52 protein-coding genes and 1 pseudogene (2 of these 53 only partly in view) are annotated in these 56276 nt (G+C 64.8%); 26 read left to right on the forward strand and 27 right to left on the reverse strand.

The window, feature by feature from the left end:
• Positions 1-368, forward strand: the 3' portion of a protein-coding gene (locus ACVWY5_RS40075; protein ID WP_028336292.1) for a septation protein A. 235 nt of this gene lie to the left of the window's left edge; 368 of the gene's 603 nt are visible here — the last part of the coding sequence; its start codon lies off the left edge, out of view; its stop codon occupies positions 366-368.
• A 184-nt stretch (positions 369-552) separates the two neighbouring features.
• On the opposite strand, the gene ACVWY5_RS40080 is transcribed toward ACVWY5_RS40075, so the two are convergent.
• The 5 genes from ACVWY5_RS40080 to ccmA all read right to left on the reverse strand — a co-directional run bounded on the left by ACVWY5_RS40080 (position 553) and on the right by ccmA (position 3458).
• Positions 553-1146 (reverse strand): DsbE family thiol:disulfide interchange protein, encoded by a 594-nt coding sequence (locus ACVWY5_RS40080; protein WP_028336293.1) that lies wholly within the window; start codon positions 1144-1146, stop codon positions 553-555.
• Positions 1143-1322: a heme exporter protein CcmD gene (ccmD, locus tag ACVWY5_RS40085; protein WP_028336294.1), complete on the reverse strand. Its 180-nt coding sequence runs from the start codon at positions 1320-1322 to the stop codon at positions 1143-1145. The genes ACVWY5_RS40080 and ccmD overlap by 4 nt, the downstream gene beginning before the upstream one ends.
• 4 nt (positions 1323-1326) lie before the next feature.
• The gene (locus ACVWY5_RS40090) at positions 1327-2115 is read right to left on the reverse strand and encodes a heme ABC transporter permease (RefSeq protein WP_028336295.1); all 789 of its coding nucleotides are present in this window, start codon (positions 2113-2115) and stop codon (positions 1327-1329) included.
• A gap of 75 nt (positions 2116-2190) precedes the next feature.
• Positions 2191-2859, reverse strand: coding sequence for a heme exporter protein CcmB (gene ccmB, locus ACVWY5_RS40095; RefSeq protein ID WP_028336296.1), 669 nt, complete (start codon positions 2857-2859; stop codon positions 2191-2193).
• On the reverse strand, positions 2856-3458 hold the full coding sequence (ccmA, locus tag ACVWY5_RS40100) for a heme ABC exporter ATP-binding protein CcmA (protein ID WP_028336297.1): 603 nt from the start codon (positions 3456-3458) through the stop codon (positions 2856-2858). Before ccmA ends, ccmB begins: the two co-directional genes overlap by 4 nt.
• 240 nt (positions 3459-3698) lie before the next feature.
• On the opposite strand from ccmA, the gene acnA reads away from it, so the two are divergent.
• From acnA to ACVWY5_RS40115, 3 genes are all read left to right on the forward strand, one after another.
• Positions 3699-6419 carry an aconitate hydratase AcnA gene (acnA, locus tag ACVWY5_RS40105; protein WP_028336298.1) on the forward strand — a complete coding sequence of 907 codons (2721 nt, stop codon included), beginning with the start codon at positions 3699-3701 and terminating at the stop codon, positions 6417-6419.
• 226 nt (positions 6420-6645) lie between these two features.
• Positions 6646-7407 (forward strand): DUF1223 domain-containing protein, encoded by a 762-nt coding sequence (locus ACVWY5_RS40110; RefSeq protein ID WP_028336299.1) that lies wholly within the window; start codon positions 6646-6648, stop codon positions 7405-7407.
• A 537-nt stretch (positions 7408-7944) separates the two neighbouring features.
• A complete protein-coding gene (locus tag ACVWY5_RS40115; RefSeq protein ID WP_028336300.1) occupies positions 7945-8316 on the forward strand; it encodes a DUF2794 domain-containing protein in 372 nt (123 codons plus the stop codon).
• Positions 8317-8659: 343 nt separating this feature from the next.
• Here ACVWY5_RS40115 and ACVWY5_RS40120 read toward each other — a convergent pair whose 3' ends face one another.
• The 3 genes from ACVWY5_RS40120 to ACVWY5_RS40130 form a co-directional block, all read right to left on the reverse strand.
• Positions 8660-9451 carry a Bax inhibitor-1/YccA family protein gene (locus tag ACVWY5_RS40120; RefSeq protein ID WP_021078796.1) on the reverse strand — a complete coding sequence of 264 codons (792 nt, stop codon included), beginning with the start codon at positions 9449-9451 and terminating at the stop codon, positions 8660-8662.
• Between the two features lie 236 nt (positions 9452-9687).
• Entirely contained in the window at positions 9688-12258 is a 2571-nt protein-coding gene (locus ACVWY5_RS40125; RefSeq protein ID WP_028336301.1) for an ABC transporter permease, read from the reverse strand.
• Positions 12255-12974, reverse strand: a complete 720-nt coding sequence (locus ACVWY5_RS40130; protein WP_028336302.1) for an ABC transporter ATP-binding protein — start codon at positions 12972-12974, stop codon at positions 12255-12257. The genes ACVWY5_RS40125 and ACVWY5_RS40130 overlap by 4 nt, the downstream gene beginning before the upstream one ends.
• A gap of 55 nt (positions 12975-13029) precedes the next feature.
• Here ACVWY5_RS40130 and ACVWY5_RS40135 point away from each other — a divergent pair, with 55 nt between their 5' ends.
• The 12 genes and pseudogenes from ACVWY5_RS40135 to ACVWY5_RS40190 all read left to right on the forward strand — a co-directional run bounded on the left by ACVWY5_RS40135 (position 13030) and on the right by ACVWY5_RS40190 (position 27240).
• Positions 13030-13677: a GDSL-type esterase/lipase family protein gene (locus ACVWY5_RS40135; protein WP_028336303.1), complete on the forward strand. Its 648-nt coding sequence runs from the start codon at positions 13030-13032 to the stop codon at positions 13675-13677.
• 166 nt (positions 13678-13843) lie between these two features.
• Positions 13844-14380 carry an RNA 2',3'-cyclic phosphodiesterase gene (thpR, locus tag ACVWY5_RS40140; RefSeq protein WP_028336304.1) on the forward strand — a complete coding sequence of 179 codons (537 nt, stop codon included), beginning with the start codon at positions 13844-13846 and terminating at the stop codon, positions 14378-14380.
• A 151-nt stretch (positions 14381-14531) separates the two neighbouring features.
• Positions 14532-15719 carry a cell division protein ZapE gene (gene zapE / locus ACVWY5_RS40145; RefSeq protein WP_028336305.1) on the forward strand — a complete coding sequence of 396 codons (1188 nt, stop codon included), beginning with the start codon at positions 14532-14534 and terminating at the stop codon, positions 15717-15719.
• Between the two features lie 223 nt (positions 15720-15942).
• On the forward strand, positions 15943-16911 hold the full coding sequence (gene mdh / locus ACVWY5_RS40150; protein WP_028336306.1) for a malate dehydrogenase: 969 nt from the start codon (positions 15943-15945) through the stop codon (positions 16909-16911).
• 161 nt (positions 16912-17072) lie between these two features.
• Positions 17073-18269: an ADP-forming succinate--CoA ligase subunit beta gene (gene sucC, locus ACVWY5_RS40155; RefSeq protein WP_028336307.1), complete on the forward strand. Its 1197-nt coding sequence runs from the start codon at positions 17073-17075 to the stop codon at positions 18267-18269.
• A gap of 2 nt (positions 18270-18271) precedes the next feature.
• Positions 18272-18748, forward strand: coding sequence for a DUF1579 family protein (locus ACVWY5_RS40160; protein ID WP_016845086.1), 477 nt, complete (start codon positions 18272-18274; stop codon positions 18746-18748).
• 95 nt (positions 18749-18843) lie between these two features.
• On the forward strand, positions 18844-19725 hold the full coding sequence (gene sucD / locus ACVWY5_RS40165) for a succinate--CoA ligase subunit alpha (protein WP_028336308.1): 882 nt from the start codon (positions 18844-18846) through the stop codon (positions 19723-19725).
• Positions 19726-19979: 254 nt separating this feature from the next.
• The gene (locus ACVWY5_RS40170; protein WP_028336309.1) at positions 19980-22940 is read left to right on the forward strand and encodes a 2-oxoglutarate dehydrogenase E1 component; all 2961 of its coding nucleotides are present in this window, start codon (positions 19980-19982) and stop codon (positions 22938-22940) included.
• A gap of 167 nt (positions 22941-23107) precedes the next feature.
• Positions 23108-24353, forward strand: a pseudogene (gene odhB / locus ACVWY5_RS40175) (2-oxoglutarate dehydrogenase complex dihydrolipoyllysine-residue succinyltransferase).
• Positions 24354-24425: 72 nt separating this feature from the next.
• Entirely contained in the window at positions 24426-25175 is a 750-nt protein-coding gene (locus ACVWY5_RS40180; RefSeq protein WP_028336311.1) for an SDR family oxidoreductase, read from the forward strand.
• Between the two features lie 84 nt (positions 25176-25259).
• Positions 25260-26660, forward strand: a complete 1401-nt coding sequence (lpdA, locus tag ACVWY5_RS40185; protein WP_028336312.1) for a dihydrolipoyl dehydrogenase — start codon at positions 25260-25262, stop codon at positions 26658-26660.
• A 40-nt stretch (positions 26661-26700) separates the two neighbouring features.
• A complete protein-coding gene (locus tag ACVWY5_RS40190) occupies positions 26701-27240 on the forward strand; it encodes a hypothetical protein (protein ID WP_028336313.1) in 540 nt (179 codons plus the stop codon).
• 63 nt (positions 27241-27303) lie between these two features.
• Here ACVWY5_RS40190 and ACVWY5_RS40195 read toward each other — a convergent pair whose 3' ends face one another.
• Together ACVWY5_RS40195 and ACVWY5_RS40200 are read right to left on the reverse strand one after the other, a co-directional pair.
• The gene (locus ACVWY5_RS40195; protein WP_028336314.1) at positions 27304-27894 is read right to left on the reverse strand and encodes a DUF4337 domain-containing protein; all 591 of its coding nucleotides are present in this window, start codon (positions 27892-27894) and stop codon (positions 27304-27306) included.
• Between the two features lie 144 nt (positions 27895-28038).
• Entirely contained in the window at positions 28039-29010 is a 972-nt protein-coding gene (locus tag ACVWY5_RS40200) for a tyrosine recombinase XerC (protein WP_028336315.1), read from the reverse strand.
• Between the two features lie 235 nt (positions 29011-29245).
• Here ACVWY5_RS40200 and ACVWY5_RS40205 point away from each other — a divergent pair, with 235 nt between their 5' ends.
• Positions 29246-31456 (forward strand): primosomal protein N', encoded by a 2211-nt coding sequence (locus tag ACVWY5_RS40205; protein ID WP_028336316.1) that lies wholly within the window; start codon positions 29246-29248, stop codon positions 31454-31456.
• 208 nt (positions 31457-31664) lie between these two features.
• On the opposite strand, the gene ACVWY5_RS40210 is transcribed toward ACVWY5_RS40205, so the two are convergent.
• Positions 31665-32156 carry a septal ring lytic transglycosylase RlpA family protein gene (locus ACVWY5_RS40210; RefSeq protein WP_016843825.1) on the reverse strand — a complete coding sequence of 164 codons (492 nt, stop codon included), beginning with the start codon at positions 32154-32156 and terminating at the stop codon, positions 31665-31667.
• Positions 32157-32785: 629 nt separating this feature from the next.
• On the opposite strand from ACVWY5_RS40210, the gene ACVWY5_RS40215 reads away from it, so the two are divergent.
• From ACVWY5_RS40215 to ACVWY5_RS40245, 7 genes are all read left to right on the forward strand, one after another.
• Entirely contained in the window at positions 32786-33346 is a 561-nt protein-coding gene (locus ACVWY5_RS40215) for a F0F1 ATP synthase subunit delta (protein WP_028336317.1), read from the forward strand.
• A complete protein-coding gene (gene atpA, locus ACVWY5_RS40220; RefSeq protein WP_028336318.1) occupies positions 33346-34875 on the forward strand; it encodes a F0F1 ATP synthase subunit alpha in 1530 nt (509 codons plus the stop codon). The genes ACVWY5_RS40215 and atpA overlap by 1 nt, the downstream gene beginning before the upstream one ends.
• Before the next feature lie 91 nt (positions 34876-34966).
• Positions 34967-35845: a F0F1 ATP synthase subunit gamma gene (locus ACVWY5_RS40225; RefSeq protein WP_028336319.1), complete on the forward strand. Its 879-nt coding sequence runs from the start codon at positions 34967-34969 to the stop codon at positions 35843-35845.
• A 25-nt stretch (positions 35846-35870) separates the two neighbouring features.
• Positions 35871-37313, forward strand: a complete 1443-nt coding sequence (gene atpD, locus ACVWY5_RS40230) for a F0F1 ATP synthase subunit beta (RefSeq protein ID WP_028336320.1) — start codon at positions 35871-35873, stop codon at positions 37311-37313.
• A 116-nt stretch (positions 37314-37429) separates the two neighbouring features.
• Entirely contained in the window at positions 37430-37837 is a 408-nt protein-coding gene (locus tag ACVWY5_RS40235) for a F0F1 ATP synthase subunit epsilon (protein WP_028336321.1), read from the forward strand.
• Positions 37838-38042: 205 nt separating this feature from the next.
• Positions 38043-38198, forward strand: a complete 156-nt coding sequence (locus ACVWY5_RS40240; RefSeq protein ID WP_283090722.1) for a hypothetical protein — start codon at positions 38043-38045, stop codon at positions 38196-38198.
• Between the two features lie 104 nt (positions 38199-38302).
• Positions 38303-39298, forward strand: coding sequence for an AraC family transcriptional regulator (locus ACVWY5_RS40245; RefSeq protein ID WP_028336323.1), 996 nt, complete (start codon positions 38303-38305; stop codon positions 39296-39298).
• Here ACVWY5_RS40245 and ACVWY5_RS40250 read toward each other — a convergent pair.
• From ACVWY5_RS40250 to ACVWY5_RS40305, 12 genes are all read right to left on the reverse strand, one after another.
• Entirely contained in the window at positions 39256-39756 is a 501-nt protein-coding gene (locus tag ACVWY5_RS40250; RefSeq protein ID WP_028336324.1) for an RNA pyrophosphohydrolase, read from the reverse strand. The genes ACVWY5_RS40245 and ACVWY5_RS40250 overlap by 43 nt on opposite strands.
• 33 nt (positions 39757-39789) lie before the next feature.
• A complete protein-coding gene (locus ACVWY5_RS40255) occupies positions 39790-40293 on the reverse strand; it encodes an RNA pyrophosphohydrolase (RefSeq protein ID WP_028336325.1) in 504 nt (167 codons plus the stop codon).
• Between the two features lie 82 nt (positions 40294-40375).
• A complete protein-coding gene (locus ACVWY5_RS40260) occupies positions 40376-41590 on the reverse strand; it encodes a divergent polysaccharide deacetylase family protein (RefSeq protein ID WP_028336326.1) in 1215 nt (404 codons plus the stop codon).
• 150 nt (positions 41591-41740) lie between these two features.
• A complete protein-coding gene (locus ACVWY5_RS40265) occupies positions 41741-43108 on the reverse strand; it encodes a S41 family peptidase (protein ID WP_028336327.1) in 1368 nt (455 codons plus the stop codon).
• A complete protein-coding gene (locus ACVWY5_RS40270) occupies positions 43105-44511 on the reverse strand; it encodes a murein hydrolase activator EnvC family protein (protein ID WP_028336328.1) in 1407 nt (468 codons plus the stop codon). The genes ACVWY5_RS40265 and ACVWY5_RS40270 overlap by 4 nt, the downstream gene beginning before the upstream one ends.
• A gap of 40 nt (positions 44512-44551) precedes the next feature.
• Complete coding sequence (rlmH, locus tag ACVWY5_RS40275) at positions 44552-45034, reverse strand: 23S rRNA (pseudouridine(1915)-N(3))-methyltransferase RlmH (RefSeq protein ID WP_028336329.1); 483 nt, start codon at positions 45032-45034, stop codon at positions 44552-44554.
• Between the two features lie 50 nt (positions 45035-45084).
• Entirely contained in the window at positions 45085-45453 is a 369-nt protein-coding gene (rsfS, locus tag ACVWY5_RS40280; protein WP_016847840.1) for a ribosome silencing factor, read from the reverse strand.
• A gap of 186 nt (positions 45454-45639) precedes the next feature.
• The gene (locus tag ACVWY5_RS40285; protein WP_028336330.1) at positions 45640-46263 is read right to left on the reverse strand and encodes a nicotinate-nucleotide adenylyltransferase; all 624 of its coding nucleotides are present in this window, start codon (positions 46261-46263) and stop codon (positions 45640-45642) included.
• A 45-nt stretch (positions 46264-46308) separates the two neighbouring features.
• Positions 46309-47601, reverse strand: a complete 1293-nt coding sequence (locus ACVWY5_RS40290; RefSeq protein ID WP_028336331.1) for a glutamate-5-semialdehyde dehydrogenase — start codon at positions 47599-47601, stop codon at positions 46309-46311.
• Between the two features lie 121 nt (positions 47602-47722).
• Entirely contained in the window at positions 47723-48865 is a 1143-nt protein-coding gene (proB, locus tag ACVWY5_RS40295) for a glutamate 5-kinase (RefSeq protein ID WP_028336332.1), read from the reverse strand.
• A gap of 70 nt (positions 48866-48935) precedes the next feature.
• On the reverse strand, positions 48936-49985 hold the full coding sequence (gene obgE, locus ACVWY5_RS40300; protein ID WP_028336333.1) for a GTPase ObgE: 1050 nt from the start codon (positions 49983-49985) through the stop codon (positions 48936-48938).
• Positions 49986-50167: 182 nt separating this feature from the next.
• A complete protein-coding gene (locus tag ACVWY5_RS40305) occupies positions 50168-50647 on the reverse strand; it encodes a MaoC family dehydratase (protein ID WP_028336334.1) in 480 nt (159 codons plus the stop codon).
• 196 nt (positions 50648-50843) lie between these two features.
• Here ACVWY5_RS40305 and ACVWY5_RS40310 point away from each other — a divergent pair, with 196 nt between their 5' ends.
• Positions 50844-51758: a DMT family transporter gene (locus tag ACVWY5_RS40310; protein WP_028336335.1), complete on the forward strand. Its 915-nt coding sequence runs from the start codon at positions 50844-50846 to the stop codon at positions 51756-51758.
• Between the two features lie 178 nt (positions 51759-51936).
• Here the strand turns inward: ACVWY5_RS40310 and ACVWY5_RS40315 are convergent, their stop codons facing one another.
• From ACVWY5_RS40315 to rplU, 3 genes are all read right to left on the reverse strand, one after another.
• Entirely contained in the window at positions 51937-52533 is a 597-nt protein-coding gene (locus ACVWY5_RS40315) for a GNAT family N-acetyltransferase (protein WP_028336336.1), read from the reverse strand.
• A 171-nt stretch (positions 52534-52704) separates the two neighbouring features.
• Entirely contained in the window at positions 52705-52974 is a 270-nt protein-coding gene (gene rpmA / locus ACVWY5_RS40320; protein ID WP_028336337.1) for a 50S ribosomal protein L27, read from the reverse strand.
• 102 nt (positions 52975-53076) lie between these two features.
• On the reverse strand, positions 53077-53544 hold the full coding sequence (gene rplU, locus ACVWY5_RS40325) for a 50S ribosomal protein L21 (RefSeq protein WP_028336338.1): 468 nt from the start codon (positions 53542-53544) through the stop codon (positions 53077-53079).
• Between the two features lie 444 nt (positions 53545-53988).
• Between rplU and ACVWY5_RS40330 the strand changes: the two genes are divergently transcribed.
• Positions 53989-55146: an ROK family protein gene (locus ACVWY5_RS40330; protein ID WP_028336339.1), complete on the forward strand. Its 1158-nt coding sequence runs from the start codon at positions 53989-53991 to the stop codon at positions 55144-55146.
• Positions 55147-55617: 471 nt separating this feature from the next.
• Here the strand turns inward: ACVWY5_RS40330 and ACVWY5_RS40335 are convergent, their stop codons facing one another.
• Positions 55618-56276, reverse strand: the 3' portion of a protein-coding gene (locus ACVWY5_RS40335; protein WP_028336340.1) for an alpha/beta fold hydrolase. It continues 205 nt past the right edge of the window; 659 of the gene's 864 nt are visible here — the last part of the coding sequence; its start codon lies off the right edge, out of view; it ends in the stop codon at positions 55618-55620.

Consider the following 56276-nt stretch of genomic DNA (forward strand, 5'->3'; position numbering starts at 1 on the left):
ACGAGACCTTCATCAAGGTCAAGCCGACTATCATCTACGGGCTGTTCGCGGCCGTGCTCGGCGGCGGGCTCCTGTTCGGCCGGTCCTTCATTGCCATCATGTTCGATCAGGTGTTCAACCTGACGCCGCAGGGCTGGCGCATCCTCACCATGCGCTGGGCGCTGTTCTTCGCCGGCATGGCGGTGCTCAACGAGCTCGTCTGGCGCACGCAGACCACGGATTTCTGGGTGAACTTCAAGGTGTTCGGCGTGACGCCGCTGACCATGATCTTCGCCATCGCCCAGATGCCGCTGACCAAGCGCTATCACCTCGAGCCGGTCTCGCTGGAGGCGAGCGAGGCCGACGCGGGCGACGTGCGGAAGGGGTGATCACCGCTCTGCTCCTCGCCCCGCTCTTGCGGGGAGAGGGTTGGGGTGAGGGGTCTCTCCACGGACAGGCTCGGAGCCTATTACAAACACCGTCCAGAGCCCCTCACCCGAAATTCCCGCTTTGCGCGAATTTCGACCTCTCCCCGTAAAGGACGGGGAGAGGGAGGCCAGTAAGCCGCTGTCACTAGCTGCCCGCCGCGAGCGCCTTCTCGATCTCGGCCTTGAGCACGCGGTTGACGTTGTCCGGGGTCACCGGGCCGACCAGCTTGTAGACGATGGTGCCCTCGCGCCCGACCAGGAAGGTCTCGGGCACGCCATAAACGCCCCATTCGATCGAGGCGCGACCGTTGCCGTCGACGCCGACGATGCCGAACGGATTACCGTAGCGGCCGAGGAAGCGCCGCGCGTTCTCGGGCGAGTCCTTGTAGTTGATGCCGATGATCTGGAAGCGCTTGTCCTTGCCGAGCTCGGTCAGCAGCGGCGCCTCGTCGTGGCAGGGGACGCACCACGACGCCCAGACATTGACGACCGAGACCTTGCCCTTGAAGGCGGCGGGATCGAGACCGGGGACCGGCGCGCCGTCCCGCACCAGGCCGTCGAGCGCGGGCAGCGCGGTCTGCGGCGCCGGCCGGCCGATCAGCGCCGACGGGATTTTCGAGGGATCGCCGCCATAGAGCCGCAGCAGGAACAGCCCGGCGAGGCCGAGAAAGATCAGCAGGGGCAGCACCACCAGCAGGCGGCGGGCTTGCGGCGGGCGGTTGGTCGCCTGATCGCTCATCTTGTATCTGCCGCACTGCGGCCGGAGCGGCGCGTCACGCCGCTGGCCTCGATCTCCCTGAGACGCGCCTGTTGCCGGCGATAGTCGGCGATGATCCAGACGATCAGCAGCAGCACGACCGCCGCGACCAGCGCGTAGGACGTCACGATGAAGGAGGCGTAGGGACCAAGCGCCATCGTGTCACGCCGCTCCGATTTCGTTTGACGCGGTTGCCTGCGAACCGCCGCCCGTCTCGCTCGTGAACGAGACGCGGCTCGCCTGCATCATCTGCAGGCTGCGCACGCGCCGGCGCAGGATCTCGTTGCGCATCGCCGCCAGGTGCAAGGTGATGAACAGCAGCGAGAACGCGATCGCCATCACCAGCAGCGGCCACAGGAACGCCTTGTCGAGCGTCGGCCCGCCGGCGCGAAACACCGAGGCCGGCTGATGCAGCGTGTTCCACCAGTCGACCGAGAACTTGATGATCGGGATGTTGATCGCGCCCACCAGCGTGAGCACCGCCGCCGCCCGCGCCGCGCGCGACGGGTCCTCCACCGCGCGCCACAGCGCCATCAGGCCGAGATACATCAGGAACAGGATCAAGACCGAGGTCAGGCGCGCATCCCACTCCCAATAGGTGCCCCACATCGGCCGGCCCCACAGCGAGCCGGTGACCAGCGCAAGGAAGGTGAAGGCGGCGCCGATCGGAGCTGCGGCTTTCGCGGCGACGTCGGCGAGCGGATGCCGCCACACCAGGGTGCCGAGCGCGGCCACGCTCATGACGCCCCAGACGAACATCGACAGCCACGCGTTCGGAACGTGGATGAACATGATCTTCACCGTGGCGCCCTGCTGGTAGTCGTCGGGCGCCATCGCCGATTGGTAGAGCCCGATCGCGAGCAGGATCGCGGTCACGCCGGCGAGCCACGGCAGGATGCGCGCGGTCAGCGCCAGAAACTTGGTCGGGTTGGCGAGGTCGGTCAGCGTCATGGCACCCTGATAATCGTCCGGTGTGTCGCAGGCAATTGGCCGATTTCCTCCCGGCGAGATTTGATCGGGCTCATTTCAGTCCAGCCCGTGCCGCAGGCTCGCGGCGGCGGCAAAGGGGCCGATCACGAGGCTGGCAAGCGACAGCGCGCAGAGGATCGAGAACGGTGTTCCAAACGGCAAAGGCCCCGATATTGCCGCCTGCGAGGCCGCGACACCGAAGATCAGCACCGGGATCGACAGCGGCAGCACCAGCACCGCCAGCAATAGCCCGCCGCGATGCAGCGTCACGGCCAATGCCGCGCCGATCATGCCGGTGAAAGTCAGCGCCGGTGTTCCCGCCAGCAGCGTCGCCGCAACGGCGAGCGTCGCGGTGCCGTCGAGATTGAGCAGCAGGCCGAGCACCGGGGTTGCGATGATCAGCGGCAGCCCGGCGGCGATCCAGTGTGCCAGTGCCTTGGCGGCGCAGGCGAGTTCCAGCGGCGTCCGGGCCATCACGATGAGGTCGAGCGAGCCGTCCTCGTGGTCGGCCGTGAACAGGCGGTCGAGGGTGAGCAGGCTCGCCAGCAACGCGCCGAGCCAGAGGATGGCGGGGCCGAGCCGCGACAGCAGCGCGAGATCCGGTCCGACCGCGAACGGCATCAGCACGGTGACGGTGAGGAAGAACAGCACGCCGATCAGCGCGCCGCCGCCGACACGCAGCGCGATGCGGATGTCGCGCCGGATCAAGGCGCCAAGCGCGCTCATGCCGCGCCTCCCATCCGCAGATTACGCGCATCGATGCCGAGCGGCAGATGCGTCGCCGCGACGATCAGGCCGCCTTGTGCGAGATGGTCGCGCATCAGGTCGACGAACAGCGCCTGTCCGGCCGCATCGAGCGCCGATGTCGGCTCGTCCAGCAGCCACACCGGCCGCCGCACCGAGAGCAGGCGCGCGATCGACAGGCGGCGGCGCTGGCCGGCTGAAAGGTAGGCCGCCGGCAGATGCGCGGCGTGGTCGAGCGCCACCGCGGCAAGGCAGCGGCCGGCGTCCTTGGTCTCGCCGCCGAGGAATTCCCGCCAGAAGGACAGATTTTCCGCAACGCTCAGCGCCGGCTTCAGGGCGTCGCGGTGGCCGAGATAGTGGGCCTGCTCCGGCAGGCTGAGCTCGGCGTCGCCGCCTTCGAGCGCGACCACACCCTCGGTGGGAACCAATAGCCCCGCCAGGACCCGCAGCAGCGAGGTCTTGCCCGCGCCGTTGGGGCCCGTGATGGCGAGCGCCTCGCTTGACGTGGCCGACAGATCGAGGCCGGAAAACACCTCGCGCCCGCCGCGCACGCATTTCAGATTTCGTCCCGAGAGCCGCATGGTTCGTCTTGTCACAGCCCTCTGAAATCTTTCGCTACCGCGTGAGAATTTTTGGGTCGCGCAACGCTGTCGCACGCTTGTCGGTGTGGCGGCGCTTCTAGAAAGGTTCTATAAGCCCGGAACTTGATGCAGCACACACAATCGGCGGCCGCAACCCACCCCAGGCCATCCCTTGGCCAGTGTCGATCGCCGGTGTTTAGTTACCCTTGCCGGGTATAACTGAGAATTGGGATTCCTCGCATGACCTCGCTCGACAGCTTCAAATGCCGCAAGACCCTGAAGGTCGGCGGCAAGTCCTACGTCTATTACAGCCTGCCCCAGGCAGAGAAGAACGGACTGAAGGGGATTTCGAAGCTGCCGTATTCGATGAAGGTTCTGCTGGAGAACCTGCTGCGCAACGAGGACGGCCGCACCGTCAAGAAGGAAGACATCGTTGCGGTGTCGAAGTGGCTGAAGAAGCGCCAGCTCGAACACGAGATCGCGTTCCGCCCGGCGCGCGTCCTGATGCAGGATTTCACCGGCGTCCCGGCCGTGGTCGACCTCGCGGCGATGCGCAACGCGATGCAGAACCTCGGCGGCGATGCCGAGAAGATCAACCCGCTGGTGCCGGTCGATCTCGTCATCGACCACTCGGTGATCGTCAACTTCTTCGGTGACAACAAGGCGTTCGCGAAGAACGTCACCGAGGAATACAAGCAGAACCAGGAGCGCTACGAGTTCCTGAAGTGGGGCCAGAAGGCGTTCTCGAACTTCTCGGTGGTGCCGCCCGGCACCGGCATCTGCCACCAGGTCAATCTCGAATATCTGGCGCAGACGGTGTGGACCAAGAAGGAGAAGATGACGGTCGGCCGGAAGACCGGCACCTTCGAGGTCGCCTATCCCGACTCGCTGGTCGGCACCGACTCGCACACCACGATGGTCAACGGCCTCGCCGTGCTCGGCTGGGGCGTCGGCGGCATCGAGGCGGAGGCCTGCATGCTCGGCCAGCCGCTGTCGATGCTGCTGCCTGAGGTGGTCGGCTTCAAGCTCAAGGGCCAGCTCAAGGAAGGCGTCACCGCGACCGACCTCGTGCTGACCGTCACCCAGATGCTGCGCAAGCTCGGCGTGGTCGGCAAGTTCGTCGAGTTCTTCGGCCCGGGCCTCGACTATCTCTCGGTCGCGGACAAGGCGACCATCGGCAACATGGCGCCCGAATATGGCGCGACCTGCGGCTTCTTCCCGGTCGACGCCGCGACCATCGATTACCTGAAGACCTCGGGCCGCAAGGCCGATCGCGTCAAGCTGGTGCAGTCCTATGCCAAGGCGCAGGGCCTGTTCCGTACCGCCAAGTCGACCGACCCGGTGTTCACCACCACGCTGACGCTCGACCTCGGCGACGTCGTGCCGTCGATGGCCGGGCCGAAGCGCCCCGAAGGCCGCATCGCGCTGCCGGCGGTGTCGACCGGTTTCGCGACCGCGCTGGTCGGCGAATACAAGAAGCCCGAGGGCGAGCAGAAGCGTTATGCCGTCGAGGGCCGTGACTTCGATCTCGGCCATGGCGACGTCGTGATCGCGGCGATCACCTCCTGCACCAACACCTCGAATCCGAGCGTGCTGATCGGCGCCGGCCTGCTGGCGCGCAAGGCGGCCGCCAAGGGCCTCAAGGCCAAGCCGTGGGTGAAGACCTCGCTCGCGCCGGGCAGCCAGGTGGTGGCGGAATATCTCGCCAATTCCGGCCTGCAGGCCGATCTCGACAAGGTCGGCTTCAACCTGGTCGGCTTCGGCTGCACGACCTGCATCGGCAACTCCGGCCCGCTGCCGGAAGACATCTCGAAGTCGATCAACGAAAACGGCATCGTTGCCGCCGCCGTGCTGTCGGGCAACCGCAACTTTGAAGGCCGCGTCTCGCCCGACGTGCAGGCCAACTACCTCGCCTCGCCGCCGCTCGTCGTCGCGCACGCGCTCGCCGGCACCGTGACCAAGGATCTCGCGGTCGAGCCGCTCGGCATCGGCAAGGACGGCAAGCCGGTGTTCCTCAAGGACATCTGGCCGACCGCCAAGGAGATCAACGCCTTCATGAAGAAGTACGTCACCGCGACGATCTTCAAGAGGAAGTATGCCGACGTGTTCAAGGGCGATACCAACTGGCGCAAGATCAAGACCACGGAAAGCGAGACCTATCGCTGGAACATGAGCTCGACCTATGTGCAGAACCCGCCCTATTTCGAAGGCATGAAGAAGCAGCCCGACCCGGTCACCGACGTGGTCGATGCGCGGATTCTCGCGATGTTCGGCGACAAGATCACCACCGACCACATCTCGCCGGCCGGTTCGATCAAGCTGACCTCGCCCGCCGGCAAGTTCCTCAGCGAGCACCAGGTGCGCCCCGCCGACTTCAACCAGTACGGCACGCGGCGCGGCAACCATGAAGTGATGATGCGCGGCACCTTCGCCAACATCCGCATCAAGAACTTCATGCTGAAGGGCGCCGACGGCAACATTCCGGAAGGCGGTTTGACCAGGCACTGGCCCGACGGCGAGCAGATGTCGATCTACGACGCCGCGATGAAGTATCAGCAGGAGAGCGTGCCGCTGGTGGTGTTCGCCGGCGCCGAATACGGCAACGGCTCGTCGCGCGACTGGGCCGCGAAGGGCACCCGCCTGCTCGGCGTGCGCGCGGTGATCTGCCAGAGCTTCGAGCGCATCCATCGGTCCAACCTGGTCGGCATGGGCGTGCTTCCGCTCACCTTCCAGGACGGCACGTCGTGGTCCTCGCTCGGCCTCAAGGGCGACGAGAAGGTCACGATCCGCGGGCTGCAGGGCGATCTGAAGCCGCGCCAGACATTGACGGCCGAGATCGTCTCCGCTGACGGCGGCAAAAAGGATGTCCCGCTGCTCTGCCGCATCGATACGCTGGACGAGCTCGATTACTATCGCAACGGCGGCATCCTGCATTATGTGCTGCGCAAACTCGCGGCCTAAGGGCCCCTTGTTTGAGCATGGTCTATCCGGAAAACCGCTTCACACTTTTCCGGACCATGCTCCAACGCGGATTTGTGATCGGTGCCTCACTGCTTAGTGAGTAGCGGCTAAAAAGAAGGCGGCCTATGAAAAGGCCGCTTTCTCGCGTTTTGGGGCACGCAAGTTCAGGGACAGACTTCATGCTCCGTACAATTACGGATGGAAATCATCACGACTGGTTCGCAGTATGACAGCGATGATGGCCTATAACTGTATCTCGCGATGGTCGAGCGCCCTTGGCATCTGCGCAATCGTCGCGATCATCCGCCCCGCCCACGCTGATCCGCGTGCTGTCGTCGAACTCTTCACCTCGCAGGGATGCTCGTCCTGTCCGCCCGCGGACAAGATCATCGGTGACCTCGCGAAGGACCCCAACGTCATCGCGCTGAGCATGCCGATCGACTATTGGGACTATCTCGGCTGGAAGGACACGCTGGCCGATTCCCGTTTCAGCGCGCGCCAGAAGGCCTATTCGCATGTGCGCGGCGACCGCGACGTCTACACGCCGCAGGCTGTGATCAACGGCTCCGCGCATGTGATCGGCAGCGACCGCGCCAGCATCGAGAGCGCGATCAAGGACACCGAGAAGGGCGGCAGCGTGATGTCGGTGCCGGTGACGATGACGCTGACCGGCAAGCAGATCAATGTGTCGGTCGCCGCATCGAAGTCGCCCGCAGTGTCGCGCGGCGAGGTCTGGATCTGCTCGATCTCCAAGTCGGTGCCGATCTCGATCGCGCGCGGCGAGAACCGCGGCCGCGAGATCACCTACCACAACGTGGTGCGCAATCTCCTCAAGGTCGGCGACTGGAACGGTTCGTCCGGGAGCTGGACCGTGCCGCTGGAGAACATCACGCGTGACGGTGTCGATGCTGCTGCGGTGTACGTCCAGGACGGCAACCGCGACAAGCCGGGCCCGATGCTCGGCGCTGCCTTCACCTCGCTTCACTAGCGCCTCGCCACAGTAAGGCGCGATAAGCTGGCTTCGGCCAGTCGCGTCGCTGGCCGCACGCATGTTGTCGTCAGCTGCGCATGGCGACAAACCTGCATTCAGTGATTTGCCGAAAGGAAGGGCGGGGGCTTTGCGCGCGTCTCGCTTGCGCAGGCCCCAAAACAAAAAGGACCAACTTTCGTTGGCCCAGTGTTGGGATTTGACTCCCCTGCGAACAGGCCCGATCCCGACGGCCCCGGGGGGCTGGGGGCTGAGGAATCCGGAACCGAAAGGACCGGGCCAACGCAGGATTTCCTTTTCGCAGGGCAGCGGGGCGGGCGATGGGCGGAAGTGGGGCAGCAATATGATTCCGCTAACGTTCCCGTGACTCTGCGGTTTTCCGGACAATCCGCCGCGCGCGGCGGTGGTTAAGGCCCGGTTGCATTGCGATTGGCCCCTTGCGGGCCCCCTCGCTTAGCGCGATCATGTCACTCTCGTGACGATCCCGAACAGGGGCCTTCGGAACCCGATCGTCACCGAGGTGACAGGAGGCGCTCGATGAGTTTGATCTCGGAGGACACTGATCCGAGCGGGAGTCGTGCCGCGGCGCGCACCGCCGCCGCGACCCCTCAGCCCAACCGCGTGACATTCAATAGACTTGAGCTCAACCGCATTCTCAATCTCTACGGCCGCATGGTCGCCGACGGCGAGTGGCGCGATTATGCGATCGACTTCCTGAAGGACCGTGCCGTGTTCTCGGTGTTCCGGCGCGCATCCGAAATGCCGATCTACCGGATCGAGAAGGATCCCCGGCTTGCGCGCAAGCAGGGCATGTACAGCGTGATTTCAGCGACCGGCCTGATCCTCCGCCGCGGCCATGAACTGGAACGCGTGCTGTTCGTGATCGATCGCAAGCTGTCGCTGGTCTAAGCGCGTTCGCGCGACCCGTTGGGTCCATCCGGGCTACTCTCGTTCCGACCCTCCCCTTGAAAAGGGGAGGTCGCTTTGCTCACGAGAGCAAAGCGGGTGGGGATATTCTCCCTCCACATACGCCGTCGTCTGCGGCTGACCCCCATCCCGACCTTCCCCCTTTCGGGGGGAGGAGAAGAAACCGTAGCGCGGATGAAGCGTACGCAATCCTGGGCCGGTCTCTCCAAAGACTTACCCGGATTACGCTGCGCTCCATCCGGGCTATGCCGCATTTTGCCTCGCGCAAAAGAAAAGCCCCGGCCGTGTGGCCGGGGCTCGGATCGATCGGCTCCGCTCGATGCGCTTAGTCGCGCTGGCCGAGCAGCTGCAGGAGCAGCGTGAACAGGTTGATGAAGTTCAGGTAGAGCGACAGCGCACCAGTGATTGCCGCACGCTCTGCCATCACGCCACCCTGCGAGGCGTAGCCGTAGATGTAGTCGTTCTTCAGCCGCTGGGTGTCCCAGGCGGTGAGGCCCGCGAACACCAGCACGCCGACCACCGACACGATGAACTGCAGCGCCGAGCTCGCCAGGAACAGATTGACCAGGCTCGCGATGATGATGCCGATCAGACCCATGAACAGGAACGAGCCCATGCCGCTCATGTCACGCTTGGTGGTGTAGCCGTAGAGGCTCAGCGCACCGAACGTCGCCGCGGTGATGAAGAACACGCGCACGATCGAGGTGTGCGTGTACACCAGGAAGATCGACGACAGCGACAGGCCCATCAGCGCCGAGAACACCCAGAACAGGAGTTGGGCGGTCGCGGGCTGCAGGCGGTTGATGCCGGCCGAGATGACGAACACCATCGCCAGAGGGGCGAGGATGAACAGCCACTTCAGCGGGCTCACGAACATCGCGTAGCCGAACTGCGTCAGATAGGCGTTGCCGAACTTGGCGACGGCGGCCGACTGGTCGGTCGTCACCGCACCCATGTAGACGCCGAGCGCGGCGAGGCCGGTGATGGCCAGGCCGATGCTCATGTAGTTGTAGATGCGCAGCATGTAGGCGCGCAGACCGGCGTCGACGGCCGCAGCGTCAATGCGCCCGGCGGCCCGGCCGAAAGGAGAAGCGTAGTTGCGGTCTAGGTCCGACATGGTCGAATTCCCGTGGTTGGTCCCGGTGGAGCGCAAGGGATTTGCGGCGCCGGTCGTAAATCTATCTCAGATGGCTCGGTTTGCGGAACATTAATTTCCGTGTCATTCAAACCGACTATCCGACCCGATTGGTATGTGGGAAATTAACACATCCGACGCAAGCTTCCACGCGCGGCCGAATGTCGCTCTACCCTAGCATTATAGGCAAAAACGGGCGCTCGCGCCGCTACATTTTGTCACAAATTCCGCAACACTGAGGCCGGCTTCTGGTTTAGCGCGAGCAGCGTCCCGGCGAGCCCCAGTCCGACCGTGACGACCAGCGCGGCGACCACGACCAGCGCGGCGCTGCCGGCCTGCCAGATAAAACTCAGCGTCATCAGCCGCGTCACGATCAGCCAGGCCGCGATCGAGCCGGCGATCACCCCGAACACGGCGGTTGCAAAACCGATCATCAGATACTCTAGCGCGTAAGCGCCGAGCAATCGCACCCGCGTGGCGCCGAGCGTCTTGAGAATCACGGCGTCATAGACGCGGTGACGGTGTCCGGCGGCCAGTGCGCCGCCGAGCACCAGGATTGCGGATATCAGCGTCACGGCGCTGGCGCCGCGGATCGCCAGCACCAGATTGCTGACCACGCTGCCGACCGTCTCCAGCGCTTCGCGGACCCGCACGCTGGTCACCATCGGGAACGCGTCGGCGACCTGCTTGATGATGCGCGCGTCGTCGGCGGAATCGGCATGTGGTTCCGTCAGGGTCGCGACATGGCTGTGCGGCGCGCCCTTGAAGGCATTCGGCGAGAACACCAGCACGAAATTGATGCCGAGGCCCTGCCAGTCGATGTTGCGCAGGTTGGCGATCTTCGCCGGCACGTCGCGTCCGAGCACGTTGACGACGATCTCGTCGCCGATCTTCAACGACAGGCCGTCGGCGATCTTCTTCTCCATCGAGACCAGCGGGGGTCCGCTGTAGTCCGGTCCCCACCATTCGCCCTCGACGATCTTCGAGCCCTTGGGGATTTCGCCGGTATAGGTCAGGCCGCGGTCGCTCTGCAGCACCCATTCCGAATCGACCGACGGCTTGAGCTGGTCGGCCTTGACGCCGCGCGCGGCGACGATGCGTCCGCGCAGCATCGGCACGTCCTCGACGGTCGAGCCGGCGGCGACCTTGGCCAGGAAGGCATTGAAGCGGTCGGCCTCGGTGGAGGGGATGTCGATGAAGAAGAACGACGGTGCCCGCTCCGGCAGGGCGGCCAGGAATTGCCGACGCAGATTGCCGTCGATCTGGGTAATGGTGACGAGCACAGCGAGCCCCAGCCCCAGCGACAGCACCACCGACGGTGTCAGCGCGCCCGGCCGGTGGATGTTGGCGATCGCGAGCCGCAGCATGGTCATGCGGCTGCGCGGCAACCGCCGCGCCACCGCCATCAGGAGCTCGGCAATTCCGCGCAGCAGCAGGAACACCGCGATCGACGAGGCGACGAACACGGCGGCGACCCGCTTGTCATAGGCAAGCCCGATCGCGACGCCGATCAGGAGCGCGATCACCACGGCCATCAGCGCCAGATAGCTCCAGCGCGGGCGATGCCACTCGCTGGTGACGGTCTCGCGGAACAGCGCCGCGACCGGCACGTCATGGACGCGGCCGAGTGGCCACAGCCCGAACGCCAGCGCGGTGAGCTGGCCATAGATGAAGGACAGCGCGAGCTCGTCGGGGTGCAGCGCGGGCACCACCGGCAGCGGCAGCAGCCTACCGAACAGGCCGACGATGACGAAGGGCAGCGCCGCGCCGAGCACGAGCCCGATCACCGAGCCGATCCCGGCCAGCACCACCACCTGCGTGCAGTAGATCGTGAAGACGTCGCGGCCGGTGGCGCCGAGCGCCTTGAACGAGGCGATGACGTCGCGACGCCGGTCGATATGGCTCTTCACCGCGTTGGCGACGCCGACACCGCCGACCAGCAGCGCCGCGAGGCCGACCAGGGTCAGGAACTGGGTGAAGCGGTTGATGGTGCGCTCGAGCTGCGGCGAGGCATTGCTGCGGCTGCGGACCTCCCAGCCGGCCTCCGGCGCTGCGCTGCGTGCACCGTCGATCAGCGCGGTGGTGGCGCGATCGTCGTTGGCGCCGTCAGGCAGTTTCACGCGGTAGATCCAGCGCACCAGGCTGCCCGGTTGCAGCAGGTCGGTGGCGTGCAGGCTGGTTTCGCTGACCAGGAAGCGTGGCCCGAGGCCGACGCCGCCGGCGAGCTTGTCGGGCTCGGCCACCACCACGCTGCGGATCTGATAGGTCGCGCTGCCGATGGTGACGCGGTCACCGAGCTTCAGGTCGAGCCGCGCCAGCAACGTCGAATCGGCGGCCGCGCCGTAGACGCCGTCGCGTTCGGCGAGCAGATCGGCGACCGACATGTTCGGCTCGAGCGTCAGCTCGCCGAGCATCGGATATTTGCCGTCGACGGCCTTGAGCTCGACCAGCGCCAGCTTGCCGTCATTGCTGCGGGCCATCGCGCGCAGCGTGGCCGCGATCGAAACCTCGCCGCGCGTGCGCAGATAGGTGACCTCGTCGGGCTTGGCCTCGCGCGAGATCAGCGAGAATGCGACGTCGCCGCCGAGCAGCGTGCGTCCCTCGCGGGACAGGCCGTCGCCAAGGCTCGCGGCGACCGAGCCGACGCCGGCAATCGCCATCACGCCGAGCGCGATGCAGGCGATGAACACGTAGAAGCCGCGCAGGCCGCCGCGCAATTCGCGCAGCGCATAACGGAAGGCAAGCGACGACGCGCGGCCCTGCACCGCGACTTCGGACGCGATGCTCATGTCGTGGATTGTCCGTCGATGCGGCCGGAGCGCAGCCGCACGACGCGGTCGCAGCGCTGCGCGAGCGCGAGATCGTGCGTCACCAGCACCAGGGTCATGCCGCGCTCGGCGTGCTTGGTGAACAACAGGTCGACGATCTGCTTGCCCGTCGTCTCGTCGAGATTCCCGGTCGGCTCGTCGGCAACGAGGATCGCGGGATCGGGTGCGAGCGCGCGCGCGATCGCGACGCGCTGCTGCTCGCCACCGGAGAGCTGCGTCGGATAGTGATGCAGGCGCTCGCCGAGCCCGACCGATTGCAGCTCCTGCGCGGCGCGCGCAGCGGCATCGGGATTGCCGGCGAGCTCGAGCGGCACCGCGACATTCTCCAGCGCCGTCATGGTCGGGATCAGATGGAACGACTGGAAGACGATGCCGACCTGGCGGCCGCGGAAGCGCGCCAGCGCGTCTTCATCGAGGGCATTGAACGAGGTGCCGTTGACGACCACTTCTCCACTGTCAGGACGTTCGAGCCCCGCCATCACCATCAGCAAGGTCGACTTGCCCGAGCCCGACGGGCCGATCAGGCCGATGGCCTCACCCGCCGCCACACGAAGGCTGATATCTTTGAGGATATGGACCCGTGCCGCGCCGGTGCCGAGCGAGAGATTGACGTTCCTGACGGCAATGGTGTCCGGCTCGACGTCGGTCAGTGAAGAGGATTCGATGAGACTGTCCATGGTTCGGTCATATGGCACTTCCGCAGCTGCGGTCGAGGGCCGGTTGAGAATCTTCGTGCACATACTCGTGTTGCTTATGGGCTTGATGACGGCGGCCAGCGCGCAGACGCCAAGGCTGGAGAAAGGCCCGGCGAAGCCGATCAAGATGGTGGTCCTGGGCGATTCCCTGAGCGCCGGGTACGGCCTCCCGGGTCCGGCGGCGTTCCCGATCCGGCTGCAAAAGGCGTTGGAAGCCAAGGGGATAAAGGTCGAGATGAGCAATGCCGGGGTGTCCGGCGACACCGCCTCAGGCGGCCGCGAGCGGCTCGACTGGTCGGTGCCTGATGGAACCGATGCCGTGATTGTCGAGCTCGGCGCCAACGATGCCTTGCGCGGCATTGATCCCGCGGTTACGCGCGCCGCGCTCTCCGACATCATCACAAAGTTGCAGGCGCGCAAGATCGCCGTGCTCTTGTGCGGCATGCTCGCGCCACCGAACTATGGCAGTGAGTATGCAGCGAAGTTCAACGCGATCTATCCGGATCTCTCGAAGACACTTGGCGTGCCGCTTTATCCGTTCTTCCTCGATGGCGTTGCCGCCGACGCCAAGCTCAACCAGGCCGACGGCATGCATCCGACGGCAGCAGGTGTGGACATCGTTGTGAAAAATATCCTGCCCACAGTGGAGGCATTTCTCGGCGCAATATCAGGACAACGCAGTTGAAACGCAGGCAGTGAGCCGTGCCGTGTCCGTAGGTTTACGAGCTGTTAACGGGTCATGCTTCGCAGAGTCACATATCTCGGGTACAAATAGGCATCGGTGATTCGTCGCCGGGCCGTTACAGGGTGCGGGCTCCCAAAACCCGCGCCAAGCATCGAGGATTATTGCGATGCCGCGTCTGTTCACTGGACTGGAAATTCCGGCCGATATCGGCCAAACCCTCTCCAGCTTGCGTGGCGGCCTTCCCGGCGCACGCTGGATCGATCCCGAAAATTATCACGTCACTCTGCGCTTCATCGGCGATATCGATGGCATGTGGGCCAACGAGATTGCGACGATGCTGTTTCGGGTAAACCGCAAGCCGTTCGAGGTCAAACTGCAGGGCCTGTCGAGCTTCGGCGGACGCAAGCCGCGCGCGGTGGTTGCCGCCGTCGAGCCGAGTCGGCCGTTGATCGAACTGCAGGCCGAGCTCGAGCGGATGATGCAGCGGATGGGGCTCAATCCCGAGGGCAGAAAATTCACGCCACATGTCACGCTCGCGCGTTTGCATGACGCTTCGAGCCAGGACGTCGCGGATTATCTGTCCGTGCGCGGCTACTTCCCGAGCCGCAGCTTCATGGCGGACCGCTTCGTGCTGTTCTCGTCGCGCGCGTCGACCGGTGGCGGTCCTTACGTGGTCGAAGATTCCTATGACCTCTGCGCGTAAGGTGTTGCAGATCGCGTTTTAAGGCGCCCCGGCAAAGCTCGTGCGGTCGGCCGTGGTATGCAAGGGTTCGCGCTTGCATACCTGCCTGCATACCCACTGGCACAATTCACGGCTTGCAATTTGCCGCGCACTAGGGCCGTAAGGTGGGCTCATGCTGTCCACCTCGCCCAGTTCCTTTCTCGAGCACTACAAGTCCCTGGTCGCCTCCGGCGCGATCGAGGCGGATCCCGCGCAGGCCCGCGCCGCCGAGGCGTTCGGCGCGCTGGATGAGCGGCTCGCGAGCTACAAGCCGCAGCGCAAGCCAGGCCTGTTCGGGCGGCTGTTCGGCGGCGACAAGGACGACAAGCCGCCGCGCGGGCTCTACGTCCACGGCGAGGTCGGCCGCGGCAAGACCATGCTGATGGATCTGTTCTTCCAGCAGAGCCCGGTCGAGCACAAGCGCCGCGCGCATTTCCATGAATTTATGGCCGAGGCGCATGAGCGCATCTACGGCTATCGTCAGCAGATCGCGCGCGGCGAGATCGCGGATGGCGACGTGATCGCGCTCACCGCGCAGGCGATCTTCGACGAAGCCTGGCTGCTCTGCTTCGACGAATTTCACGTCACCGATATCGCGGATGCGATGATCCTCGGCCGGCTGTTCGCAAAGCTGTTCGAGCTCGGCACCGTCGTGGTCGCGACGTCGAACGTTGCGCCGGATGATCTCTACAAGGGCGGGCTCAATCGCGCGCTGTTCCTGCCGTTCATTGCGCAGATCTCCGACCACATGGACGTGTTGCGGCTCGATGCGCGCACCGACTTCCGGCTGGAGAAACTCGTCGGCGTCAAGATGTGGCTGGTGCCCGCGGATGACGCGGCCGATGCCGCGCTCAATGCGGCGTGGCGCAAGATGACCGGCAATGCGCCGTGCAAGGCGCGCCTCATTCCGATCAAGGGACGGATCCTGAACGTGCCCTGCTCGGCGCACGGCGTCGCGCGCTTCAGCTTCATGGACATCTGCGAGAAGCCGCTGGCCGCGTCCGACTACCTCAGGCTTGCGCACGACTACCATACGATCCTGATCGACCACATTCCGGTGATGGACTACGCTGAGCGCAATGCCGCCAAGCGCTTCATCTCGCTGATCGACACGCTCTATGACAATGCCGTGAAGCTGATGGCCTCGGCCGAGGCCGATCCGGTGTCGCTGTACCTTGCGACCGAAGGCGTCGAGGCGATGGAGTTCAAGCGCACATCCTCGCGCCTGATCGAAATGAGCTCGGAATCCTACCTGGCGCTGCCGCACGGCCGGAAGGACTCCTCCGCGAGCGGCGCGTCGACCGGCTTGGTCGAGACCTGAAATTCAGCCTCGAAATTCCGTCTCGAAATATCGTCTTGCGCGCGGTCTGGTTCGGAGCAACTTTTCGTGTCTCCGGGGCGGATGTTGCTGGCATGCCTGATCGAATTCCAGGCAGGGCCCGCAATCGGGCAGGCCGCGACTTGAATGGATCATTCGAAAGGGATAACCACCCTTGCAACCGACTTCCCTCCCTCCCGTACACAGTTCAAAGGACTGATTTCCCATGGCACGCGACAAGATTGCTCTGATTGGCTCCGGACAGATCGGCGGAACGCTGGCGCACCTCGTCGGCCTCAAGGAACTCGGAGACGTCGTGCTGTTCGACATTGCCGAGGGCGTGCCGCAGGGCAAGGCGCTCGACATCGCGCAGTCGTCGCCGGTCGACGGTTTCGATTCCAATCTGGTCGGCGCCAATTCCTATGAAGCGCTCGACGGCGCCAAGGTCTGCATCGTCACCGCCGGCGTGCCGCGCAAGCCCGGCATGAGCCGCGACGATCTCCTCTCGATCAACCTCAAGGTCATGGAGCAGGTCGGCGCCGGCATCAAGAAGTACGCGCCCGACGCTTTCGTCATCTGCATCACCAACCCGCTCGACGCCATGGTGTGGGCGCTGCAGAAGGCCTCGGGCCTGCCGCACAAGAAGGTGGTCGGCATGGCCGGCGTGCTCGACTCCGCGCGTTTCCGCTATTTCCTGGCCGACGAATTCCACGTCTCGGTCGAGGACGTCACCGCCTTCGTGCTCGGCGGCCACGGCGACACCATGGTGCCGCTGACCCGCTACTCGACCGTCGCCGGCATTCCGCTGCCCGACCTCGTCAAGATGGGCTGGACCTCGCAGGCGCGCATCGATGAGATCGTCGATCGCACCCGCAACGGCGGCGCCGAGATCGTCAACCTGCTCAAGACTGGCTCCGCCTTCTACGCGCCGGCCGCGTCCGCGATCGCGATGGCCGAGAGCTACCTGAAGGACAAGAAGCGCGTGCTGCCCTGCGCCGCCTATCTCAACGGCGAGTACGGCGTGAAGGACATGTATGTCGGCGTGCCGGTCGTGGTCGGCGCCAAGGGTGTCGAGCGCATCGTCGAGATCGAGCTGGCGGGTAAGGACCGCGAGGCTTTCGACAAGTCGGTCGGTGCGGTGCAGGGCCTGGTCGACGCCTGCAAGAAGATCGCGCCCGATCTGCTCGGCAAGTAATCTCGATTGGCAATGGCCCGATAGGCGGTTTCAATCGCCTGTCGGGTGCAAGGCAATGAAATTTCGGTGGGTTTTTTAGTTGCGCGAGCTTTGGTATATGGTATGCCAGTCTCAAGGCTGACGTAAAAGGTCGCCGCACGAGGGTTTGGGAGCGTCTTTCCATGAATATCCATGAATACCAGGCCAAGGCTTTGCTGCATGAATTCGGCGTGCCGATCTCGCGCGGCGTGCCGGTGCTGAAGCCGGAAGAGGCCGACGCGGCGGCCAAGCAGCTGCCCGGCCCGATCTGGGTGGTCAAGAGCCAGATCCATGCCGGCGGCCGCGGCAAGGGCAAGTTCAAGGAAGCATCGGCCGGCGACAAGGGCGGCGTCCGCATCGCCAAGTCGGCCGCCGAGGTCAGCGAATTCGCCAAGCAGATGCTCGGCGCGACGCTGGTCACGGTGCAGACCGGTCCGCACGGCAAGCAGGTCAATCGCCTCTACATCGAGGAAGGCTCCGACATCGACAAGGAGTTCTACCTCTCAATCCTGGTCAATCGCGAGACCTCCGAAATTTCCTTCGTGGTGTCGACCGAAGGCGGCGTGAATATCGAGGAGGTCGCGCATTCGACCCCGGAAAAGATCGTCTCGTTCTCGGTCGATCCCGCGACCGGCATCATGCCGCATCACGGCCGCACTGTTGCCAAGGCGCTGAAGCTGACCGGCGATCTCGCCAAGCAGGCCGAGAAACTGACCGGCCAGCTCTATGCCGCCTTCGCCGCCAAGGACATGGCGATGCTCGAGATCAATCCGCTCGTCGTCACCAAGCAGGGCCAGCTTCGCGTGCTCGACGCCAAGGTGTCGTTCGACAGCAACGCGCTCTATCGTCATCCGGACGTGGTCGCGCTGCGTGACGAGACCGAGGAAGACGCCAAGGAGATCGAGGCGTCGAAATACGATCTCAACTACGTCGCGCTCGACGGTACGATCGGCTGCATGGTCAACGGCGCCGGCCTCGCCATGGCGACCATGGACATCATCAAGCTGTACGGCATGGAGCCGGCGAACTTCCTCGATGTCGGCGGCGGCGCCAGCGTGGAGAAGGTCGCGGCCGCGTTCAAGATCATCACCGCCGATCCGAACGTGAAGGGCATCCTGGTCAACATCTTCGGCGGCATCATGAAGTGCGACGTGATCGCCGAGGGCGTGGTTGCCGCGGTGAAGCAGGTCGGCCTCAAGGTGCCGCTGGTGGTGCGCCTCGAAGGCACCAATGTCGAGCAGGGTAAGAAGATCATCCGCGAGAGCGGCCTCAACGTCCTGCCCGCCGACAACCTCGATGACGCTGCACAGAAGATCGTGAAAGCCGTCAAGGGAGGCTAACGATGGCCGATCATCTCGACGCTCCGACACCGCTGGACGAACACCGCAAGCTCGCGGCGTTTGCGGGCGAGTGGAGCGGCGAAGAGATGGTCTATCCGTCGCGCTGGACCGCGGGCGGTCCGGCCACCTCGCATGTCGTTGCGCGCATCGCGCTCAACGGCTTTTACCTGATCCAGGACAGCGTGCAGACCCGCGACGGCAAGGAGAGCTTCGCAACCCACGGCGTGTTCACCTACGACCGCGACGACCGGGCCTACAAATTGTTCTGGCACGACTCGCTCGGCTACTACCCGCCGTCACCGGCGTCCGGTGGCTGGGCGGGCAAGTCGCTGATCCTGGTGCGCGGCTCGCTGCGCGGCAATGCCCGTCACGTCTACGAGGTCGTCGACGACAACACCTACAACATGAAAATCCAGTTCTCGCCTGACGCGGAAGGGTGGGCCGACGTGCTCACCGGCGTGTACCGGCGTATTCACTGAGCATGATCCGGAAAAGTGGTCTCCGGTTTTCCGATAAGATCATGCTCAAATCATAGAGTCCCTTCACCGATCGTCTCGCGAAAGCATCTCGAACCATGTCCATTCTGATCGACAAGAACACCAAGGTCATCTGCCAGGGCTTCACCGGCAAGAACGGCACGTTCCATTCGGAAGCGGCGATCGCTTACGGCACCAAGATGGTTGGCGGCGTGGCGCCGGGCAAAGGCGGCTCGACCCATCTCAACCTGCCGGTGTTCGACACCGTCGCCGAAGCGCGCGAGAAGACCGGCGCGGACGCCAGCGTGGTCTATGTCCCGCCGCCGGGCGCAGCCGACGCGATCTGCGAGGCGATCGATGCGGAAATCCCCCTGATCGTCTGCATCACCGAGGGCATTCCCGTGCTCGACATGGTGCGGGTGAAGCGCTCGCTCTCGGGCTCGAAGTCGCGGCTGATCGGGCCGAACTGCCCTGGCGTGATGACCGCCGGCGAATGCAAGATCGGCATCATGCCGGCCAACATCTTCAAGCCCGGCTCGGTCGGCATCGTCTCCCGCTCCGGCACCCTGACCTATGAGGCGGTGTTCCAGACCACCCAGGAGGGCCTCGGCCAGACCACCGCGGTCGGCATCGGCGGCGACCCGGTCAAGGGCACCGAGTTCATCGACATGCTGGAGATGTTCCTGGCCGACGAGAAGACCAAGTCGATCGTGATGATCGGCGAAATCGGCGGCTCCGCCGAGGAAGACGCCGCCCAGTTCCTCAAGGACGAGGCCAAGCGCGGCCGCAAGAAGCCAATGGTCGGCTTCATTGCCGGTGTCACCGCACCTCCCGGCCGCCGCATGGGCCATGCCGGCGCGATCATCTCGGGCGGCAAGGGCGACGCCGGTTCCAAGACCGCGGCAATGGAGGCCGCCGGCATCAGGGTGTCGCCGTCGCCGGCGCGCCTCGGGCAGACGCTCGCGGAGATGCTGAAGTAACCGCCGTCCGGCAAGTTCCCTTCGAGATTTGACGTGATTTGGGGCGGGTTCTCCTTGGGGAACCCGCTCTTTTATTGCGCTTTGTCGCCAGAATGCCGATCAATAAAAAATGAAAATAAATTCATTTCTTGGTTCTTTTAGGCAGGAATATCTGTCCTAGATAGGGTAAAGGGTATCAACCCAGCCGGCGCACTTCCAGACCGGCATCAGCGCCGTCTCCTACGCGCGAACCGAAAAAATCACCAGGACTGCCCATGTCTCGCCAAGACGCGAACGCCGCTTTTGCACTCTCATCATTCCTGCAGGGCACCAACGCCGCCTACATCGACGACCTCTACGCCCGCTACGAGCAGGACCCGTCGTCGGTCGACGCCGAGTGGCAGGATTTCTTCAAAAGCCTGAAGGACGCCCCGGCCGACGTCCAGAAGAACGCCGAGGGCGCCTCGTGGGGCCGCGACAACTGGCCGGTGACGCCGCGCGACGAGCTGACCTCGGCGCTCGACGGCAACTGGGCCCAGGTCGAGAAGGCGGTCGGCACCAAGCTCGCGGCCAAGGCGCAGGCCAAGGGCGCCGAGCTGTCCGATGCCGACGTCCATCAGGCCACCCGGGATTCGGTTCGCGCGCTGATGCTGATCCGCGCCTACCGCATGCGCGGCCATTTCCACGCCAAGCTCGATCCGCTCGGCATCGAGGCGCCGCGCGACCGCGAGGAGCTCGATCCGCGCTCCTACGGCTTCACCGAGGCGGACTTCGATCGCAAGATCTTCCTCGACCACGTGCTCGGCCTCGAATACGGCACGCTGCGCGAGATCGTGCAGATCTGTGAACGCACCTACTGCCAGACGCTTGGCGTCGAGTTCATGCATATCTCCAACGCCGCGCAGAAAGCGTGGATCCAGGAGCGCATCGAGGGGCCGGACAAGGAGATCTCGTTCACGCCCGAGGGACGCCGCGCGATCCTCAACAAGCTGATCGAGGCGGACGGCTTCGAGAAGTTCTGCGACACCAAGTTCACCGGCACCAAGCGCTTCGGTCTCGACGGCGGTGAATCGCTGATCCCGGCGCTCGAGCAGATCATCAAGCGCGGCGGCAATCTCGGCGTGAAGGAGATCGTGGTCGGCATGCCGCATCGCGGCCGCCTCAACGTGCTGACCCAGGTGATGGGCAAGCCGCATCGCGCGCTGTTCCATGAGTTCAAGGGTGGTTCGGCCAACCCCGACTCGGTCGAAGGCTCGGGCGACGTCAAGTATCACCTCGGCGCCTCCTCGGACCGCGAATTCGACGGCAACAACATCCATCTGTCGCTGACCGCAAACCCGTCGCATCTCGAGATCGTCGATCCGGTCGTGATGGGCAAGGTGCGCGCCAAGCAGGACCAGCACGGCGATCCGCCGGATATGCGTATCTCCGTGCTGCCGCTTTTGATGCATGGCGACGCGGCGTTCGCAGGCCAGGGCGTGGTGGCTGAATGCTTCAGCCTGTCCGACCTGAAGGGCTATCGTACCGGCGGCTCGCTGCATTTCATCGTCAACAACCAGATCGGCTTCACCACCTATCCGCGCTACTCGCGCTCGTCGCCCTATCCGTCCGACGTGGCGAAGATGATCGATGCGCCGATCTTCCACGTGAATGGCGACGATCCGGAGGCCGTGGTGTTCGCGGCCAAGGTCGCGATCGAGTTCCGGCAGAAATTCCACAAGCCGGTCGTCATCGACATGTTCTGCTACCGGCGCCACGGCCACAACGAGGGCGACGAGCCGGCCTTCACCCAGCCGGTGATGTACAAGAAGATCGCTTCTCACCCCTCGACGCTGGAGATCTACGCCAAGCGGCTGGTGGCCGACGGCGTGTTGACCGAGGGCGAGGTCGAGAAGGCCAAGGCCGACTGGCGCGCACGGCTCGACGCCGAGCTCGAAGCCGGCGCCGGCTACAAGCCGAACAAGGCCGACTGGCTCGACGGCAAGTGGGCAGGCTTCAAGATCGCCGATCAGGAAGAAGACGCCCGCCGCGGCGTCACCGGCGTCGATGTCGCCGTTCTCAAGGATATCGGCCGCAAGATCACCAGGGTGCCGGACGGTTTCCGCGTCCACCGCACCATCCAGCGTTTCCTCGACAATCGCGCCAAGGCGATCGATACAGGAATTGGGATCGACTGGGCGACCGGCGAGGCGCTGGCATTCTGCACGCTGCTGCAGGAAGGTCATCACGTGCGGCTGTCTGGTCAGGATTCCGAGCGTGGGACCTTCTCGCAGCGCCACTCCGTCCTGATCGACCAGGAGGACGAGAGCCGCTACACGCCGTTCAATCATCTCGGCGGCGAAGACACCGGCCACTACGAGGTCATCAACTCGCTGCTGTCGGAAGAGGCGGTGCTTGGCTTCGAATACGGCTACTCGCTGGCTGAGCCGAACGCGCTGGCGCTCTGGGAAGCGCAGTTCGGCGACTTCGCCAACGGCGCGCAGGTGGTGTTCGACCAGTTCATCTCCTCGGGCGAACGCAAGTGGCTGCGCATGTCGGGCCTCGTCTGCCTGCTGCCGCATGGCTACGAAGGGCAGGGGCCGGAGCACTCCTCCGCGCGCCTCGAGCGTTACCTGCAGATGTGCGCCGAGGACAACATGCAGGTGGTCAATCCGACCACGCCGGCGAACTACTTCCACGTGCTGCGGCGCCAGCTGCATCGCGAGATCCGCAAGCCGCTGATCCTGATGACGCCGAAGTCGCTGCTGCGCCACAAGCGCGCGGTGTCGCAGCTCGAGGAGCTCGGCAAGAACGCCACGTTCCATCGCATTCTGTACGATGACGCGCAGATGCTGCCGGACGAGAAGATCAAGCTGAAGCCGGACGACAAGATTCGTCGTGTCGTGCTGTGCTCCGGCAAGGTCTATTACGATCTGTACGAGGAGCGTGAGAAGCGCGACATCGACGACATCTATCTGATGCGCGTCGAGCAGCTCTATCCGGTGCCGCTGAAGGCGCTGGTGCAGGAGCTCGGCCGCTTCAAGGGTGCCGAGGTGGTCTGGTGCCAGGAAGAGCCGCGCAACATGGGCTCCTGGCATTTCATCGAGCCCTATCTGGAATGGGTGCTCAACCAGATCCACGCACCCAACAAGCGTCCGCGCTATGCGGGCCGTCCGGCATCGGCGGCAACCGCGACCGGCTTGATGTCGAAACATCTGGCGCAGCTCAAGGCGCTGCTCGACGACGCACTGAACTAACGACTTTCATTGAAGCCATGCCCCGCGAATGCGGGGCATCCGGTATCCCGCGTCATCCAGCAGAAGTGCTGTCGTCACGGAGTACCGGATCGCTCGCTTTGCGGGCGGTGGCGGACAAGTTTCACGACCGCAAATTTTGCGACCGCAGGGTTATCGAGGAAAAGACCATGACTGAAATTCGCGTTCCAACGCTCGGCGAATCCGTGACCGAGGCCACGATCGGCCGCTGGTTCAAGAAGGCCGGTGAAGCCGTCGCGGTGGACGAGCCGTTGGTGGAGCTGGAGACCGACAAGGTCACCATCGAGGTGCCTGCGCCGGTCGCCGGCACGCTCGGCGAGATCATCGCCAATGACGGCGAGACGGTTGCCGTCGGCGCGCTGCTCGGACAGATCAATGACGGCGCCGCCCCGGCCGCCAAGCCGGCTGCTGCAGCTCCCGCCAAGGTGGCCGCACCGGCTGCCGCGGCTTCTGCCGCCCCGGCCCCGGCCGCGCCGAAGGCGCCGCCGGCGGATGCGCCGCTGGCACCCTCGGTCCGCAAGCTGTCCGCTGAAAGCGGCATCGATGCGTCCACCGTTCCCGGCTCGGGCAAGGACGGCCGCGTGACCAAGGGCGACATGCTGGCTGCGATCGAGAAGGCCGCCTCGGCGCCGACCCCGGTCAACCAGCCGGCCGCCGCCGTGCAGGTTCGTGCGCCGTCGCCGGCGGACGACGCCGCGCGCGAGGAGCGCGTGAAGATGACCCGGCTGCGCCAGACCATCGCGCGCCGCCTCAAGGACGTGCAGAACACCGCCGCGATGCTGACCACCTTCAACGAGGTCGACATGACCGAGGTGATGAAGCTGCGCGCCCTCTACAAGGACACGTTCGAGAAGAAGCACGGCTCGAAGCTCGGCTTCATGGGCTTCTTCACCAAGGCGGTCGTGCAGGGGCTGAAGGACATTCCGGCGGTCAACGCCGAAATCGACGGCTCTGACCTGATCTACAAGAACTACTATCACATCGGCGTTGCGGTCGGCACCGACCGCGGCCTCGTGGTGCCTGTGGTGCGCGACTGCGACCACAAGTCGATCGCCGAGATCGAGAAGTCGATCGCCGACTACGGCCGCCCGCGCCCGCGACGGTCAGCTCAAGATCGACGAGATGCAGGGCGGCACCTTCACCATCACCAATGGCGGCATCTACGGCTCGCTGATGTCGACGCCGATCCTGAATGCGCCGCAGTCCGGCATCCTCGGCATGCACAAGATCCAGGAGCGGCCGATGGTCGTCGGCGGCAAGATCGAGGTGCGCCCGATGATGTATCTGGCTCTGTCCTATGATCACCGTGTCATCGACGGCAAGGAAGCGGTTACCTTCCTGGTGCGTGTGAAGGAGAGCCTGGAGGATCCGGCCCGCCTGGTGCTGGACCTCTAAGGTCGTATCGCGCGCGGCGCCCGATCGGCTCGGGCGCCGCGATCTGTTGGGTGCTCACATTTGGGGATCAAAGTGACGGATAAGGTCGTTGTCATCACCGGCGGCAGCCGCGGCATCGGCCGCGCCACCGCGCTTGCTGCCGCCGCGCGCGGCTATCGCATCGTTGTCGGCTATGCATCCAACAAGACCGCGGCGGACGAGGTCGTCGCCGCGATCGAGGCCAGGAACGGCAAGGCGATCGCAGTGAAATGCGATGTCGGCAGCGAGCAGGACATCCTGGCGCTGTTCAAGGCGGCCGACGGCTTCGGCACGCTCGGCGCGCTCGTCAACAATGCCGGCATCGTCGGCAAGAGCGGCGTGCGTGTTGACGAGATGTCGGCCGAGCGGATCCAGCAGATGATGGCGGTCAACGTCACCGGCAGCATCCTGTGTGCACGCGAGGCCGTGAAGCGCATGTCGACCAAACACGGCGGCAAGGGCGGCGTCATCGTCAACCTTTCCTCCGTTGCGGCGAAGCTCGGTGCGCCCAACACCTATGTCGACTATGCCGCTTCCAAGGGCGCGATCGATTCCTTCACGATCGGCCTCGGCTACGAAGTCGCGAATGAGGGCATCCGCGTTGCCGGCATCCGGCCCGGCCTGATCGACACCGACATCCACGCCGCGGGCGGCGAGCCCGATCGTGCGCACCGGCTTGCCCATATGGTGCCGATGAAGCGTGTCGGCACGGCCGATGAAATCGCCAACGCCATCGTCTGGCTGATCTCGGACGAGGCTTCCTATGTCACCAGCGCGATCCTCGACGTGTCGGGCGGTCGCTAGCACACGATCAAGGGCGGGCGGCGGTCTGCCGACACGATCGCGCCCGCGTAATTGTCACAGAGCTTAGCTACAGGACGTTCTATCATGGCTTCTTACGATCTCGTCGTCATCGGCACCGGCCCGGGCGGATATGTCTGCGCGATCCGCGCGGCGCAACTCGGCATGAAGGTCGCTGTCGTCGAGAAGAACGCGACGCTGGGCGGCACTTGCCTCAACATCGGCTGCATGCCGTCGAAAGCGCTGCTGCACGCCTCCGAGATGTTCGAGGAAGCCGGGCACTCCTTTGCCAAGATGGGCGTCAGTGTCCCGGCGCCGAAGCTCGATCTGCCCGCGATGATGAACTTCAAGCAGCAGGGCATCGACGGCAACGTCAAGGGCGTCGAGTTCTTGATGAAGAAGAACAAGATCGACGTGCTCAAGGGCACCGGCAAGATCCTCGGCGCCGGCAAGGTCGAGGTCTCCGGCGACGGCAAGTCCGAGACCGTCGAGACCAGGAACATCGTGATCGCCACCGGCTCCGATATCGCCCGCCTGAAAGGTATCGACATCGACGAGAAGCGCATCGTGTCCTCGACCGGCGCGCTGTCGCTGGAGAAGGTCCCGGAGAAATTGTTGATCATCGGCGCGGGGGTGATCGGGCTCGAGCTTGGCTCGGTCTGGCGGCGTCTCGGTGCGGACGTCATGGTCGTGGAATTCCTCGACCGCATCCTGCCCGGCATGGACGGCGAGGTGGCAAAGCAATTTCAGCGCATGCTCGAGAAGCAGGGCTTCGTCTTCAAGCTCGGCGCCAAGGTCACCGCGGTCGATAGCTCCGGCAAGACGCTGCAGGCCAAGGTCGAGCCCGCGGCGGGCGGTGCTGCGGAAACCATCGAAGCCGACGTCGTGCTCGTCTGCATCGGCCGGGTGCCCTACACCGAGGGGCTCGGGCTGAAGGAGGCCGGCGTTGCGCTCGACAATCGCGGCCGCGTCGAGATCGACGCGCACTTCTCGACCAACGTGAAGGGTATCTACGCGATCGGCGACGTCGTGGCCGGGCCGATGCTCGCGCACAAGGCGGAAGACGAAGGCGTTGCCTGTGCGGAGATCATCGCGGGCCAGGCCGGCCACGTGAACTACGACGTCATTCCAGGTGTTGTGTATACCACGCCGGAAGTGTCGTCGGTCGGCAAGACCGAGGAAGAACTCAAGCAGGCCGGCGTCGCCTACACCGTCGGCAAATTCCCGTTCACGGCGAACGGCCGATCCAAGGTCAATCAGACCACCGACGGCTTCGTGAAAATTCTCGCAGATGCGAAGACGGATCGGGTGCTTGGCGTCCACATTGTGGGGCGCGAAGCCGGCGAAATGATCCACGAAGCCTGCGTTCTGATGGAATTCGGCGGATCGGCCGAGGATCTGGCACGCACCTGCCACGCGCACCCGACCCGTTCGGAGGCGATCAAGGAAGCCGCGCTTGCGGTGGGCAAGCGCGCCATCCATATGTGATGATCGAAAGTCCGGCGTAGGCCGGGTCGAGATCATAGCGATGCTGCGCCGCCTGCTTCAGCCGTTCTGGGTCCTGCTTGCGATCGTCTTCCTGGTCGAGGCTTGGCTATGGGACCATCTCGAGCCGATCGTGGCGCGGGTGGTGGCGTGGATTCCGCTCCGCGCGCTCAAGCAGTGGCTTGCCGACCGGGTCGATTCGCTGTCGCCGGCGATGACGCTGATCGTCTTCGTCGTGCCGGTGATCCCGCTGTTTCCGCTCAAGCTGATCGGGCTCTGGCTGCTGGCGAACCAATACTGGTTCAGTGCGGTCTCGCTGATCCTGTTCGCCAAGTTCGTCGGCGTCGGCGTGACGGCCTTCCTGTTCGACGTGACGCGGCCGAAACTGCTGGAGATGCCCTGGTTCGAGGCGCTCTATAATTTCGTGATGGCGCTGCGGGCCAAGGCCACCGCGCTGGTCGAGCCGATCAAGCGGCGCATTCGCGAGATGATCAGTGGCGACGGCGAGGGCTGGGCGGCGCGCACGCTGCGCGTGATCGCGCGCTTCCGCAAAAGCGTGCATCAGACCAGCAAGCCTCTTTGATCAAAGTTTTTGCTCCGTCATCCTTCGAGGCTCGCTCCGCTCGCGCTTCAGGATGATGGCGTCTCAATGCAGATGCAGCAAGTGCGGCTGGAACAGGCCGAGCGCCGTCATCACGATGCCGGCGAGCGTCACCAGGCCGGAGACCCAGGCCAACGCGATGATGCCCGTGATGATGGTCGCCGATGCCAGCACGATGGCGATCTGGAAGGCGGCGGAGGCAAGCTCGAAATGATGATATTTCGCGGTGGCCTCGTCGCGTTCATGCTCGGCGTGCTTGGCGCGTTCGGAGAGCTGCTCCGAACCCTCGCCGGTTTCCGGCTCCGAGCGATAGCGCGCCGCGGTCTTCTGCCAATCGTCGATCTGCTTCTGCAGCGCGGCCCTTGCCGCCTCGTCGGTGGTGGTCGCGAGGTTCAGCTTGCCCTGTTCGGCCGCGGTCTGCACCGCGGTCCGGCGGATGCTCTTGGCCTGGAAGAAGGCCCACAGGTTGGAGGCCTCGACATTCTTGCTGATCGATTCGGTCTGGGCGCCCTTGCCGAGCGTTTCCGACAGCGCCAGGCACAGGGCGATCACGGCGATCAGGAGCGCGATCTTCTTGTTCTCGCCCGACGCATGCTCGGCATGCTCCGCGTGCTCCATACTTTCATGTGCGCTCATGATTCCCCTCCGGATGAGACCGCGCCACGATTGCCGAATGCGGTGCACAAGGCAAGGGCCGAACGGTTTTGGGTAACCGTCTGAAGATGAACGGCGCATGACGGCGGGCCAAAGCCCGCGCTTTATTTTTTCAGAACCGAACGTTCAACCTCGGGGATGCGCGGAGCGATAGACTTCGAGCAGGCGCTCGCTGTCGATGCCGGTGTAGATCTGCGTGGTCGACAGCGATGCGTGGCCGAGCAATTCCTGGATCGCGCGCAGATCGCCGCCGCGGCTCAGCAAATGCGTGGCGAAGGAATGCCGCAGCGCATGCGGCGTCGCGCTGTCGGGCAGGCCGAGCGCGCCGCGCAGCCGTTCCATGGTGAGCTGGATGATGCGCGGGCTCAAGGGACCGCCGCGCGCGCCGACGAACATCGGCCCCGCGGGGCTGAGTTGATGCGGGCAGATCGCGGCATAGTCCGCGATCAATTGCAGCACGTTCTGCAGCACCGGCACCATGCGGGTCTTGTTGCCCTTGCCGGTCACCACGAGCACGTCGCCCTCGCCGGGCTTCGGCACGTCGCGGCGCTTCAGCCCCAGCGCCTCGGAGATGCGCAGGCCCGAACCATAGAGCAGCGCCATGACGGCGGCGTCACGTACCAGGATCCAGGTCTCGCGGGTTTCGTCCGCGCGCTCGTCGGCGTCGGCGAAGCGTTTCGCTGCTTCCATGTGAATCGGCTTCGGCAGGCTCTTCGCCACCTTGGGCGCGCGGATCGCCGAGAGCGCGCCGACCTTGCCCTTGCCTTCGCGTTCCAGGAAACGTCCGAACGAGCGCAGGCCCGCCAGCGCCCGCATCAGCGATCGCCCGCCGATCTCCTCTGTCCGGCGCATCGCCATGAAGGCGCGCACGTCGCTCGCCTCGAGCGCGGAAAATGCCTTGAGCGTCACCCGCGCGCCCCAGTGTCCGGCCAGGAAGGCGAGGCATTGGCGCACGTCTCGGGCATAGGCCTCGAGCGTCTTCGGCGACAGCCGCCGCTCGGCACGCAGATGCGACAGCCAGCGCGTCATCTCCTGCGTGACGGATGCGTCGGCGCAGTCGAGCTCGAGCGGCTGGATGGGCTGATCGGTTCGGGCCATGTCCGTGTCTTAAGTCCGTGTCTTAAGGGCTATTGGCGCTGCTCATCTCCTGATTATATCGCACTGCCTTCGTTTACCGTTCGCTAAGAGAGCGAAGCGGTGGGAGAGCGTTTTCGAGCGAAGTGGACGCCGGTTCGCGTGAAGAAAACGCGTCAAAACAAGAAGCTGGAGATTTGGTTCTGATTCAATCAGAAACCAAATCTCCAGCCCGCTCGGATTCAGGGTTTCTGATTCAATGGACCATACCACGCGCCCCGGCCCAGCCTCTGCATCGACGACTCGTGTCGTCGACGTGCTGGTGCCTGTCGCGCTGAACCAGACCTATTCCTACCGCGTTCCGCGCGGCATGGAGCTTGCTCCGGGCGACGTGATCGGCGTTCCGCTGGGGCCGCGCGAGGTGGTCGCGGTGGTGTGGGCGGAAAATGCCAATCCGGATCCGCGGCTGCACAACCGGCTCAAGGACGTCAGCGAGAAGCTCGATGTTCCGCCGCTGAAGCCGGAGCTGCGCCAGCTGGTCGACTGGGTCTCCAATTACACCCTGTCGGCACGCGGCATGGTGCTGCGGATGACGCTGCGGATGGGCGAAAATCTCGGGCCGGAGCGGATGCGGCTCGGCGTGCGGCTGGTCGGCGAGCCGCCGCGGCGCCTGACGCCGGCGCGCCAGCGGGTGATCGAGGTGCTGTCGGACCGCTTGCTGCACGGCAAGTCGGAGGCGGCGCGGGAGGCCGGCATCAGTTCCGGCGTGATCGACGGCCTGGTTGACGAAGGCACCCTCACGGTCGAGGCGATGCCGCCGCCGGCACCGCCGCCCGTTCCGGATCCCTCCTATGCGCAGCCGGATTTTTCGCGCGAGCAGCGCAGTGCCGTCGACGTGATGCGGACGCTGGCGGCGAGCGGCAGCTTTCACGTCGCGCTGCTCGACGGCGTCACCGGTTCCGGCAAGACCGAAGTCTATTTCGAGGCGATCGCCGAGAATATCAGGCGCGGCAAGCAGACGCTGATCCTGATGCCGGAGATCGCGCTGACCGGCCAGTTCCTGGACCGTTTCGCGCAGCGCTTCGGCGTGCGGCCGCTGGAATGGCATTCGGAGCTGACGCCGCGCACGCGCGCGCGAAACTGGGCCGCGATCTCCGAGGGCAAGGCGCCGGTCGTGGTCGGCGCCCGCTCCGCGCTGTTCCTGCCCTATGCCGATCTCGGCCTCATCATCGTCGATGAGGAGCACGACCAGGCCTACAAGCAGGACGACGGCGTGCATTATCACGCGCGCGACATGGCGGTGGTCCGCGCCCATATCGCGAAGATCCCGATCGTGCTGGCATCGGCGACGCCGTCGGTCGAGAGCGAGGTCAATGCGCGCAAGGGGCGCTACCAGCGCGTGGCGCTGCCGTCGCGGTTCGGCGGCCAGCACATGCCGCATATCGAGGCGATCGACATGCGCCGCGCGCCGCCGCCGCGCGGCCGCTTCATTTCGCCGGTTCTGGCCGAGCAAATTCGCCATGCGATCGGGCGCCGCGAGCAGGCGCTGCTGTTCCTCAACCGCCGCGGTTACGCACCGCTGACGCTGTGCCGCGCCTGCGGCCACCGCTTCGCCTGCACGATCTGCGATGCATGGCTGGTCGATCATCGGTTCCGTCAGCGGCTGGTCTGTCATCATTGCGGCTTCTCGATGCCACGCCCGAATATCTGCCCGCATTGCGCGGCCGAGGAATCGCTGGTCGCGGTCGGGCCCGGCGTCGAGCGCCTGCAGGAGGAGGCCGTCCACATCTTCCCCGAGGCCCGGACGATGGTGCTGTCGAGCGATCTCATCACCTCGATCGAGACCATGCGCAGCGAGCTCAACGAGATCGCCGAGGGCCGCGTCGACGTCATTATCGGCACCCAGCTGGTGGCGAAGGGCCACAACTTCCCGCGGCTCAATCTGGTCGGCGTCATCGACGCCGATCTCGGCCTGAGCAATGGCGATCCGCGCGCCGCCGAGCGGACGTTCCAGCTGCTGAACCAGGTGGTCGGCCGCGCCGGCCGCGAGCAGGGCCGCGGCGTCGGCTTTCTGCAGACCCACCAGCCGGAGCATCCGGTGATCAAGGCCCTGATCGCCAATGACCGCGAGGCGTTCTACGCCAGCGAGATCGAGATTCGCGAGCGCACCGGCTATCCGCCGTTCGGCCGGCTGGCGAGCCTGATCGTCTCCGCCGGCGACCGTCCGACCGCGGAAGGCTTTGCCCGCAAGCTCGCCGCGATGGCGCCGCTCGACGAGCGGATCCAGGTGCTCGGCCCCGCCGAGGCGCCGCTCGCCGTCATCAAGGGCCGCTACCGCTTCCGCCTGCTGGTGAAGTCGCTGCGCAATGTCGACCTGTCGCAATATCTGCGCGAGTGGCTCGATGCAGGCCCCAAGACCAAGGGCAATCTGAAGCTCGAGGTCGACGTCGATCCGCAGAGCTTCCTGTAGAGCATGATTCGGAAAAGTGTGTAGCGGTTTTCCGACAAGATCATGCTCAAGACAAAGAAGTAGAGCGGGATGACGGATAGAAGAGTAGTCATCGCGCTCTACTGAGCCCGCAAAAGCAAAAGCCTGCCGTCATTTGCGACGGCAGGCTTCTTTTTGGCGCGAAGCAGGCCTCGCGGCCGTTACACAACGCAACGCTTACTGAAGGCGCTTACGAGACGACCTCGGCGGTGACGCGGCCGACGCCGGCACCGGTCAGGCCAATGGCGCGGGCTGCGCCGGTGGAGAGGTCGAGCACGCGGCCGCGGATGAACGGGCCGCGATCGTTGATGGTGACGACGACGCTGCGGCCGCCATGGGTGACGCGGAGCTTGGTGCCGAACGGCAGCGAGCGGTGGGCTGCGGTCATGGCGTTCTGGTTGAAGCGCTGGCCGGAAGCGGTGCGGCTGCCCGACTCATTGCCGTAAAAGGAGGCCATCCCAGAGAACGAGTGGCCGCCGGACGGCTGGATCGATGCATTGGCGTCGCGCCAGGACGAGCCTTCGGCGCGGGCGTGGTGATGATGGTGGTGGCGATGATGGTGGTGCCGGGACTTTGCGGACGCCTCGGTCACGCTGCCCCCGACCAGAATAGTTGCGGCTACAAACGCAAGCGCCGTACGCGAGCGGGTTACGTTGCCCGCCGCCTTCTTGATATTCAGCATTGATAAGACCCTCAGACAGTATTGCCGCTAACGCGGCAAGTGGAACCCCCGTCCCTTCGTTGACCAAGGCCGTTTGGTTTCCCAATGAGGCACGAATTGGGCAGTAAATCCCGATTGTCTCGTGCTGAAATATCTTGTTACCGACTCGGGGTAGTCGATCGAGGTTCCGTAATCTTGCTATTTAACCAATTTTTAATAACAAATATACTTTCCAATACTGATTATCGAGGCGGCGGTAAGTTTTCGGTAAGTAATCGCCAAATGAAACCGCAGCCCGTCCAGAGTTCCCTGCGCGTTCGGCCATAGGCCTATGCAAATTTCGATGGAACAAAATCGCGGCGGCGCGAATCGGGTCCGGCGCGCCGGATTTCCGCGCGCCAAATTTTCCGGTTTGGCCGCCGGTCGCGATCGGCAAAAGGCGCATGCGACAAGGCGGCACTCACGATGCCGTCATGTTGCACCTGCGCGATTGCTATGTTAGCAAAGCCGCGATTTTAACGGTCCCGGCGCGTCCTGTGCCGGTCGAAAATCGAAGTCCCGCTTGAATTCCAAGGGCTTGGATCGCTAGGCGCTGCTTTGGTGGCGACGGTTTTTCCCTTGCGAATTTGACAGCAAAAAAGAGCGAGCTCGTGGCAGCTGAAGATCCGTCCGTTTCGGGAGTGTCCGGTCGTTATGCAACGGCCCTGTTCGAGTTGGCGCGCGACGAGCAATCCGTCGATCAAGTCCGGGCCGATCTCGACAAATTCGAGGCCATGCTCAACGAGAGCGCCGATCTCAAGCGCCTCGTCCGCAGCCCGGTGTTCGCCGCGGACGCGCAGCTCAAGGCGCTGACCGCGGTGCTCGACAAGGCCGGCATCGCCGGCACGTCGGCCAAATTCCTCAAGGTGCTCACTGCCAATCGCCGGCTGTTCGCCGTTGCCGATGTGATCCGCGCCTATCGCGCGCTGGTGGCGAAGTTCAAGGGCGAGGCGACTGCGGAAGTCACCGTCGCCGAGCAGCTCAGTGACAAGAATCTCGACGCGCTGAAGGCCGCACTGAAATCAGTGACGGGCAAGGACGTCGCGCTCAACGTGAAGGTCGATCCCTCCATTATTGGTGGCCTGGTGGTCAAGCTCGGCAGCCGCATGGTGGATAGTTCGCTTCGCACCAAACTCAATTCGATCAAGAACGCGATGAAAGAGGCAGGCTGATGGACATCCGCGCCGCAGAAATTTCTGCGATCCTCAAGGACCAGATCAAGAATTTCGGCCAGGAAGCCGAGGTCACCGAAGTTGGCCAGGTGCTGTCGGTCGGTGACGGTATCGCCCGCGTCTACGGTCTCGACAACGTTCAGGCCGGTGAAATGGTCGAGTTCGAGAACGGCACGCGCGGCATGGCGCTCAACCTCGAAACCGACAACGTCGGTATCGTGATTTTCGGCGCCGACCGCGAGATCAAGGAAGGCCAGACCGTCAAGCGCACCCGCGCGATCGTGGACGCGCCCGTCGGCAAGGGCCTGCTCGGCCGCGTCGTCGACGCGCTCGGCAACCCGATCGACGGCAAGGGCCCGATCCAGGCCACCGAACGCAAGCGTGTCGACGTCAAGGCGCCCGGCATCATTCCGCGCAAGTCGGTGAACGAGCCGATGGCGACCGGCCTCAAGGCGATCGATGCGCTGATCCCGATCGGCCGCGGCCAGCGCGAGCTGATCATCGGCGACCGTCAGACCGGCAAGACCGCGATCGCGCTCGACACCATCCTGAACCAGAAGCCGCTCAACGCCCAGCCGGACGAGACCCAGAAGTTGTACTGCGTCTACGTCGCGGTCGGCCAGAAGCGCTCCACGGTCGCGCAGTTCGTCAAGGTGCTCGAAGAGCAGGGTGCACTGGAATACTCGATCGTCGTTGCGGCGACCGCGTCCGATCCGGCTCCGATGCAGTACATCGCGCCGTTCACCGGCTGCACGATGGGCGAATACTTCCGCGACAACGGCATGCACGCCGTGATCATCTATGACGACCTCTCCAAGCAGGCCGTCGCCTACCGCCAGATGTCGCTGCTGCTGCGCCGTCCGCCGGGCCGCGAAGCTTATCCGGGCGACGTGTTCTATCTGCACTCCCGTCTGCTCGAGCGTGCCGCCAAGCTGGGCAAGGACCATGGTTTGGGCTCGCTGACGGCGCTGCCGGTCATCGAAACCCAGGCCAACGACGTGTCGGCCTACATCCCGACCAACGTGATTTCGATCACCGACGGTCAGATCTTCCTGGAAACCGACCTGTTCTTCCAGGGCATCCGCCCCGCGGTGAACGTCGGTCTGTCGGTGTCGCGCGTCGGTTCGTCGGCGCAGACCAAGGCCACCAAGAAGGTCGCCGGCAAGATCAAGGGCGAGCTCGCGCAATACCGCGAAATGGCGGCGTTCGCGCAGTTCGGCTCCGACCTCGACGCCTCGACCCAGCGCCTGCTCAACCGCGGCTCGCGCCTGACCGAGCTCCTGAAGCAGCCCCAGTTCTCGCCGCTGAAGATGGAAGAGCAGGTCTGCGTGATCTGGGCCGGCACCAACGGCTATCTCGATCCGCTGCCGCTCAACAAGGTGAAGGCGTTCGAGGACGGCCTGCTGTCGCTGCTGCGCGGCAAGAACGCCGATATCCTCGAGGCGATCCGCACCAGCCGCGATCTCTCCGACGACACCGCCGCCAAGCTGAAGGCGGTGGTCGAAGGTTTCGCCAAGACGTTTGCATAACGAATGGGGCGTCGCCCGGCTCGCCGCCGGGCGTGACGAACGGAGGCTTGCGATCTGACCATTGTGGTCGGATCGCCGGGGTGAACGAAGAATGGCGTCACTAAAAGACATGCGGGTCCGCATCGCCTCGACCAAGGCGACGCAGAAGATCACCAAGGCCATGCAGATGGTCGCAGCCTCGAAGCTGCGCCGTGCGCAGAACGCCGCCGAAGCGGCGCGGCCCTATGCCACCAAGATGGACGCGGTGATTTCCAACATCGCCGCCGCGGCCAACGGCACGCCCGGCGCGCCGGCGCTGCTTGCGGGCACCGGCAAGGACCAGGTGCACCTGCTCTTGGTCTGCACCGGCGAGCGCGGCCTGTCCGGCGCGTTCAACTCCTCGATCGTGCGCCTGGCGCGCGAGCGGGCGCAGTCGCTGCTCGCGCAGGGCAAGGACGTCAAGTTCTTCTGCGTCGGCCGCAAGGGCTACGAGCAGCTGCGCCGGACCTTCGAGAGCCGCATCGTCGAGCATCTCGATCTGCGTGCGGTGCGTCAGCTCGGCTTCGTTAATGCCGAGGACATTGCCCAGAAGGTGCTGGCGCGATTCGAGGCCGGCGAATTCGACGTCTGTACGCTGTTCTATTCGCGCTTCCAGTCGGTGATCGCGCAGATCCCGACCGCGCAGCAGATCATCCCGCTGGAGGTGGCTGCACCCGCGGCCAATGCGGCTCCCTCGACCTCCTACGAATATGAGCCCGAGGAAGACCAGATCCTTGGCAGCCTGTTGCCGCGCAACCTCGCGGTGCAGATCTTCCGCGCGCTGCTGGAGAACAACGCCTCGTTCTACGGCGCCCAGATGAGCGCGATGGACAGCGCGACGCGCAACGCAGGCGAAATGATCCGCAAGCAAACCCTGACTTACAACCGGACCCGCCAGGCCCAGATCACGAAGGAGCTGATTGAAATCATCTCCGGTGCTGAGGCGGTCTAAGGCAGATTTCGAAGGAGAACAGTCCATGGCTACAGCAGCCAACCAGATCGGTCGCGTTACCCAGGTCACCGGCGCCGTGGTCGACGTGCAGTTCGAAGGCCACCTCCCGGCGATTCTGAATGCGCTCGAGACCAAGAACGGCGGCAACCGCCTGGTGCTCGAAGTCGCGCAGCATCTCGGCGAGTCGACGGTGCGTACCATCGCGATGGATATCACCGAGGGTCTGGTGCGCGGTCAGGAAGTGACCGACACCGGCGAGCCGATCCGGGTGCCGGTCGGTGAAGGCACGCTCGGCCGCATCATCAACGTGATCGGCGAGCCGATCGACGAAGCCGGCCCGATCAAGGCCGAAGGCGTGCGCGCCATCCATCAGGAAGCGCCGACCTACACCGATCAGTCCACGGAAGCCGAAATCCTCGTCACCGGCATCAAGGTCGTCGACCTTCTTGCTCCGTACGCGAAGGGCGGCAAGATCGGCCTGTTCGGCGGCGCCGGCGTCGGCAAGACCGTGCTGATTCAGGAACTGATCAACAACGTCGCGAAGGCGCACGGTGGTTACTCCGTGTTCGCCGGCGTCGGCGAGCGCACCCGTGAAGGTAACGACCTCTATCACGAGTTCATCGAATCGAAGGTCAACGCCGATCCGCACAATCCGGATCCGAGCGTGAAGTCGAAGTGCGCGCTGGTGTTCGGCCAGATGAACGAGCCGCCGGGCGCCCGCGCCCGCGTCGGTCTGACCGGTCTGACGGTCGCCGAGCACTTCCGCGACCAGGGCCAGGACGTGCTGTTCTTCGTCGACAACATCTTCCGCTTCACCCAGGCGGGTTCGGAAGTGTCGGCGCTGCTCGGCCGTATTCCTTCGGCGGTGGGTTATCAGCCGACGCTCGCGACCGACATGGGCGCGCTGCAGGAGCGCATCACCACCACCCAGAAGGGCTCGATCACCTCGGTGCAGGCGATCTACGTGCCGGCCGACGACTTGACCGACCCGGCGCCCGCCACCTCGTTCGCGCATCTGGACGCCACCACGGTGCTGTCGCGCGCGATCTCGGAAAAGGGCATCTACCCGGCGGTGGATCCGCTCGACTCGACCTCGCGCATGCTGTCGGCGCTCGTGGTCGGTGAGGAGCACTACAACACCGCGCGTATGGTCCAGCAAATCCTGCAGCGCTACAAGTCGCTGCAGGACATCATCGCCATTCTCGGCATGGACGAATTGTCGGAAGAGGACAAGCTGACGGTCGCCCGCGCCCGCAAGGTCGAGCGCTTCCTGTCGCAGCCGTTCCACGTCGCTGAAGTCTTCACCGGCTCGCCAGGCAAGTTCGTCGACCTCGCCGACACCATCAAAGGCTTCCGCGATCTCTGCCAGGGCAAGTACGACCATCTGCCGGAAGCGGCGTTCTACATGGTCGGCACCATCGAAGAAGCCGTCGAGAAGGGCAAGAAGCTCGCCGCCGAGGCGGCCTAAGCTTCATGATGTCGTCATCGCCGGACTTGATCCGGCGATCCATCGCACGAGAAGTATTTTGACTGATGGACCCGCGGGTCGAGCCCGCGGGTGACAGCGCAAAGAACGGAAAGACCATGGCCACCTTCCACTTCGATCTCGTCTCTCCCGAAAAGCTCGCCTTCTCCGGCGAGGTCGATCAGGTTGACGTCCCCGGTGTGGAGGGTGATTTCGGTGTGCTCGCCGGACACGCTCCGGTCATCGCCACGGTTCGTCCGGGCATCCTGACGATCACGACCGCCGGCAAGCGCGAGAAGGTGATCGTGCTCGGCGGCCTCGCCGAGGTCTCGGACAAGGGTCTCACCGTGCTCGCCGACGTCGCGACCGCGCTTGCTGACATCGATCGCGCGAAGTTCGCCGAGACGATCAACGAGATGCAGGAGAAGCTCGCCGAGAAGGAGGGCTCCGAGCTCGACCACGCGATCGAGCGGCTCGACCACTTCAAGAGCATCCAGCAAGAGCTCAACACGACGGCTATGCACTAAGGCGCGGTTGCTGACCGGCGATCGCGCCTTTGCGTCGAGTGAGCCGACCCCCTTAGTGGAATAGCTCACACTCTTCCAGTCATCGCCTACCCAGGCTTGAATATTTCAACGCTCGCCACGCCCTGGCGAGCGTTCAATGCTTGTTGCGCGCGGGATCGTCTGGCGGCATTCTCCCCGGCATATCCGCGTTCGGGGGCTGGTACTCATGAAGCGCAAGGTCGCAGCGATCCTCGCGGCCGATATTGCAAGTCAGAGCCGGTTGATTGCCGACGATGAGGAAGAGATGCTGCGGCGGCTCGCCTCTTCTCGACAAGTCCGCATCTTCGCGGTCGGCCCGAACGAACGACCTGCAAATATGTGAAGCAGCTTACAGCAGGGATCGTGCACAAATGACAAGCTGCAGCGCGACGACGATTTGGCCCGACCGCATCGCGATTTCATTCCTGACATAACGGACAAGCTGCCGTGCTGACTTTTACCACCGATGCTCTCCGCCCGCAGGACCGTTTCGAGCACTGGTGCGAGGTGCGCGGCAAGAGCCTGTTCGGGGTCACGATCGAGCTCGAGCGCGACAAGAGGGCCGATTTCCGCGGGCGCTTCTCCGCGACGCCGGTGGGCAGTGCCGTGCTGGCGCAAATGTCGGCCTCCTCCTACCGCGTCAGCCGGACCGCATCCGACATCGCGCGCGTTCCGAGCAACAGCCTGCATCTCGCCTGGCAGGTGCGCGGCCCCGGCCACATGAATATCGGTCGCGATCGCGTCCAGTTTGTGCGTAACGGCGACCTGGTGTTCGGCCATTCCAATCTTCCGTTTGCCTCGACACCCGAACGGACCGACGGCTTTGACTTCTTCAGCCTCAAGATCCCGGTCACCGACGAGCTCGTGCTCGGCGCGCGGATCGAGGACGCGCCGCCGGTCGCGCTGGCGCGCGATGCGAGCCTGACCCGGCTTGTCGGCGCCATGTTCCGCTCGATGACGCGAGATCTCGCGCTAGCCGGGCAGTTCGCTGGCGACGTTGCTCACATGGTGCGCCTGGCGCTGCTCGCGCGCGGACGCGTGCGGCCACGTCAGGACGAAATCCGTGCCGCGCTGCATGCCGGTTACCTTCATGCCGCCCGCGAAATTCTGTTCCGGGACCTGCATCGCGCCTCGCTCACGCCGGCCGCGGTTGCCGCCGAGCTCGGCATCTCACTGCGGCAATTGCATGCGTTGTTCGAGCCGACCGGCCTGTCATTTGCGCGGACGCTGACGGCGGCAAGGTTGAAGGCGGCGAGGCGCGCGCTCTACGCCATGCGGGAGCGCAGCATCGACGAGATCGCGTTCTCGTGCGGCTTCGACAGCATCGCGACCTTCTATCGCGTCTTCCGCTCGACCTACGGCATGACGCCGGGCGACGCGCGGCGCATTCCGCCGCAGGATCAGCCGGCGAATTCCGCGAACCGGGTCGCGACCGCGCGATAGACATCGCGGCGGAACGGCACCACGAGATCGGCAACGCGGTCGAGGCGCTCCCAGCGCCATTGATCGAATTCGGCGGGCTGGCCGTTGCGCGGCGTCAACGGATCGATCTCCTCGTCGCGTCCGGTGAAGCGCAGCGCAAACCATTTCTGGCGCTGGCCGCGGAAGCTGGCCAGCCGGTGCGATGCCGGCCCGTCATAGGCGGGGAATTCGTAGGTCATCCAGTCGGTCTCGCCGAGATAGTCGGCGTTGACCGCCCCGGTCTCCTCCCACAATTCGCGCATCACGGCCTGGCGCGGATCCTCGCCGGCGTCGATGCCGCCCTGCGGCATCTGCCATTCGAGGCCGGGCAGCACGATCTCCGGACCGTCGTCCTTGATCCGGTGGCCGATCAGCACGCGTCCGGCGGCGTTGAACAGCGCGATGCCCACATTGGGGCGATAGGGCTTATCTGATGACATCTCGGTGGGTACGTCGCGCGTTGACCTGGCCGGCTACTTGGCTGCGAGACCGGCAAATTCCTTCACGACGCGCTCATAGACCGGACGCTTGAACGGCACAATCAGCCCCGGCAGATTCTTCATCGGCTCCCAGCGCCAGGTGATGAACTCGGCCTTGTGGCCGCCGCCCGGATTGGCGACGTTGATCTCGTTCTCATCGCCGGTGAAGCGCAACGCGAACCACTTTTGCCGCTGTCCGCGATAGCGGCCCTTCCAGGCGCGGCCCGCGACGGTGCGCGGGATGTCATAGATCAGCCAGTCCGAGACCTCGCCGAGCTTCTCCACGGACTTGATGCTGGTCTCCTCATAGAGCTCGCGCCGCGCGGCTTGAAACGTATCCTCGCCGGGATCGACGCCGCCTTGCGGCATCTGCCAGACATGCGCGTCGTCGACATGCTCGATGCCGCCCGCGCGGCGTCCGATGAAGACTAGCCCCGCTGTATTCAGCAGCATGATGCCGACGCAGGTTCGATAGGGCAGGTCTTCATAACGTGCCATGCTGCCGCTACCTCGCACATTTTCTGGAGCCGCCCGACCCGGCCCCCCGGCAAGGTCTCGAGCAGCACCAACGGATTGATCTTTAGCCCGATTTTGATTTCAGCATCGCCGTTGTCAATGGCACAAGCATAATGCCCTTGGAGTCCAGTGTCTTGAGCCAGGCGCCGAGCCGCTCGATCGAGACCGGCAACGCCGAGGCGACGCCCACCGCCGTGCCGCGTTCCTTGGCGATCGTTTCCAGCTTGACCAGCGCGCGGTCGATTTCCGCCGACGTCGGCACCGCGTCGATGGCGAAATCGGCTTTGGCGAACGGCAATGACTGGCCCGCGGAGAGGGTCTGCGCGACGCTACGCGGGGTGGAACCGTCGTCGAAATAGCTCAGGCCGCGCTTGGCCGCTTCGCGGACGATGGGCTGCATCACGGGATCGGCCGCAACGAACCGGCCTCCCATGAAATTGGCGATCCCGGCATAGCCCTGCAGGCGGCTCAGGTGCCAATAGAAGCGGTCGAGGTTCTGCTCGCTGCTCAGCGTGGTCAGCAGGGTTTGCGGCCCGGGATCGTTGTCGGGATAGTCGAACGGCTCCATCGGGATCTGCAGCAGGATCTCGTGGCGCTGGGACCGGGCGCGTTCCGCAAGCTTGCCCGGATCGGAGCCATAGGGCGTGAAGGCCAGCGTCACCGCCGGCGGCAGCTTCATGATGGCGTCGGTGGTCTTGGCGGCGCCGACGCCGAGGCCGGCGACCACGATGGCGACCACGGGCATCCGGGCGGCCTTGGCGCGGTCGGCCTCGGCCGCGTAGACCGTGAACGGCTTCAGGCCGTCGGCGACCACCGGGATCATGCCGTAGCGTGACTTTTCCAGCAGGCGCGGATCGATGCCGGTCATCGCGAGGGGCGGCGTATCGCCATCGGCCTTGTCGGCCGGGTCGCCGGCGCCGATCACCACGTCCTGACGCTTGCCGCTGGAGCCGTCGATGATGGTGACAGTCCTCGCGTCACTGGCTGTGGCCGGCGCCTTGGCGGCGGATTTGGCAGCCGGTTCGGCCGTCACCTGGCCGGCTGGAGCGTGCTTGTCGTCAGCGGCGGCGGGCGGGGGATTGCGGAGCGTGACACGGGCGATCGGCTCGCCCCCGAGCGGGTTGTCGTTGAACAGCGCGATGCCGACAAAGCCGACCAGCACGAGCCCGAGCAGCACGGCGAACGCCTGCATCGCCGTGAATGGCAGGTGAAACCGGCGCGTCCTGCCCACGGCATTCTGCCCAAGCGGCGTGCTCAGTTCGTCGGCCGCTTCTGCCATGACCCTCCCCGAATCAACAGCGCGAACGATAGCACGATGCGGTGCATTCCCGCGCGCCGGCCTCCCCGGCAAAGCACGGTTACGGGTGGACACCGAAAGCAGAAAGGGCGGCCCGCGGGCCGCCCTGTTCGCCGAATCGATCGGATTAAATCAGTTCGCGGCCTTGTTGCCCGGCTTGTCGACCGCGGCCTTGTCGCGCGCAGCCTCCGGCGCCGCCGGCGCGCTCGAGGTCGACTTGATGCCATGCAGCAGGTCGTCGGCCATCTTCAGCGCCTTGTCGTCCTTGTCGTCCGGCGGGACGTAGGACTGCGAGCCGGTCTTCTCGTCGCCGTCGTTCTTCAGATGGCCGCGCAGCGAGGCTTCGCCCTTGGTGTCGGTGCGCGCCTTCAGCTCTTCCGGCACGTCCTGCAGCACCTCAATGTCGGGCACGATGCCCTTGGCCTGGATCGACTTGCCCGACGGCGTGTAGTAGCGCGCGGTGGTCAGGCGCAGCGCGCCATTGCCCGAGCCGAGCGGGATGATGGTCTGCACCGAGCCCTTGCCGAACGAACGGGTGCCGACCAGCGTCGCCCGCTTGTGGTCCTGCAACGCGCCGGCGACGATTTCGGAGGCCGATGCCGAGCCGCCGTTGATCAGCACGATCACCGGCTTGCCCTTGGTCAGGTCGCCCGGATGGGCGGCGCGGCGCTGGGTTTCCTCGGCATTGCGACCGCGGGTCGAGACGATCTCGCCACGCTCCAGGAAGGAGTCGGACACCGTGACCGCCTCTTCGAGCAGGCCGCCCGGATTGTTGCGGAGATCGATGATGTAGCCCTTCAGCTTGTCGCCGATCTGGCCCTGCAGATTGGCGATCTCCTTCTTCAGGCCTTCGGTGGTCTGCTCGTTGAAGGTGGTGATGCGGATATAGGCGATGTCGTCGGCCTCGACGCGCGCGCGCACCGAGCGGACGCGGATGTTGTCGCGCACCAGCGTGACGTCGATCGGATTGTCCTGGCCCTTGCGGATGATCTTGAGCTTGATCTTGGTGTTGACCGGACCGCGCATCTTCTCGACGGCCTGGTTCAAGGTCAGGCCCTGCACGGCCTCGTCGTCGAGGGTCGTGATGATGTCGTTGGCCATGATGCCGGCCTTCGAGGCCGGGGTGTCGTCGATCGGCGAGACGACCTTGATCAGGCCGTCTTCCATCGTGACCTCGATGCCGAGGCCGCCGAACTCGCCGCGGGTCTGCACCTGCATGTCGCGGAAGCTCTTGGCGTCCATGTAGCTCGAGTGCGGGTCGAGGCCGGTCAGCATGCCGGAGATTGCGGATTCGACCAGCTTGCTGTCGTCGGGCTTCTCGACATAGTCGCTGCGCACCCGCTCGAACACGTCGCCGAACAGATTGAGCTGGCGATAGGTGTCCGACGTCGCGGCGCGCGCGCTCGATCCCATCAGCACAGCGCGGGGCTGCGTGACGAAAAGCGTCAGGGCCGCGCCGGTGGCGGCGCTAAGGAGAATTACCGAAGTCTTGCGCATCATCCGCGAACCTTTTCGCCTTCATTTGCGGCCCACCATGGACCTGGATCGATTGGAGTGCCGTCTTTCCGGAACTCGACATAGAGCACTGGCTGGCTCGCATTTGTCGCGAGAATGGATGCAACTTGGGACGTCGACCCCATGGTCGCAACCGGCTCCCCCGTAAGTACAAACTGGCCGATGTTTACCGAAATACGCTCCATCCCGGCGATCAGGACATGATACCCGCCCCCGGCATTGAGGATCAAGAGTTGTCCATAGCTACGGAAAGGACCAGCGTAAACAACCCAGCCGTCACACGGGGTTGTGACCTGCGCGCCCGGCTTGGCCGCCAAAGAAATGCCTTTTTGTACGCCCCCGGCGCCGTCGGAACCGCCAAATTCGCGAATCTTGGTGCCATTTACGGGATAGGAGAACAGGCCTTTGGCCGAGGCGAAAGCGACCGCCGGGCTCATGCGGGCCGGGTCCTTGAGCGCCCCCAGATTCGGCTTGCCGTTAATCGTCGCCGGCGCCCCCTGGAGGCTGGCCGTGGCGGCGGCCTTGGCCGCGCTCTTGAGGTCCTGCTCCATCTTGGCGATCAGGGTCTGCAGATTGTCGGCCTGCTTGGACAGCGCGATGGCGCGGGCGCCTTCGGCCTCCATGTCCTTTTCGGCCGCGCTCTGTTGCCGCTGGCGTTCGTCGACCAGCGCCGCCAGCCGGGTCTGGTCTTCCCTCAGCTTGTCGCGGTCGGCCGCCAGCGCGTCGCGCTCGGTCGAGATGGTCTTGCGCAGCGCCACCAGCTCGCCGAGATCGGTCGCAAGCTTCTCGGCGCGGACGCGCAACTCCGGCACCACGGCGCCGAGCAGCATCGCGGTGCGCAGCGATTGCAGCGCGTCCTCGGGCCGCACCAGCAGCGCCGGCGGCGTGCGTCGTCCAGCGCGCTGCAGCGCGGCCAGCACCTCGATCACCTCGGAGCGGCGTGAATCGAGCGAGGCGCGGATCTCGCGCTCACGGCCGTCGAGCGGCTGCAGGCGTGCCTCGGCGTCGGCGATCCGCGTCTCGACGCCGCGCACCTGGCCGGCAATGTCGATCAGCTGCTGATTGAGCTTGCTGCGGTCCTGGCCGATCGCGGCGATGTCGGCCTTCAGCTTCTCCTGCAGCTCGGTCGCCTTGCGCTGCTGCTCGCGCGCGGCCTCGAGTTCCTGCTCGCGTTGCTTGATTGCATCGGGAGATGTCTCCGCGGTTGCGGCCTGCTGTGCGGGCGGCGCGGGCTGTTGTGCGGGTGGTGTCGCCTGCGCGTGCGCCGCGGCCAGCGGATATGCGGCGAATATCGCGATCGACAGCGGCAGCGATGCCGGCAGCCGGCGGCGGCGCGCGGTGCCGGCATGCGAAGCCGAATACGAAGCTGTGTCCCGCTTGTGCTGCATTCGCGTGAGTTCAGTGGTTTCGACTGTCCGTCACCACGCCTTACGCGCGATGATAGGGGTGGCCGGCCAAAATGGTTGCGGCGCGATAAATCTGTTCCAGAAGCATGACGCGGACCATTTGATGCGGCCAGGTCGCGGAGCCGAATGCAATTCGCAACAAAGCCTTGCGCTGCAATTCAGGCGAAAGTCCGTCCGCACCGCCGATCACGAAGACAGTATGTGCTGTTCCCTCGTCGCGCCAGCGGCCGAGCTGCTGGGCAAAGCTCGCGCTGTCGATGCTCTTGCCGCGTTCGTCGAGCGCGACCAGCGCGTGCTTCTCAGGCAGCAATGCGGAGATCGCCGCAGCCTCCTCGGCGATCCGCGCTCCCGCGTCGCGCGCGCGGCTTTCCGCGATCTCGTGGATCTCGAGGCCGCGAAACCCGAGCTTGCGACCGATATCCTCGAAGCGCTCGCGGTAACGCTCGGCGAGCTCCCGTTCAGGGCCCTGTTTCAGACGACCGATGCAGATCACGACGAGACGCATCAACGCAGACTAGCTGCGCTGCAGCCGATTCGCATCGGCTTCGATACCCCTTAGACCGCCGCGACCGCCGGGTTCTGAGTCCACAACCGTTCGAGGTTGTAGAACTCGCGCACCTCGGGCCTGAACACGTGCACGATCACCTCGCCGGAATCGATCAGCACCCAGTCGCAGTTGGGCAAGCCCTCGACATGGATGTTCTTGACCCCGTTCTCCTTGAGGCTTTTCGTCACATTTTCCGCGATCGCGCCAACGTGCCGGTTAACCCGGCCGGTGGTGACGATCATGTAGTCGGAATATGCGGATTTGCCCCGAAGGTCGATGGTGACCGTCTCTTCCGCCTTCATGTCCTCGAGGCGGGAGAGGATCAGGCTCAGCGTCTTGTTGGCATCCGGTTTGTCGGCGTCCGGTTGCGCCTGCAAGGCCGCGGTTTTCGTCGATGTTTTACGCGCAGTCTTTGGAACCTTGGGTAAAACAGACTTTGACAATACAGATGTGGCCAGGGACCATTCCTTTCACTGTATCGCGGGTGCCGAATCCTCGGCCCCACGCGCCATACTACGCATGTGGGGTTAATGGTTTCAATATTCCAGTAACCCTTTTGCGCTTCATGCCGTTCTCCAGCTCCCGTCCGGGTTCCGAAGGCCGGTCGAAGACAGATTGGATTTCATTCCTGTCAGGAACACCCACGCCGGCGCCTGCTGGTGGGCCAACCGTGTCGCCTGATTTTCGGGCATGCGATAGCGCGTGAGCGCCTGCGCCGCCGGTGCGGCAAGGGCGCGGAAGCTCTGGGGCGGACGGTCGATCACGGCAATCGGCACATCGGACGCGATGCGCCGCCAATCTTTCCAGCGATGAAATTGCGCGAGATTGTCAGCGCCCATGATCCAGACGAAGTGCACGCCGGAGACACGGCGGCGCAAGTGGATGATCGTGTCCACAGTGTAGCGGGTGCCGATGACAGCTTCGAGACAGCTGATGTCGATGCGCGGATCGTCGGCAACGCGGCGCGCGGCCTCGGCGCGCTCGGCAAGCGCGTGCAGGCCGTCATGGTTCTTCAGCGGATTGCCCGGCGTCAGCAGCCACCACACGCGGTCGAGCTGCAATCGCTTGAGCGCGAACAGGCTGATGGCGCGATGCGCGGCGTGCGGCGGATTGAACGAGCCGCCAAGCAGCCCGATGCGCATGCCGTTGGTATAGAACGGAAGCGCCTGGGCTGCGGATAACGACACGGTCGATGCTTGCTGCAATGGCTTACCGTGCGCGTGCGACAATGATCACGGCCGCGTCTGCCCGGTGCCGTGGATGCGGTACTTGAAGCTCGTCAGCTGCTCGGCGCCGACAGGCCCGCGGGCGTGGAATTTGCCGGTCGCAATTCCGATCTCCGCGCCGAAGCCGAACTCGCCGCCGTCGGCGAACTGGGTCGAGGCGTTGTGCAGCACGATCGCCGAATCGACCTCGTTGAGAAATCTTTGCGCGGCCGCGGCATCCTCCGTCACGATCGCATCGGTGTGATGCGAGCCGTGATTTTGAATATGCGCAATCGCTTCATCGAGACCGTCGACGATCTTCGCCGAGATGATGGCGTCCTCATATTCCGTGTCCCAGTCCTCGTCGGATGCGGGCTTCACCCTGGCATCGACGCCCTGCACGACGTCGTCGCCGCGCACCTCGCAGCCTGCATCGATCAGCAGCTCGACCAGCGGTTTCAGCTGCGTCCCGGCAGCCTTGCGATCGACCAGCAGGGTCTCGACGGCGCCGCAGACACCGGGACGGCGCATCTTGGCGTTCAGCACGACCGCCTTGGCCATATCGAGCCTTGCGCTGGCATCGACGTAGATGTGGTTGACGCCCTCGAGATGCGCGAACACCGGAACGCGTGCTTCCGCCTCGACGCGTGCGACCAGACTCTTGCCGCCGCGCGGCACGATCACATCGATGCCGCCGTTCAATCCCGTCAGCATCAGGCCGACGGCCGCACGGTCACGGGTCGGTACCAGGGTGATCGCGGCCTCAGGCAGGCCGGCTTCACGCAGGCCCTGCACCAGGCAATCATGGATCGCGCGGCAGGAGCGGAAACTGTCCGAGCCGCCGCGCAGGATCACGGCGTTGCCGGACTTCAGGCACAGCACGCCGGCGTCGGCGGCGACGTTGGGCCGGCTCTCGAAGATCACGCCGATGACGCCGAGCGGCACGCGGACGCGCTCGATGGTCATGCCGTTCGGCCGCTGCCAGCTTTCGGTGACGGCGCCGACCGGATCAATGATCTCGCGTACGGTCGCAACGCCATCGGCCATGCTGGCGACGCGCGCCTGCGTCAGGGTCAGGCGGTCGACGAAGGCAGAGGTCATGCCGCTCGCGCGCGCCTCGGCGACATCCTCGGCATTGGCGGCGAGGATGGCCGGCGCATTGGCGCGGATCGCGCGTTCGATCGCCGCGAGCGCCCGGTCCTTCTGCTCCGGCGGCGCCAGCGCCAGCACACGCGCGGCGGCGCGCGCCTTGGCGGCGAGGTCGGTCATCAGGGCGGTGAGATCGGCGTTGCCGTCGATCGCCTTCAGGGGGGCGCTCATGAAACTACCAGCTTTGGACTAAGGCCATGTTCTAGCATGGCAATTGAAGGGTGGCGAGGCACGGAACCGGCATGGCAGATGGGCGGCAGGCCGCCCGCTCGGCCCAGCAAGTTATTTGGGCCTATTTGGGCGGGATCGCCCCGGCCGGGCCGATCACGAGGTCGTCGCGATGGATCATCTCGGATCGGCCGCTGATGCCCAGAATGGCCATCACATCGGGCGAGGAGCGGCCCATGATCTTCTCGGCGTTCTCGGCGTCGTAGGCGACCAGGCCGCGGCCGATCTCATGGGTGTCGGGGCCGCGCACCACCACGGCATCGCCGCGGGCGAACTGGCCGTCGACCCGGATCACGCCGGCCGGCAGCAGGCTCTTGCCGGCGCGCAGCGCCGCGACCGCGCCGGCATCGATGGTCAGCGTGCCCTTCGGCTCGAGCGAGCCCGCGATCCAGCGCTTGCGCGCGGTGACGGGATTGGCGGGGGTCAGGAACCAGGTGCAGCGGCCGCCATCGGCGATCGCAGCAAGCGGATGCTCGATCTTGCCGGAGGCGATCAGCATATGGGTGCCGGCCGTGGTCGCGATCTTCGCGGCCTCGATCTTGGTGGTCATGCCGCCGCGCGACAGCTCGGACCCGGCCGAGCCGGCCATCCCCTCGATCTCCGAGGTGATGCTTTCGACCACCGGGATCAGCCTGGCGTCGGGATCGACCGCGGGCGGCGCGGTGTAGAGGCCGTCGATATCCGACAGCAGGATCAGCAGATCCGCACTCGCCATGGTGGCGACGCGGGCGGCGAGGCGATCATTGTCGCCATAGCGGATCTCTGTCGTGGCGACCGTGTCGTTCTCGTTGATGACGGGCACCGCGCCCCATTCCAGCAGCTTGGCGATCGTCGAGCGCGCGTTGAGATAGCGGCGGCGCTCCTCGGTGTCCTGCAGCGTCACCAGGATCTGCCCGGCGCCGATGCCGTGATCTCCGAGTACCTCCGACCAGATCCGCGCCAACGCGATCTGGCCGACCGCTGCGGCGGCCTGGCTCTCTTCCAGCTTCAGCGGGCCGCGCGGCAGCTTCAGGCGGCTGCGGCCGAGCGCGATCGAGCCCGACGACACCACCATGACCTCGCAGCCTCGCTTGTGGAGCTTTGCGATGTCGTCGACCAGCGCGGCGAGCCAGGACGCGCGCACCTCGCCGGCCTGCGAATCGACCAGCAGCGACGAGCCGACCTTGACGACGATGCGGCGAAAGTTCTTGAGCGCGGGGCGTTTCATGGGTTCGGTCTGGCAGGGAGGTGGAAGCAAGAGGCGCCACGAGGTGGCTCGGAAAATCGATGTGTGCCGTTCAACCCTGCGGCACCGGCGTCGCCCACGGCTCCGCCTGACCCTTGGCCTTGTTGGACACCGGCGCCTCGCCGATCACGTCGACCAGCGCGCGCAGCGCATCCTGCACGCCTTCGCCGGTCGCGCCTGACAGCAACAGCGGGGTCTTCTTCGCCGCCCGCTTGAGGCGGTCCTTCTGCTTCTTCAGTTCGTCGGGCGCGACCGCGTCGATCTTGTTGAGCGCGACGATCTCGATCTTGTCGGCGAGCTGGCCCTCATAGGCTTCGAGCTCAGTGCGCACCGTCTTGTAGGCCTTGCCGGCATGCTCGCATGTCGCATCGACCAGATGCAGCAGCACGCGGCAGCGCTCGACATGGCCGAGGAAGCGGTCGCCGAGCCCGGCGCCTTCATGCGCGCCTTCGATCAGCCCGGGGATGTCGGCGAGCACGAATTCGCGGCCGCCGAAATTCACCACGCCAAGCTGCGGATGCAGCGTGGTGAAGGGATAGTCGGCGATCTTCGGCCGCGCCGCGCTGACCACCGACAGGAAGGTCGATTTGCCGGCATTGGGCAGGCCGACCAGCCCGGCATCGGCGATCAGCTTGAGCCGCAGCCAGATCCAGCGCTCTTCGCCCGGCGCGCCGGGATTGGCGTTGCGCGGCGCGCGGTTGGTGGAGGATTTGAAATGCGCGTTGCCGAAGCCGCCATTGCCGCCCTTGGCCAGCACGAAGGTCTCGCCGAGCTCGGTGAAGTCGTGCAGCAGCGTCTCGCGGTCCTCGTCGAACACCTGGGTGCCGACCGGCACTTTCAGCACGATCGACTTGCCGTTGGCGCCATGGCGGTCCTTGCCCATGCCATTGCCGCCCTTCTGCGCCTTGAAGTGCTGCTGGTAGCGATAGTCGATCAGCGTGTTCAGTCCGTCGACGGACTCGATGATGACGTCGCCGCCGCGGCCGCCATTGCCGCCGGACGGACCGCCGAACTCGATGAACTTCTCGCGCCGGAACGCGACGCAGCCGTTACCGCCGTCGCCCGAGCGAATATAGACCTTGGCTTCATCGAGGAATTTCATGATTTTCACTAGTTAGGGCAGGGTGGCCGCGGCGGCAACCCGGAAAGGCCCTGACTTCAGCGAAAAGCCTTAATTTTCGGGCCTTTTTACGGCCCAAGCTCCTTGTTTGAGCATGATCTCCGCGCAAACGCTATGCGTTCGTCGCGGGGGAAAACCGCTTCACACTTTTCTGGATCACGCTCCTAGCCGGGTCTGCGCCGGACCAGGAATTTCTGCATCCCCTCCAGCACCAGCTCGCGGCGCTGGTTGTGCACGGTCGAGCGCAGCGTCACGACGCCGGTGGTCTTACCCGGTGACAGCTCGATCACCTCCAGCGAGGGGTAGATGGTATCGCCGGCATAGACCGGCTTCAGGAACTTGCTCGATTGCTCGAGGAAGCCGATCAGCGATTCCTCCACGACATAGGGAAACAATCCGGCGCCGGGCGCGGTGTGCACCAGGGTCTGGAAGCCGTGGGCGAGCAGATCAGGCATGCCGCGCGCGCGGCAATATTCGACGTCGTAATGGATCGGATGGGTGTCGCCGCTGGCGGTCTGGAACGCCGCGAACACCGCCGAGGTCTGGGTCCGGCTCGGAATCACGAAGCGCTCGCCGAGCACGAAATCCTCGAACCAGCGCTGCGCGGGGACCATGCGATGCTGGGTGGGGTCGAATTCGCTCATGCGGCGTTTCCTGCTCTTTTTGTTGCCGGATGAGCTACCGGTATCGCAGCGGCGCAGGTGCGGCAATCCGTTCAATTCGTCATGCCCGGGCTTGTCCCGGGCATCCACGCCTTTAAAACCGGACGACTCGGGCATAGGCGAGCGGAAGCGACGCCGTCCCTGGCCAGGCCCGACAAAAGAAAGCGCAAGTCGATTCATGAGCCTGTTCGCAAAGCTGTCCTCCTACGACGATCGATCGGCGCGGCTCGCCGGCATCGGGTTGATGCTGCTGTCGATCTTCATGTTCTCGTTCGGCGACGCGATGGGCAAATTCATCGTCGCCACCTATTCGGTCGGGCAATTGCTGTGGCTGCGCGCCTGCGCGGCGCTGCTCGTGCTGTTGCCGATCGTATGGCAGCGGCGCGCGGATTTTCTGCATCTGGAACGGCCGTGGCTGCAATTGCTGCGGGTCACGCTGTCGACGGTGGAGGTTGCGGCGTTCTTCCTGGCGACCGTCTATCTGCCGCTCGCCGACGTCATCACCTACTATCTGGCCGGACCGATCTTCGTCACCGCGATGTCGGGCCTCGTGCTCGGCGAGCATATCGGCTGGCGGCGCTGGACCGCGATCCTGGTCGGTTTCTGCGGGGTGTTGATCGCGCTCCGGCCGTCGGCCCAGACGATCAGCTGGCCGGCGATGATCGCGCTTGGCGGCAGCCTGTCGTTTGCGGTGCTGATGCTGATCACGCGCTCGCTGCGCGCGACCCCCGATATCGTGCTGGCGACGTCGCAATTCGGCGGCACCTTCATCCTGGGCCTCGTGCTCTCGCCGTTCGGCTGGGTGACGCCGTCAGCCGGCAGCCTCGCGCTGTTCTTCACCGCCGGCATCATCTCGGTCGCGGCGCTGCTTTGCGTCAATCGTTCGCTGAAACTCGCGCCGGCGAGCGTGGTGGTGCCCTACCAGTATTCGATGATCGTCTGGGCGGTGATCTTCGGCTTCGTAGTGTTCGGCGACGTGCCGTCCTGGGCCACCATCGTCGGTGCCGCTGTTATCATCGCGGCCGGCCTCTACATCTTCGTGCGCGAACAGCAGCTTGGACGCACGGACTCCGCGGTGAATCCGCCGGCCTGATTCTCACCCTCCCCTGGAGGGGGAGGGTTGGATCACATTGAGCGTAGCGAAATGTGAGACGGGGTGGGGTGATCTCTCAACACGGGCAGCCCCCGAGTGGAGAGACCGTCACCCCACCCCGCCGCTCATTGCATTCGCGTCGACCCTCCCCTCCAGGGGAGGGTGAAGATCAGAAGACTCAGCTCTCCCGCCGGGTCGAGTTGTTCCAGCGCTTCAGCGATGTCCAGACGCCGCGCGACAGGCGGAAGCAGTCGACCGGGCTCGACGAGCCCAGCGCCTCGAAGCGGTGCAGCTCGACGCCGCCCCACTGGAAGCCGCACTTCTCGAGGATATTGCGCGACGACGGATTGACGACGCGGGCGCCCGAGATCAGCTGGTCGAGATCGAACTCCTCGAAGAAGTAATCGATCACCGCGCGTGCGGCCTCGGTGCCGAAACCCTGGCCCCAATAGTCGACGCCGAGCCAGTAGCCGAGTTCGGCCGACGTCTCCTCGCGCCAGTCGATGCCGACCATGCCGATCGGCGTGTGATTGTTCTCGATCAGGAAAACGGTTTCGCGTCCGCCGGCGCCGAGCGCACGCACGAAGTCGATGGCATCATCCTGGGTATAGGGATGCGGCAGGCGGCGGGTGTTCTCCGCGATGCGGCGGTCATTGGCGAGGCGTGCGATTGCTTTTACGTCCGCGAGCGTCGGCTTGCGCAATGTCAGCCGTTCGGTCTCGAGGACGCAAGCTCTTGCCTCGCGCAAGGTCGGCGTCGGGATGTCCTGCAACATGTCGAGCTCCTGTGATGCGAAAAAATCGGTACGCAACGCTTGGAACGTCACGCGCGGTCGAAGTGGAACGCGCGCAACAAAAAGGGGAGGCCGGTTATCCCGCCTCCCCTTGGAGCCCTTTGCGACTCCGCCGGTTCAACAGGACCCGGCGGACTCGTATGTGTCCACCGTCTATTCGGCCGCTTCCGCCATCGGGATAACCGATACGAATGTGCGGCCGTTGGCCTTGGCACGGAACTCGACATGACCCTCAATCTTGGCGAAGAGAGTGTGGTCGGTGCCCATGCCGACATTAAGGCCGGGATGCCAGGTGGTGCCGCGCTGACGCGCGATGATGTTTCCGGGGATCACGCGCTCGCCACCGAACGCCTTGATGCCAAGGCGCTTGCCCTTGGAATCACGTCCGTTACGCGATGAACCGCCTGCTTTTTTGTGAGCCATGGCTCGTCTCCGACTTCGCTTTGATCTCTAGATCAATTCCTTGACGGAATCATTTCACGTTTTGTCACGCTTCACATCTGAAAGCGCGACGATCACTTCTTCTTAAGCCTTGGCCGCGGCCTTCTTGGCCGGAGCCTTCTTGGCGACCGGCGCCTTTGCGGGCGCCTTCTTCTTGGCCGCCTTCGGCGCGGCGTCCTCGCCATCGGCGGGCGCTGCGACCTTTTCCTTCTTCGGCCGCGGGCCGACGGTCGGCTTGGCGTTATCGGCGAGGATCTCGGTGATGCGAAGCACCGTGAGCTCATCCCGATAGCCGCGCTTGCGGCGTGAATTCTTGCGGCGACGCTTCTTGAACGCAATCACCTTGTCACCGCGCTTGTGCTGCAGCACTTCGGCTGCAACGGACGCGCCTGCCACGGTGGGCGTTCCCAGCACCGGCGTGTCACCGCCGAGCACCAGAACTTCGCCAAGCTGCACGATCGTGCCGACATCGCCGGCGATCTTGCCTATCTCGAGTACATCATTCGGAACGACACGGTACTGCCGGCCGCCGGTTTTGATGACTGCGAACATCGTTTGATTCCTTCGTGTTCGATCCCGGCCTCGGACGGTTCGCCCGGGTCGGCTTTTTGTTCAGTCGCTATGGGTTGCGTGTCTCGTGCGAAGGGAATGAATTCCCAAATGGTCCGCACAAAAACAATCGGCGCGAGAAATCCCCGCGCCGGATGGGGGACTTATAGCCGCAAACGACCGAGAGTCAAGGTAAAGCAGGGCAAAAACCGGCCAAAAATGAAGGGTTTGGCATGGTTTTGGCCCGGATTGGCGACTCAAGCCTGCGCCCGGGTCGCGGTCCGCTCTGGCGACGGATGGTCTGGCACGGGCTGGCCCAGGGTGTCCGCCGCACCCATGGAGCCGGTTTCGCCGGCAATTCCGTCCATCGAATGGGGCCGGCGCGCAAGCAACCAATCGGGTTCCCCGCCGTTAACGACCCAACCTCAAGCGGGCAGGCACGGGCAAATGGCCGAAGACACTGGATTGACCACGGGCATCGCGCACCACGGTGCCGCGCGGCTGCCGTCTGTCGACATTGACAGCTTCAACATCGAGCTGAAGGACGACGAGGGCTTTCTCGGCGATCGCGCCTCCAAGGGCGCGTTCCGCAAGATCCTCGACCGCTGGCGCAAGCCGCTGCGCAAATCCGACGAAGACCCGTTCGGCGACGAGCCGTCGGACAAGATCAGCAAGAAGAAGCTCGATGAACTGCTGGTCGGCGACGACACCGAGGCCTCCGCGGTCGTGCACAGCGCGATTGAGGAGTTTGCCCAGGAGCTTGCCTATGTCACGCGGCGCTTCCTCAACACCAAGGCCTGGGCCAGGACCGAGCGCATCGTGGTCGGCGGCGGCTTCCGCGACTCCAGGCTCGGCGAACTCGCCATCGCGCGCACCGAGATCATCCTGAAGTCGGAGGATTTCAAGGTCGACATGGTGCCGATCCGCTTTCACCCCGACGATGCCGGCCTGATCGGCACGCTGCATCTCGCGCCATCGTGGATTTTCGAGGCCCATGACGGCGTCCTCGCCGTCGACATCGGCGGCACCAATATCCGCTGCGGCGTTGTCGAGACGCGCTGGAAGAAGGCGCCCGATCTCTCCAAGGCGGCGGTCTGGAAATCGGAGCTATGGCGCCACGCCGATGACGAGCCGACGCGCGAGGGTGCGGTGAAGCGGCTGGTGAAGATGCTGAAGGAGTTGATTGCCGCCGCCGAGAAGGAGAATCTCAAGCTCGCGCCGTTCATCGGCATCGCCTGTCCCGGCGTCATCAATGAGGACGGATCGATCGAAAAGGGGGCGCAGAACCTGCCCGGCAATTGGGAGAGCAGCAAATTCAACTTGCCGGCGAGTCTGGTCGAGGCGATCCCGCAGATCGGCGATCATGACACCGCGATCGTGATGCACAACGACGGCGTGGTGCAGGGGCTGGCCGAGGTCCCGTTCATGCAGGACGTCGCGCGCTGGGGCGTGCTGACGATCGGAACCGGGCTTGGCAATGCCCGCTACACCAATCGCAAGCGGGAGAACGGCAAGGACGAGAAGAAGGCCGAGAAGAAAGACAAGGACGACGAGAGCGAAAAGAGCGAGAAAAAGTCCAAAAAAGCCAAGAAGGCCGACGCTTGAGCCGCGCGGGCTGCAGCGATCGCGCGCGCTCCATCCGGGCTACGGTCTGCCTTCTCCTTCCCCCTGAAAGGGGGAAGGTCGGGATGGGGGTTAGCCACAGGCGATGCTGTTTGCGGAGAGAGGAGATCCCCACCCGCTTTGCTCTGGCGAGCAAAGCGACTTCCCCTTTTCAAGGGGAGGTTGGAGCGTGCGGTGCCCGGATGAAGCCAACGGGTCGCGCGAACGCGCGCCCGATGACAGGCTCCGTGCAATCCGGGACAAATTCATCCGTGATTACAGCGGCCCCGGACTACGCGCGGTAAGGTTGATCGGTTAGGTTAAGATCGGGTTCGCGTTGCCGTTTCGGCGTTGGTCGCTACCGTGGCCCGTGTCGCTCCCGCCGACCGGCGAAGCCGCACTTCCCGGCCAGCAATATTAAGAAGCGGCACGGGACCGCCAGTTTTTGTCGCGTCCTGGCGGTCCCACCACTTTCTACCTCCAATTGATCCGCTCGAAGAAGCCGGCGATCTCGGCGGCCGCGCGGTCGGGGTCCTCGCGATGCGGGAAATGCCCGACATCGGGAAACATCTTCATATCCAGATTGGAGAAGGTCTCCCCGAGCCGGTCGGTCCAGGCATAGGGAAACAGCGGATCGTGCTCGGCCCAGCGGATGCAGGTCGGCACAGTGATCGGCGGCAGCATGGGGGCTTCGCCCTGCATCATCTTCACGCGCGCCGCATGTGACGCGCGATAATGCGCAAAGCCGCCGGCGAGATTGCCGGGCTTGAAGAAATTGTCGGCGAAGTCGTCGATCACGTCGTCGAACGCGGCCTTGCGGTGCGACCAGTGGTGCAGGAAATGGCCGATATAGGTGCGGCAGCTGTCTCTGCTGGCGCCGACCAGCGCGGGCGCCACCTCCATCTGGTGGAACGACTGGTACCAGATGTGGTTCAGCCGGTCGGGCGCGGCCATCCGCGGCCCGATGCCGGGATAGACGAAATCGAAGAAAAATAGTCCGGCGATGCGCTCGGGCGCCTTGCGGGCGAGGGGCTGCATCACGGCACCGCCGACGTCGTGGCCGACCACGCCGGCCTTGTCGACGCCGAGCGCGTCCAGCAGCGCCAGCATGTCGTCGGTATGCTGATCGGGGC

This window comes from Bradyrhizobium sp. USDA 3256 (assembly GCF_054058275.1).

Bases quoted from the DNA above. Each gene is read 5' to 3' on its own strand.
- ACVWY5_RS40080 (WP_028336293.1), bottom strand. From the start codon at position 1,146: ATGAGCGATCAGGCGACCAACCGCCCGCCGCAAGCCCGCCGCCTGCTG.
- ccmD (WP_028336294.1), bottom strand. From the start codon at position 1,322: ATGGCGCTTGGTCCCTACGCCTCCTTCATCGTGACGTCCTACGCGCTG.
- ACVWY5_RS40090 (WP_028336295.1), bottom strand. From the start codon at position 2,115: ATGACGCTGACCGACCTCGCCAACCCGACCAAGTTTCTGGCGCTGACC.
- ccmB (WP_028336296.1), bottom strand. From the start codon at position 2,859: ATGAGCGCGCTTGGCGCCTTGATCCGGCGCGACATCCGCATCGCGCTG.
- ccmA (WP_028336297.1), bottom strand. From the start codon at position 3,458: ATGCGGCTCTCGGGACGAAATCTGAAATGCGTGCGCGGCGGGCGCGAG.
- acnA (WP_028336298.1), top strand. From the start codon at position 3,699: ATGACCTCGCTCGACAGCTTCAAATGCCGCAAGACCCTGAAGGTCGGC.
- ACVWY5_RS40110 (WP_028336299.1), top strand. From the start codon at position 6,646: ATGACAGCGATGATGGCCTATAACTGTATCTCGCGATGGTCGAGCGCC.
- ACVWY5_RS40115 (WP_028336300.1), top strand. From the start codon at position 7,945: ATGAGTTTGATCTCGGAGGACACTGATCCGAGCGGGAGTCGTGCCGCG.
- ACVWY5_RS40120 (WP_021078796.1), bottom strand. From the start codon at position 9,451: ATGTCGGACCTAGACCGCAACTACGCTTCTCCTTTCGGCCGGGCCGCC.
- ACVWY5_RS40125 (WP_028336301.1), bottom strand. From the start codon at position 12,258: ATGAGCATCGCGTCCGAAGTCGCGGTGCAGGGCCGCGCGTCGTCGCTT.
- ACVWY5_RS40130 (WP_028336302.1), bottom strand. From the start codon at position 12,974: ATGGACAGTCTCATCGAATCCTCTTCACTGACCGACGTCGAGCCGGAC.
- thpR (WP_028336304.1), top strand. From the start codon at position 13,844: ATGCCGCGTCTGTTCACTGGACTGGAAATTCCGGCCGATATCGGCCAA.
- zapE (WP_028336305.1), top strand. From the start codon at position 14,532: ATGCTGTCCACCTCGCCCAGTTCCTTTCTCGAGCACTACAAGTCCCTG.
- mdh (WP_028336306.1), top strand. From the start codon at position 15,943: ATGGCACGCGACAAGATTGCTCTGATTGGCTCCGGACAGATCGGCGGA.
- sucC (WP_028336307.1), top strand. From the start codon at position 17,073: ATGAATATCCATGAATACCAGGCCAAGGCTTTGCTGCATGAATTCGGC.
- ACVWY5_RS40160 (WP_016845086.1), top strand. From the start codon at position 18,272: ATGGCCGATCATCTCGACGCTCCGACACCGCTGGACGAACACCGCAAG.
- sucD (WP_028336308.1), top strand. From the start codon at position 18,844: ATGTCCATTCTGATCGACAAGAACACCAAGGTCATCTGCCAGGGCTTC.
- ACVWY5_RS40170 (WP_028336309.1), top strand. From the start codon at position 19,980: ATGTCTCGCCAAGACGCGAACGCCGCTTTTGCACTCTCATCATTCCTG.
- lpdA (WP_028336312.1), top strand. From the start codon at position 25,260: ATGGCTTCTTACGATCTCGTCGTCATCGGCACCGGCCCGGGCGGATAT.
- ACVWY5_RS40190 (WP_028336313.1), top strand. From the start codon at position 26,701: ATGCTGCGCCGCCTGCTTCAGCCGTTCTGGGTCCTGCTTGCGATCGTC.
- ACVWY5_RS40195 (WP_028336314.1), bottom strand. From the start codon at position 27,894: ATGAGCGCACATGAAAGTATGGAGCACGCGGAGCATGCCGAGCATGCG.
- ACVWY5_RS40200 (WP_028336315.1), bottom strand. From the start codon at position 29,010: ATGGCCCGAACCGATCAGCCCATCCAGCCGCTCGAGCTCGACTGCGCC.
- ACVWY5_RS40205 (WP_028336316.1), top strand. From the start codon at position 29,246: ATGGACCATACCACGCGCCCCGGCCCAGCCTCTGCATCGACGACTCGT.
- ACVWY5_RS40210 (WP_016843825.1), bottom strand. From the start codon at position 32,156: ATGCTGAATATCAAGAAGGCGGCGGGCAACGTAACCCGCTCGCGTACG.
- atpA (WP_028336318.1), top strand. From the start codon at position 33,346: ATGGACATCCGCGCCGCAGAAATTTCTGCGATCCTCAAGGACCAGATC.
- ACVWY5_RS40225 (WP_028336319.1), top strand. From the start codon at position 34,967: ATGGCGTCACTAAAAGACATGCGGGTCCGCATCGCCTCGACCAAGGCG.
- atpD (WP_028336320.1), top strand. From the start codon at position 35,871: ATGGCTACAGCAGCCAACCAGATCGGTCGCGTTACCCAGGTCACCGGC.
- ACVWY5_RS40235 (WP_028336321.1), top strand. From the start codon at position 37,430: ATGGCCACCTTCCACTTCGATCTCGTCTCTCCCGAAAAGCTCGCCTTC.
- ACVWY5_RS40240 (WP_283090722.1), top strand. From the start codon at position 38,043: ATGAAGCGCAAGGTCGCAGCGATCCTCGCGGCCGATATTGCAAGTCAG.
- ACVWY5_RS40250 (WP_028336324.1), bottom strand. From the start codon at position 39,756: ATGTCATCAGATAAGCCCTATCGCCCCAATGTGGGCATCGCGCTGTTC.
- ACVWY5_RS40255 (WP_028336325.1), bottom strand. From the start codon at position 40,293: ATGGCACGTTATGAAGACCTGCCCTATCGAACCTGCGTCGGCATCATG.
- ACVWY5_RS40260 (WP_028336326.1), bottom strand. From the start codon at position 41,590: ATGGCAGAAGCGGCCGACGAACTGAGCACGCCGCTTGGGCAGAATGCC.
- ACVWY5_RS40265 (WP_028336327.1), bottom strand. From the start codon at position 43,108: ATGATGCGCAAGACTTCGGTAATTCTCCTTAGCGCCGCCACCGGCGCG.
- ACVWY5_RS40270 (WP_028336328.1), bottom strand. From the start codon at position 44,511: ATGCAGCACAAGCGGGACACAGCTTCGTATTCGGCTTCGCATGCCGGC.
- rlmH (WP_028336329.1), bottom strand. From the start codon at position 45,034: ATGCGTCTCGTCGTGATCTGCATCGGTCGTCTGAAACAGGGCCCTGAA.
- ACVWY5_RS40290 (WP_028336331.1), bottom strand. From the start codon at position 47,601: ATGAGCGCCCCCCTGAAGGCGATCGACGGCAACGCCGATCTCACCGCC.
- proB (WP_028336332.1), bottom strand. From the start codon at position 48,865: ATGAAACGCCCCGCGCTCAAGAACTTTCGCCGCATCGTCGTCAAGGTC.
- obgE (WP_028336333.1), bottom strand. From the start codon at position 49,985: ATGAAATTCCTCGATGAAGCCAAGGTCTATATTCGCTCGGGCGACGGC.
- ACVWY5_RS40305 (WP_028336334.1), bottom strand. From the start codon at position 50,647: ATGAGCGAATTCGACCCCACCCAGCATCGCATGGTCCCCGCGCAGCGC.
- ACVWY5_RS40310 (WP_028336335.1), top strand. From the start codon at position 50,844: ATGAGCCTGTTCGCAAAGCTGTCCTCCTACGACGATCGATCGGCGCGG.
- ACVWY5_RS40315 (WP_028336336.1), bottom strand. From the start codon at position 52,533: ATGTTGCAGGACATCCCGACGCCGACCTTGCGCGAGGCAAGAGCTTGC.
- rpmA (WP_028336337.1), bottom strand. From the start codon at position 52,974: ATGGCTCACAAAAAAGCAGGCGGTTCATCGCGTAACGGACGTGATTCC.
- rplU (WP_028336338.1), bottom strand. From the start codon at position 53,544: ATGTTCGCAGTCATCAAAACCGGCGGCCGGCAGTACCGTGTCGTTCCG.
- ACVWY5_RS40330 (WP_028336339.1), top strand. From the start codon at position 53,989: ATGGCCGAAGACACTGGATTGACCACGGGCATCGCGCACCACGGTGCC.